The organism is Amycolatopsis balhimycina FH 1894, assembly GCF_000384295.1.
Lineage (GTDB): Bacteria > Actinomycetota > Actinomycetes > Mycobacteriales > Pseudonocardiaceae > Amycolatopsis > Amycolatopsis balhimycina.
The window spans coordinates 1217646-1273116 of record NZ_KB913037.1 but is presented as its reverse complement, the minus strand read 5'-3'; the positions used below and the strand labels follow the sequence as shown (position 1 = coordinate 1273116).

Here is a 55471-nt window from a genome sequence, read left to right as displayed (position 1 = left end):
TTCGGGACCACCCGGGTAAGGCACAGAGACGGACGTCTTCGGCAGTGAGGACGGAAGCCCGGGAAGGGTGATGTCGTCATGCCCGACGAGACGGAGGGCAGCAGCACGTCGCCTCCGTGGTCACTGGACCTCCGTGGCACCTCGGCACCGGTGCTGGTCCAGGTCCGTCGCTGGGCGGCTCGCACGCTGGACCGGGTCGGCGACGCTCACCTCGGCGACGTGCTGCTCGTCGTCACCGAGCTGGTCACCAACGCCTACGATCACGGCCGAGGCCCGTCGGAAATCCGGATGGCCTACACCCCGCAGCCCTGTCGGGTCCGGGTCGAGGTCGACGACGGCTGCTCGGCTCACCCCGTGGTGGCGAACCCGTCGCTGACCACGCCCGGTGGCCGGGGCATGCTGATGGTGGAGAAGCTCGCTGCCGCCTGGGGCGTCCGGGAACACCGCGAAACCGGCGGCAAAACGGTGTGGGCGGAGGTGGCCTGCGACGGAGCCGGCGCCGAGCCGGGCGGCTGACCGCCGGGGAGACGTAGTACCCGCTCAGCCGCCGTAACGACGGTTCCGCCGCGCGTAACTGCGCAGGGCGCGGAGGAAGTCGACCTCGCGGAAGGCCGGCCAGAACGTGTCGCAGAAGTACAGCTCGGAGTAGGCGCTCTGCCAGACCAGGAAGTTGGACAGCCGCTGCTCGCCGCTGGTCCGGATCACCAGGTCGGGGTCGGGCTGCCCGGCGGTGTACAGGTGCCGCGAGACGTCCTCCATGGTGATGGTGCCGGCCAGCTCGTCCAGCGTCCCGGCGGCGGCGTGTTCGGTCAGCAGGGCGCGCAGCGCGTCGACCACCTCCTGGCGGCCGCCGTAGCCGATCGCCAGGGTGATGTGGTGGCCCGTGCCGCAGTCGCGCGTGACTTCGACGGCGTTCTTCAGGGCGTGCGCGGTGGTGTCCGGCAAGGCGTCGAGGGTGCCGGCGACGTGGACCTGCCAGCCGGCGTCCGGCTGGGCGAGCTTGTCGGTGATCACCTGCTCGATCAGCTGCATCAGGTACGACACCTCGGCGTCTTCGCGGCGGGCGAGGTTCTCGGTCGAGCACAGGTAGACCGTCACGTGCTTCACGCCCGCCCGCTCGCACCAGGAGAGCACGGTTTCGACGTGTTCGGCGCCGTACTTGTGGCCGATGCTCGGGTCGGCCATGCCCATCTGGCGCGCCCACCGGCGGTTGCCGTCCATGATGATCCCGACGTGCTCCGGCAGTTCGGCGCCCACGAGCTGTTTTCGCAGCCGGTGCGTGTAGATCCCGTAGACGATTCGCTGGACCAGCACAGGCAGCACGTGCGCACTCCGTTCGCCGTGAGTGTGTCGCTCGGGTTTGCGGCCCATCGTATCGGCGCTCAGCCGGTGGCGTTGTCGGCGTAGTTCACGGTGACGTTCTTGAAGCCGAGTGAGTGCAGCAAGCCGATCAGCATCGTCCTGGTGTTCCGCTCCGCATCGGCCACCAGCGTGCTTTTCGCGGCCGCCCCCTCGATCTGTTTCTGGGCGAGCTCGTACAGCGCCTGCTGGGAGTTGGGGTTCCCGCTGAGGAAGTCGTTGATCCGGGTGAACAGGCCCTGCTGCTGGGCGTACACATGGGACTCGTGCACGTCCAGCGTCGCCGGCTCCAGCTGGGCGTGGCCCAAGGTGATCGTGGCGGACAGGCGGTCGTCGGACACCTTGACGGCGTCGCCCTTCAGCCGGGCGAAGTCCACGTACGCGTTTTCCGTGCCGACTCCGATGAACAGCGTGTCGCTGCCCACGAGGAAGCTGGGCAGGACCGAGCTCGTCGTGATGTCGACGACCACCTGGAACGAGCCGCTGGCGGCCTCGTAGCGCGAGAGCTCGACGATCGACTGCAGCAGCACCGGACCGGAGTGCTCCTCGGTCCGTTCGGCGAACGGGTTGCGCAGCTGGGGTAACAGGTGAACGGCCGATGCGACGAGGACCGCCGCGGCCAGGACCACCACTGCCACCGCCATGACGACGAGCCGCTTGCCCCAAGCACCCATGCCGGGAGGAATACCCACACCGCCGCCGGGTTAAGCGGCGGGCGGATGTACGGTGCTCTGGTCCGCGTGGCCAGCTCTCTGACGACGGGAGACGTCGTGCGCAAGTCCCTGTGGCTGTGGGTCCTGGTGATCTTCCTCGCCATCCTGGTGCTCGCCATGATCTTCGGCGGCTATCGCAAAGGCACCAAGCTCGGCGCGCCCGCCGAACCGCGCCCGGTGGCGGCTTGGACGCTGGGCCGGACGGCGTAACGGAATCCGCCGCTCGTCCACAGAGGACCTGAGCTCCGCCACGAATGTCCGCAAGGGACGGAAGAGGCTTCGTCCAGGTCACCGGCTGGAGGCGAGAGTGCCGAGGTGGGCACGGACCTCGTCGGCTTCGGGCGTGCCGAGGGCGGTGTAGAGGTCGAGTGCCTGCCGGTAGTGCTCACGGGCCTGGTCCGGCCGGCCGAGGGCGTGGTGGGCGCGGCCGAGGCCGGTGTGGGCGCGGGCCTGCTGTTCGCGCGCGTCGATCTCGGTGGCGATGGCGTGGGCGGCCGTGTGGTGGGTGAGCGCGTCGGCGGGGTGGCCGGTGGTGTTCGCGGCTTCGCCACGGCTGTTGAGCGCCGACGCCTCGCCGTCCCGGTCGCCGGTGTCGCGGAAGATCGCGAGGGCCCGCTCGTGGCATTCGGCGGCTTCGGCCTGCTTGCCGCGGCGGAGGTGGAACGTCCCGAGCAGGTCCAGCGTCCAGGCTTCGCCGCTGCGGTTGCCGAGTTGCCGGAAGAGCGCCAGTGCCTGCCGGAGGTGGCGGCCCGCCGGCAGGGCCCGCCCCGACCGGAGCTCGACGTCACCGAGGTTGTTCAGCGCGTGGGCCTCGCTGTCCCGGTCGCCGATCCGGCGGGCCAGGACCAATGCCTGGGTGCAGTGGCCCGCCGCCGACCGATGGCGGCCCAGCCGCCCCTCGACGATGCTGAGGTTGGTCAGCGTGCGGGCTTCACTGTCCCGGTCGCCGGTCCGGCGCAGCAGGGACAACGCCGTCGCGTAGTGCTCGACGGCCGTCTGGCAGTGCCCGGAGAGGTCCGCGATGATGCCGAGGCTGTTGAGCGTGCGGGCCTGGCCGGCCGCGTCCGTGGTCCGCCGGAACAGCTCCATGGCCTGCCGGAGGTACTCGGTCGCCTCCTCGTGCCTGCCCAGTCGCCAGTGGGCGACGCCGAGGTCGGTCAGCGCGTGCGCCTGCTCGGCCGGGTCGCCGGTCTGCCGGGCGGCTTGGTGGGCGTGGCCGTGCACGGCCACGGCGTCGGTGTGGTGGCCGCCCTGGAGGTAGCGGTGCAGCACGCGGGAGAGCCGGACGGTGTGGGCCGGCCAGCCGTGGGTGGCGGTGTGGGCGGAGACGGCGACCAGCGTGGGGCGTTCGGCGTCCAGCCAGGCGCGGGCGTCGTCCGGGTCGCTCAGCGGCGGGGCCGGGGTGCCGGCCGGGGCGACCCGCGGGCGCTGGTGGGCCTGCGCGGGGTGCAGGGTGTTCATGGCCGTGGTGGTGGCGGCGAGGTAGTGGTCGAAGAGGCGGGTGAGCGCGGTGCGGCGGTCGGCCGGGCGGTCTTCGTCGTGGGCCCGGGTGGTGGCGTGGACGCGCACCAGGTCGTGGAAGGTGTACCGGCCGGGCGTGATCTCCTGCAGCAGGTGGTCGTCGCGCAGGTGGCGCAGATGGGTGCGGGCGGTGCCGAGGCCGGTGCCGGCCAGAGCCGCGGCGGCGTAGGCGTCCACGTCCTGGCCGGGGTGCAGGGCCAGCAGCCGCAGCAGGCGCTGCCGGTCGGGCGGCAGGTCCCGGTAGGACAGCTGTAGGGCGAGTTCGACGCCGGTGTCCAGGCGCCGGTCCCGGTGGCGTTCGTCGAGCCAGTCGGCGTGATCGGTCAGCGTCCAGCCGGGTTTGGCGCGCAGGTGCCCGGCGACGAGCCCGAGGGCCAGTGGCAGGTGCCCGCAGCGTTCGGCGATCCGGGTGGCGGCCTGGGCGTCGTCGCCGACCGGGACGTGGGGTGCGGCCCGGCGCAGGAACCGGACGGCCTCGGCGGGGGCGAACACGTCCACTTCGAGGTGGACCGCCGGGTGCAGCTCGGCGAGGCTGCGCCGGCTGGTGACCAGGGTGACGCAGCCGGCGGAGCCGGGGAGCAGCGGCCGGACCTGGGCGGCGTCCGCGGCGTTGTCCAGCACGACCAGGGCGCGGATGCCGCTGAGCAGCTTGCGGTAGAGCGTGCGGCGGGCGTCCGGTGCGTGCGGGATCTCCTGCCCGGACACGCCGAGCAGGCGGAGAAAGCCGTCGAGGACGGCGGCCGGGGAGGCGGGTGGCTGGGCCGGGTCGGGGTGGAAGCCGCGCAGGTTGGCGAACAGCACCCGGTCGAACGGCTGCCGCCGGCTGAGCAGATGGCCGGCGTGGACGGCGAGCAGCGTCTTGCCGACGCCGGCCATGCCCTCGATCGCGGAGATCACCACCGCGCCACCGTCCTGGTCGCCCAGGAGCCGGCCGAGCTCCTCGAGCTCGGCGGCGCGGCCGGTGAACTCGGCGATGTCCCGCGGCAGGGCGTCCTGGACCCGGACCTGGGCCGCCGCCGTGCTTTCCCCGCCGATGACACGGAGCGCCTGGTGCCATTGAGCCGCGTAGCCCGCGTCCGGGTGCAGTGCCCGGACCACCGCCACGATCAGATCGGTGTTCACCCGGCGCCGGCCGGACCGGAAGAGGTCCACGACGGTGGTCTTGCCCGCCAGCTCGCTCGCCGGCCGGCCCGAGGCGGTCCACTCCTGGTTGACCCGCTCCTTGATGGTCTCGTAGGACGGGGAACCGGCCCAGGACTTCAGCAGCCGCAACCGGTCGACGAGCTCGTCGAGGGTGGTGGCGGCGCCCGGGGCGGGTGGCGCGGTGAAGGTGACCGCGGAATACCCGTCTCTGGCCGGTTCGTCCATGGTGTCCGCCCCCACGTCGTCGTGTCGGGGACGACGATGACCGGGCCCGTCACCCGGCCGTCCTCCCCGTGTCCTTCGCGCAGCCAGACGCCCTGACCCCGCGTTCGGGTTCGGTCGGAATCGCCCCGGCGCCCGGCACGCCGTCGGAGGCTGGGTGCCGGCAATCTTCCGATGCCGCAATCGCCGCAACGAAAGGGGAGAGTCATGCAGTGGAGGCAGGCCGGACGGGGAGCGACGATCGGGGTCCTCGCGGCCGGGATGCTGGCGGTTTCCGCCACGGCCGCGTTCGCGGACATCGTGCGGGGGAACAACGGACAAGCGGTGTGGTGTGTCCAGCACGTCGTGCACACCTACAACGGGATCAGCGTCGGTCCCAAAGGGGAGGACTCGGACTTCGGCGGCAACACCGAGCGCGGCGTGAAGACCTACCAGCGGCGGATGGGGGTCGACGACGACGGCCGGGTGGGCCCGATCACCGGTCACGTGATGTTCCAGGACGTCAACAACGTCCGCCGTATCGCGAGGCAGACGGGCGAGACGGACCTCTTCAACGACACCGGCCGCTGGCTGAACCTGTGCCCGCCCGCGTCGAGCGTCTTCCAGTGATCGCGGCGCCCGCCGGCTGAGCGAAATCGCGTGCCGTGCCGTAAGGCCGGCTCTCATGGGGGTCCGGCCGCGCTACCCGGCGTCAGCCCGGGTGGCGCGGCCGGCGGGTGGCGTCCATGCTGTTCGCATGAGCAAATAGCTCGGTGTCGTTTCGGCATGTCCGGGCTTAGCTTCGGGCCATGGCGAACGAACTGACCATTCCGCTCCTGCCCTGTCCCTCCATCGACGAGATCGCGTCGTTCTACGAGATGCTCGGCTTCGAGATCACCTATCGGCAGACGCGGCCGAACCCGCACGTCGCGGTGCGACGGGAAGACCTCAACCTGCACTTCTTCGGGATGGACGGCTACGACCCGGCGCAGTCGTACAGCACGTGCCTGGTCATCGTGGCGGACACCGGCGCGTTGTTCGAGGCCTTCGCGGCGGGGATGCGGTCCGTGCACGGGAAACTCCTCGTCTCCGGCATCCCGCGCATGACCCGGCCGCGGCTGCGCAACGACCGGTACACCGGGTTCACCGTCGTCGATCCGGGCGGCAACTGGATCCGGATCCACAAGGCCGCCAAGGAACCCGAGGCGCGGACCAAGCTCGCCAAAGCCATGGAGAACGCCGCGAGGCAGGCTGATGCGCGCGGCGACGAACGCCAGGGGCTGAAGATCCTGGAAGGCGCGTTGAAGCGGGCGACCGGCGACGAACCGGAGTTCCAGGCGGTGCGGGAGTACCGCGACGAGCTCGTCGAACGGATCAAGGGGGTCTGAGCCGGGGCCAGGCGCTTGAGCGAGGCCCTGAGCCAGCAAATCCCGAAGTCCTCGCCGCGCCGGGCACCGACGGCGGGGCCGCGACCGGGCTCGACCACCGTAACCCCCGGCGAGCTCAGCGGCCCGCCGCCGGTGCGCTGCTGAACTGGCCCTCCCAGCCGGCTTGGGCGCCGGAGTCGCCGATGCGGTAGATGTCGAAGACCGCCGCCCCGGCGGCCGCGAGGGACAGCACCGCGAGCACCACCGTGACCGCCTTCGACGCCGGACCGAGGAACGTGCGGCGGGATTTCGTCCCGGTCTCCCGCTGCCGCCACCACACCAGCAGGGCCAGCACGGCCACCGGGATCGCCACCCAGATCGCGGTGTCGCCGAGTTCGGTGTGGGTGCGCACCAACGGCGACCGCGCGACCCGCCGTTCGAGCCATTCACCCGCGTCGGTGGTGATCGGGACGAGGACCACCACCAGCACCGCCAGGATCGCGTTCGGCCCGGCGAGCTTGGCGCGCGCGGCCGGCCACAGGGCGGTGAGCACCAGGAGCAGGGCGGAAAGGGGCAGCAGCACGACGATCGCGTGCACGAGCAGGATGTGGGCGGGCAGGCCGTCGACGGTCGTCATGGTGTCCTTTGTGGAGGGTTAAAGTGGTCAGCGGTGGGCCTGGTCGATCGCCGACTGCAGCGAATGCCGGTAGCCCTCGGAGGTGTAGGTGGCGCCGCTGACGGTGTCGATCTGCGCGCTTTGGGCCTGCAGCGTCTCCTGGTTCAGCGCCGGCACGGCGGTGGAGTTGATCCGGACGTCGCGGCCGCTTTCCTGGGGATATTCGATGGCCTGGGCGTCGGTGATCTTGCCGCCGGCGACGGTGATCCGGACCTGGACCGGTCCGTAGCGGGTGTCGGCGGCGTCGCCGGTGAACGTCCCGTCGCCGCCGGCGGAAGTCCCGGACGAGGTGCCGGACGGCTCGGCCGGACCGCTCGTGGCCACGGGCGTGGAGTCCGTGCTGGTGCGGTAGCTGAACAGCAGCACGACGACGGACACGGTCGCCGCGAGGGCGATGGCGATCCTGCGCATCGGAGTCTCCTTTCCTACCAGGCGAACCGCTCGGAGTGGACGCGGCCGGCGGGGACGCCGGCGCGGCGTGCGCTGTCGACCACGGCGCCGGTCCAGCCGTCCGGGCCGCAGACGTAGACGTCGTGGTCGGCGATGCCGGGCACCAGGTGGCGCAGCACCTGCTCGTCGGGCACGGGGGCGTACCCGGCGGGCAGCCAGGACGCGCGGCCGGGCGAGCGGTGGCCGAGCAGGTAGTGGATGCGGACGCCGCGGCGGGCGGCGAGTTCTTCGAGTTCGTCGCGGAAGAGCAGGTCCTCCGGGCGGCCGGCGCGGTGGAACAGCACCGCGTCACCGGGGCGGTAGGGGAGTTCGTCGAGGAGCGCGCGCAGCGGCGTGATCCCGATCCCGGACGCGAACAGGGCGACCTTGTGTCCTTTGAGGACAGTTTCGGTCAGCCGGCCGTACGGGCCTTCGAACAGCGCGGGCGTGCCGGGGCGCAGGGTGGCCGGCCGGCGGCTGCCCTCGCCGAGGTCCTTCGCGGTGATCCGCAGCCGGTGCCCGTCCGGCGCGGCCGAGAGCGAGAACGGCTTGCCGCGCGTCCAGCCGGGCCCGGCGAACCGCCAGACGAAGAACTGGCCCGCCGCGACGGGCAGCCGGTCGAGGTCGCGGCCGCGCAGGTACACCGACACGACGCCCGGGCCTTCGGGCACGACCTGCTCGACGACGAGCCGGTGCCGCGCGTTGAGCCACACCGGCCGTCCGACGCGGAACACGAGCACGGCGCCGGCCGCGGCGGCGTAAGCGGTCCACCAGAACGCGGTCGCGACCGGTGAGGCCGTGAAGTCGGCGCCCGTCCACAGCTGGTGCGGCAGGGCGAGACCGGCGCCGAGGTAGGCGTAGAGGTGCAGCAGGTGCCAGGACTCGTAGCGCAGCCGCCGCCGGGCCGCGCGCACCGACGTCACGGCGACCATGCCCAGCGCGGCGGTCCCGGCGGCCGCCAGGAGCATGCCGGGATAGGTCGTCACCAGCGCCCAGGCCTCGGATAGCACGTCCGACCGGTCGGTGACGGCGTAGCCGAGGGTGATGAGCACCAGGTGCGCGGCCAGCAGCGTGATCGACGTGAAGCCGGCGATCCGGTGCCACCGGGCGAGCCGGTCCTGGCCGTAGCCGCGTTCCACCCACGGGATCCGCGCCATGAGCAGCAGCTGCAGGAGCAGGAGGTCGGCCGACAGCAACCCGGCGAGCCGCCCGGCCGAGGTGAAGAAGCCGGTGCCGAGATCCTGCAGGCCGCGGCCGGACACCCAGAGCGCGACCACGAACAGCACGCTGAACCAGGCCGTGAGCCCGGCGGCGTCGCGCCACCACACCCGCACCGCGGGCCGGGCGGCGCGGCGGGTGACGACGGTGGCGGACATCGGGCTCCTCGGGATGGCTTTACGGAATCCACCCTTCCGGAGCCCGGTTAGCCGTCGACGTGACCCGGGTGAGAGTTCGGTAAGAGAAGATCGGCACCGACGGTGAACCCGACCACGGCGCCGCCACCCGGGCGCGGCCCGGCGAAGACGGACCCGCCGTGGGCGAGCGCGATTTCCCGCACGATGGCCAGCCCGAGCCCGGAACCCGGCAGGCCGCGGGCGCCGTCGGCACGGTGGAAGCGGTCGAACACCCGGGGCGCGTCGTCGTCGCCGATGCCGGGGCCGCGGTCGAGGACTTCCACGCGGCCGTCGCGCACGACGGCTTCGATCGGGCCGCCGGGCGCGAACTTGACCGCGTTTTCCAGCAGATTCGTCACCGCGCGCTCGAGCGCCTTCGCCTGGCCGGTCAGCGTGGACGCGTCGGTTTCGACCGTGACGGCGCGTCCCCACCGCCGCCGGACGCGTTCGGCGGCGCGGTCGACGATCTCGCCCAGCTCCACCGGCGCCGGTTCCTCGGCCTCGTAGCGGCGGGTGGCCAGTTCGACGAGTTCGTCGACCAGGTGGGTCAGCTCGCGGGTCTCCCCGTCGACGTCGTCGAGCAGGCGGGCCCGCGATTCGGGGGTGAGCTCGGCGAACCGGCGCAGGACGCTGGCGTTGGTGCGGAGGCTGGTCAGGGGCGTCCGCAGCTCGTGGGCGGCGTCCTGGACCAGGCGGTCCTGGTCGGCGCGGGCGTCGGCGAGCCGGCCCAGCATCCGGTCGAACGACGTGGCGAGCCTGCCCACCTCGTCACGGCCGCCGGTGGGCACGGCGACGTCGTCGAGGCGGCCGTCGCTGACCTGTTCGGTGACGTCGGTCAGCCGGACCAGCCGCCGGGTGATCTGCCGGGCCAGCAGCCAGCCGGCCAGGGCCGCGACGGCCAGTACCAGCGCGCTGACGCCGGTGATCCGGGCGGCCAGTCCCTTCAGGACGTACCGGGACTCGTCGACGTCGACGGCGAGCTGGACGGCGCCGCGGCCGGGCCCGAGGGCCACGGTGATGACCCGGTAGTCGTCGCGCCCGGCGGTGAAGTTCGTGTAGCGGTGGTCGGCGAGAACGCCGGCCGCGGCCAGCGTCCGGTCGTCGCCGCCGACGGGGAGGGGCACCGGGCGGCCGCCGAGCTGGCGGACGGTCCCGTCCGGCGCGATCGCCTGCGCCACCATCGGCTGGGCCTCGTCGTGGTCGTCGTCATCGGGGCCGCGGGTGACCGGGCTCGGCGCGAGCACCTGCGTCGCCCCGGCCGCGATTTCCGCCGAGGTCGTGAGCAGCGACCGGTCGAGTTCGGCGTTGATGCGCTGGGACGCGGCCTGGTAGCTGAAGACCCCGACGAGGATCGCCGCCGCCGCACCGACGCCGGCGAAGGCGATGGCGAGCTTGCTGCGCAGGTTCACGCCGGCCGCGCCTGCCGCACGGAATAGCCCACCCCGCGCACGGTGTGGATCAGCTCCGCGGCGCCGGCCTGGTCGAGCTTGCGCCGCAGGTAGCCGATGTAGACGGCGAGGTTCTTGGAGTCCGCGCCGAACTCGTAGCCCCAGATGCGCTGGTAGATCGTGGCCCGGTCGAGCACGATCCCGGCGTTGCGCACGAGCAGTTCCAGCAGGTCGAACTCGGTTTTCGACAGGGTGATCTCGGTGCCCTGCCACCACACCCGCCGGGCCGCCGGGTCGACCGCGAGCTCCCCGAGCCGGACCGGGCGCCGCGCCTCCGGTTCGGGTGACGTGCGGCGCAGCAGGGCCCGCAGCCGCGCGAGGAGCTCGTCGAGCTCGAACGGCTTGGGCAGGTAGTCGTCGGCCCCGGCGTCCAGCCCGGCCACCCGGTCGGGGGTTTCGACGCGGGCGGTGAGCATGAGGATCGGCGTGGGATCCCCTTCGGCGCGCAGCACCCGGCACACGCCGAGGCCGTCGACGCCGGGCATCATGACGTCGAGGATCAGCACGTCGAACTCGTCCCGCCGGGCCGTGGCCAGCGCGCTGACGCCGTCGTTCACCTCGGTGACGTGGTAGCCCTCGAGGTCGAGGGCCCTGACGAGCGACTCCCGGATGGCATGGCCGCCATCATGCCCCGCGCGGGCCCGGCCGTGCCCACGGTGGCCAGGCCCCGCGAGGAGCTGCCTCGATAGCCCGGACCAAAGGTCTTGAATGACTCATTCAGGACCTCCGAAGACCCGAATGAGTCATTCAAGACGTTCGCGCTCGCCGCCGCGCCGTCAACGCACCTCGGACCGCCCGGCTAGCGGGTGAAGGTGAACCAGTTGACGTTGACGAAGTCCGACGAGCTTCCGGAGAACGTCAGGAAGAGGTCGTGCACGCCGGTGGCCGGGGCGACGATGTTGGCCGGCACCGTCTGCCACTGCTGCCAGCCGCCGTTGTTCGCGAAGTCGATCTCGGCGATGACCGGGCCCGACACGCTGTCCAGGCGGGCCTTGATCGCGCCGCTCACCCCGGCGGGCGCGCCGGAGGCGAGGCGGGCGACGAACTGGTTCGGCGAGCTCGTCCCGAAGTCGACGCGGGCGTACTTCAGCCAGTCGCCGTTCGCCAGCCAGCCGACGTCCACCCCGCCGCCCGTGTCGCCGCACGACTCGTTCTGGGTGCCGCTCTGGTCGTTGTAGGCCTCCGCCTGGATCGTCGAGTACGCGCTCGTGCCGCCGGGTCCGGGCGGGGGCGTGCCGCCGCCCGCGCCCGCGCCGAGCGAGACCGTCCAGGACGTCGGGGCCGGGTCCTGGAGGTGGCCGTCGACGGGCTGGGCGCCGGTCGGGCCCACGTCGTCGTACGGGAAGGCGTAGCCGATCGACGCGTACTGGTGCACCAGGCGGGCGTAGTGGTTGGTCGTGGCGTCCCGGTAGTACTGCGAAGGTGCGACGCCGTCGGGCTGGTTGTTGCCGCCGGCCACCAGCAGGCTGCTTCGGTTCAGCGCCGCGGCCAGGCGGGCGGCGACGGCACCGCGCGCGTCGCTGCCGGAGTTGTACAGCGGCCCGCTCGCGCAGCCGAAGATGTCCACCGCGCTCGGCTTGGTGAACGGCACGCCGTTGGTGTTCAGGCCGGCGAACACGATCGCGTCCCCGCTGACCGTGCCGGTGTAGGAGCCGATCGCGCCCTGCCCGTTGATCGTCAGCGGCGTCGAGCGGTAGTGGTCCCAGACGGCGTTGAGGTAGTTCGTCCAGTAGCCGCCGAAGTCGACGGGGGAGTGGCCGGGGGCGAGCACCCGCACCACCTTGCCGGACGAGTCGGTGACGACCAGCCGGTCCCACGGCGCGCCGTCGGTGTTGTGCTGCGCGCGCAGCCCGTCGGCGATGCTCCCGAGGGCGCCGCCGGGCAGCGGGCTGACCGACTGCGAGCCCGCCGCGCCCGTGGTGGCCATCGACACCGGCAGCGCCACCATGTCGACGTAGCTGATGTTCGCGTAGAGGTTGGCGCTGTTGTAGGTGAACTCGCAGAACGTCCAGTTCGTCTGCCAGTTCGGGTCCGAGCTGGTGAAGCCGGGCTGCACCAGGCCGGGTCCGGGGTTGACGAAGAACTGGATCTTCTGATCGACCGAGAACCACACCCGGCCGCCGATGAGGTAGTCGGTCAGCGTCACGGTGCGCTGGGATCCGGAGCCGCCGAGCGGGATGGCGTAGTCCGGGATCGGCGTCACCGGCGAAGACGGGTTCGGCAGCGGCTGGAACCGGCCGTCGGCGGTGACGAACCCGGGACGGCCCGAGGTGTCCGCGCCGCTGACGTAGGCGTACACGGTGCCGCTGCCCGAATTGTTCTTCAGCGTCAACGGCAAGGCCGCGGCCGCCCGCGCGCGCGGCGCGGTGACGGCGGACCACAACGGCGCGCTCGCCGCGGCCACCAGGCCCGCGGTCACGAAGGTACGCCTCGACAGCATGGCACCTCCTCGGAAACGGGCGGATTTCGCGAGCGGTCGGCCCGCGTCCGCCGGAAACGGTGACCGGACGGTAGGTTCGCGTTCCGGCGGGGTCAAGATCCGGCGGCCCGGGTGGGGTACTGACGGCCCTGGATTCTGCCCTTTCGTTGCCTGGACCACTGCTCCCGGTGGTCCGTACCAAAGCCGAAAACGTCTATTGTGGACAGTGCTGGAACTCAGCCGAGTGCCGCGTCGAGCGTGACCGCCGCATCGATGAGGGCCAGGTGCGTGAACGCCTGCGGGAAGTTCCCGAGCTGTTCGCCGGTCGGCGCGATTTCCTCGGCGTACAGGCCGACGTGGTTGGCGTAGGTCAGCATCTTCTCGAACGCCGTGCGGGCTTCCTCCAGCCGGCCCGCTCGTGCCAGTGCGTCGACGTAGGTGAAGCTGCACAACGAAAACGTGCCTTCGGAGCCGGCGAGGCCGTCCGGGGACGCGGCCGGGTCGTACCGGTAGACGAGGCTGTCGGTCACCAGCCCGGCTTGGATCGCGTCGAGCGTCGACAGCCACAGCGGGTCCTTGGCCGGGAGGAACCCGGTGCGGGGCATGCGGAGCAGGGACGCGTCCAGCTCGTCGCCCGTGTCGTGCTGGACGAAGGCGTTGCGCGTCCGGTGCCAGCCGCGGGCGAGGAGCTGGCCGTGGATGCTGTCGCGCTGCCAGGTCCAGTCCTCGACCGGGGCGGGCCTGCCGTGGGTGGTGGCCAGCCGGATGCCGCGGTCGAACGCGACCCAGCTCATCAGGCGGCCGTAGGTGAAGCGCTTGCGACCGCCCCGGGTCTCCCAGATGCCTTCTTCGGGCTGGTCCCAGTGTTCGCTGAGCCAGTCGAGGGCGGCGCGCAGCGCGGTCCAGCCCCGGTGGGAGAGCTCGAACCCGGCGCGGTCGGCGGCGAAGACGCTGTCGAGCGCTTCGCCGTAGATGTCCAGCTGCAGCTGCCCGGCCGCGTCGTTGCCGATCCGGACCGGGCTCGACCCGCGGTACCCGGACCAGTGCGCGAGGCTCTCCTCCCGCAGATCCGTCGTGCCGTCCACGCGGTACAGCACGGCCAGTGGCCCGCCGGCCCCGGCGTGGCCTTCGCGGATCCGGTCGCCCAGCCAGTTCCCGAACCGGGCGGCCTCCTCGGCGAACCCCAGCGCCAGCAGCGCCGAGACCGAAAACGACGCGTCCCGCACCCAGGTGTAGCGGTAGTCCCAGTTGCGTTCCCCGCCGAGCTGCTCGGGCAGCCCGAGCGTGGGCGCGGCGACCAGCCCGCCGGTCGGCGCGTACGTGAGCAGCTTGAGCGTGATCGCCGAGCGGGCCACGATCTCCCGCCAGCGGCCGCGGTAGGTGGAGCGGGCCAGCCACGCGCGCCACCAGTCCACGGTGGCCCGGAAGAGGTCTTCGAACTCGGCGACGCGGATCTCGCGCGGCGGCTCCGCGGCGTCGGTCTCGAGCACCACGCCCCGGACCTGGCCGGCGGTGAGGGCGAGCCGCAGGTGCACGTCCTCGCCCTCGACGCGCGCCTCGGCGAGGTGCTCGTCGCCGGGCTCCCGGACCGCGTGCAGCACGATCGACGTCCCGGGCGCCGTGAACACGGCGCCGTTCGCGACGAGCAGCGCCCGGTGCGGGCGGCGGCCGTAGTCGAAGCGAGGGGCGACGACCACCTCGAACGTCATCCGCCCGCGGACACAGCGCACGAGCCGGGCGATCCGGTGCTCGGTGGTGGCGGTGGTGCCGCACGGCGGCATGAAGTCGACCACCTCGCCGATGCCGTCCGGCCCCGAAAACCGGGTGATCAGCACCGCGGTGTCCGGGTGGTACATCTGCGAGCTCGCGCAGGCGCCGGCCGGGCGGACGCGGAACCGGCCACCGCGCTCGTCGTCGAGCAGGGCGCCGAAGACCGACGGCGAATCGAACCGCGGCGCGCAGAACCAGTCGATCGACCCGTCGGTCGTCACGAGCGCGGCGGTCTGCAGGTCACCGATCAGCGCGTGCTCGGCGATCGTGGTCTCGGTCATCGTTCCTCCATCGGGGCACCGGGATCTCCTCGCCTGCACCGTCTCCGGGACCGGGGCCGGTTGCCTCATCCACGCCGGGTGAGGTGGCCGGGCCGCGGCCCGGCCACCGTGTGCGGCACCCGAGCAGGAAGGCCCGCCGATGACCGTGCTGCCCCTGGCCCTCGCCCAGTTCGTCGCGAGCTACGCGGCCACCACCATGACCGTGGCCGTCAGCGCCATCGCCGCGGACCTCGGCACCACGGTGATCGGCGTGCAGACGGCGATCACCGTGTTCACCCTCACCATGGCGTCGCTCATGGTGCCGGGCAGCAAGCTCAGCGACCTGCTGGGCCGCAAACGCTGCTTCCTGGCCGGGCTGGCGGTCTACGGCACCGGCGCGCTCCTGGCTTCGGCCGCGCAGGGGCCGGGGCTGCTGGTCTTCGGGTACTCGGTGCTGGAGGGAATCGGGTCGGCGCTGATGATCCCGCCGATCTACATCCTGGTCACCGTGACCAGCCGCGACCTCACGGCCCGCGCGCGGGCCTTCGGCGTGGTCAGCGGAGCGGGCGCGCTCGGGGCCGCGGCCGGCCCGCTCATCGGCGGCCTGGTCACCACGTGGCTCGGCTGGCGAGCGTCCTTCCTCCTGCAGGTGCTGCTGGTGGTCGTGATCGTCCTGGCGGCCTTCCGGATCACCGAGCCGCCCGGGCCGCCGCGCGAGAAGCGGTTCGACGTCGTGGGTGCGGTCCTTTCCGCGGCGGGCCTGTTCTTCGTGGTCTTCGGAGTCCTGCAGGCGGGCACCTACGGCTGGCTGGTCTCCCGGGCCGACTTCGCCGTCGGCGGGGTGGTGGTACTGCCCGCCGGGGGGATTTCGCCGGTGTGGCTGTTCGCCGGGATCGGTGCCGTGTTCCTGGCCGTGTTCTTCCGGCACGTCCGCGCGCGGGAGCGGGCGGGCCGGGAACCGCTGGTGCCGTCCGGGCTCTTCCGCGACCGCGTCGCGGGACTCGGGCTGGCGACCCAGCACGTGCAGTGGCTGGTCCTGCAGGGGTCATTCTTCGTGATCGCCGTGTTCCTGCAGCAGGTCCGCGGCTACGACGCGATCGAAACCGGGCTGATGCTGACCCCCGCGACGGCCGGCATCCTGGGCGCTTCGGCGGCCGCCGGGCGGATGGCGCGCCGGCATTCGCAGCGTGGCCTCGTCCGCGCCGGGTTCGTCCTCGCCGTCGCCGGCCTGGTCCTCGTGCTGCTGCTGGTCCGGGCCGGTTCCGGCGTGGCGAGCGCCGTGCCCGGCCTCTTCCTGCTCGGTGCCGGGGTCGGGATCATGCTCACGGCGTCGGTGAACCTGGTGCAGTCCCGCTTCCCGGACTCCGCCCAGGGCGACATTTCCGGGGTGTCGCGCAGCGTGTCCAACCTCGGCTCGTCGGTGGGGACCGCGCTGGCCGGGTCCGTCCTGGCCGGGACGCCGGACCTCGGCGGGCGGTCCTTCGCGCTCGCTCTCACGACCCTGGTCGTCGTGGCGGTGGCCGGGCTGGTCGCCGCGCTGCTGCTGCCTGCCCCGGACTGATCCGTCCCCTGTGGACGATCGGCGGTGCCGTACCGCCGTCACGATCACGCGCAGCACCACGCCCAGCACCACCAGGTCCGCGACCATCTGGAGGGTCACCAGCACCCGCGCGGCGGTGGACACCGGGGTGATGTCGCCGAAGCCGACGGTGGTGAACACCGTGACGGCGAAGTACAACGCGTCGGTTCGCGTCAAGCCCGTGGCGAAGGAGCCCGGACGGTCTTGGCCCAGCACGTAGTAGCCGTCGGCGAACAGCAGCAGGAACACCGGGACGATCAGGGCGAGCGCCTGGACACCCTGCCAGGCGGGGAACGGCGACCGCAGGATCATCCGCACCTCGCCGACGACCAGCAGCACCACGACGGCGAGGCCGGCGGTGAAGACGGCCGCCGTCCACGGCCGCAGGACCTGGTCGACCGGCAGCAGGTAGTAGAGGCAGACCAGCGCGGTCACCGTCAGCAGGGGCCGGAGCACGGCGAGGTGGACGAACCGCCACCGAGGTGCCGCGGTCAACGCGCGAGGGCCTTCCGCTTGAGCGACTGGAATTCCGCGTCGTCGATGACGCCCTCCTCGAGCAGCCGCCGGGCTTCGGCGATCTGCGCCGCGCCCGTCGTGTCCGATGTGGACACCGACCGCACGTAGTCGTCGAACCGGTGCCGCGAGGCCGTTTCGCGCGCCCGCTCCCGCTCGACGAAGTGCCTGCCCTGGGTGCCGAAGTAGAGCAGGACGCCGAGGAGCGGCAGCACGATCACCAGCACCGTCCAGCCGGCCTTGGCCCAGCCGGACACGTCGCTTCGGCGGTACAGGTCGCCGAAGGCGATGAACAGCAGCCAGAACCAGGCGATCCAGCAGAAGAACACCAGCATTGTCCACATGAGACTGAGAAAGGGGTACTCCGTGCTCGCCAGGGCCATGACATCTCCTCGTCCGGGATCGGGGCCGGGCACGCTCGGGCGTGCCCGGCCCACTCGACCGGATCCGGGGTGCGCCCGCCTCACCCGCCGCGGGTGGGGCGAGCGGCGTCAGACCGTGAAGTCGGCGACTTCGGTGTCGAGCAGCCCGCGTTCCTGCGCGATCGCCACGGCTTCGCGCCGGCTGCGGACGTCGAGCTTCGCGTAGATCCCGCGGACGTGGGTCTTGACGGTGTTGGGCGAGACGGTCAGGTCCTCGGCGATCTCCTCGATCGACCGCTGGGTCGGCAGCAGGCGCAGGACGCCGCGTTCGCGGTCGGTCAGCGGGGCCGGCATCGGCGGGGTGCGCAGGCGGCGCCGGACGGCGAGGATCTCGCCCGCGAACCGTTCGCCGGTGCCCAGCCCACCCAGCCTGCTGGTCAGGAACCCGATGAGCTCGGGCGGGGCGAAGACGAACGGGAACCGGACGCCGGTGGGCTCGGCCGCGCGCAACGCGTCGTCCAGCAAGCGGGCCGCCCGCTCCCGCGCGCCGGCCGCCAGCGCGGCCTGCACACCGACCAGCGACGCCTCGATCGCGGCCCACGACAGTTCCATGGGCACTTCGTCGTCCGCCAGTGACCGCAGCACGGTGCTCGCCGCGTGGTGCCTGCCGAGGCGCAGCTGGGTCCGGGCGCGCATCAGCAGCAGCTCACCCGATCCGGACAGGACCGACAGCGCCCAGCGAACGGTCTCCCTGGCCTGGCCCGCCGCCCCGAGCCGCAGGGCCGCGCGCTGTTCCAGCACCGCGCACAGGGCGGCGTACCCGGCCGGGCAAGACCGTCCGGCCCCCAGCCGGTTGCGGGCCCGGCGCATGCGCCGCAGTCCCGAGTGCCAGCCGCCGAGCTCGAACTCGGCGGCGCCGTGCAGCGTCTCCGTGAGCAGCCGCAGATCGCGGGCCGTTCGCGCCGGGGCGTCACCCAGGAGGGGCCGGATGCCCTTCGCGTGCTTGAGGCATTCGGCGGGTTCGCCCCGCAACAGGGCGCCGTAGGCCAGCAGGGCACTGGCCTGGGCGCCCTGGACGGACCGCACGGACTCCTGACGCGGACGGCGGGCTTCCGCCCGGCGGGCCAGCGTCTCCATCACCCGGTAGTCGCCGTCGTAACCGGCCAGCTCGGCGAGCGCGGTGAGGCACTGGGCGACGGTGAAGTCCTGCCGGAGCTCCTCGGCGGTGCCCAGCAGCCGCACCAGGGTCTCGCGGGCCTGCTCGCGGGAGAGGAGGAGGCCGGCGCGGTGGAGGATCACGAGGCCGTCGAGCGCGGTGCCGCCGGCCAGCCGCTCGTCGACCGCTTCGGCCGCGCGACGGGCCTGAGCCGGGGCGCGGTCGAGCTGGGCGAGCCGGGCATACGCCAGCTGCCGCAGGACGGTCAGCTCCGCCGCCGGCCGGTCCGGCCACGCCGCCTCCGCTTTGGCCAGCTGCAGGCCGGCCGCGGACGTCTCGGCCGCCTCCAGGCAGAGCGCCGCCGAGATCAGCGCGGCCAGGGAGTCGGCGGGCACCCGCCGGTCCTCGATCATGGCGAGCGCCAGGCGCAGGACGTGGTGTTCCCCCGCGAGGAACAGCGTCACGGCGTGCTCGCGCAGCAGTTCGCCGACCCGGGCGGGATCGCCCGCGCGGACGCTGTGCAGCAGGGCAGGCGCCGGCCGGTCGTGCCGGGCGAACCAGCGGGCCGCCGCCGCGTGCAGTGACCGCGCCCGGTCCGGCGCCCGGCGTTGCAGTTCGGCCCGCAGGTAGGTCCGCAGCAGCGGGGTCACGCGGTGGTGCGGCGGCGTGCCACCGGAGTCGACCACCCGGGCGGCGGGCTCGCCCAGCTCGCGGAGCATCGCTTCGGCGTCCGCGCGGCCGCTGAGCACCGGCGCGAGCCCGGCCGGGAGCTCGTCGCAGATGCTGATCGTCCGCAGCAGCTCCCACTGCGCCGGGGTGAGCGGGGCCAGCACCTCGTCGGTCAGGTAGTCGAGCACGGCGGCGTCGCGCCCGGTGTCGAACTCCCGCAGGCTCCCGTGCCGGGTCGCGGACGCCGCGGCGAGGCGCAGCCCGGCGGGCCAGCCGCCGGTCCGGGCGACGAGCGGGGCGACCTCGTCCCGGGGGATCGCCACGTCGGCCGTGGCGAACAAGGCGTCCGCTTCGTCGGCGGTGAACCGCAGCCCGGCGGCGCCGATCTCGACGAGCTGGTCCGCGAACCGGGCCCGGCCCAGCGGCAGCGGTGGTTCGCGCCGGCTCGAGACCGCCAGGCACAGTCCGGCCGGCTGGTGGCGGACCAGCGCCCGCAGCCCGTGCCACGGGCCGGGGGCGGTGATCTCTTGAGCGCCGTCGAGGACGAGCACGACGGGTTCGCTCAGCGTGTCGAGCGCGTCGGCGACCCCGGCCAGGAAGGCGAGGTCGGTGCTCGGGGCCTCCGGCACCGCCAGCAGCCGCAGCGGGTTGCCGTCCGGGATCCGGTCGCACCGGCCGAGTGCTTCGAGGACCGCGGACCAGAAGAGCCGGTCGTCGTTGTCGTCGGCGTCCGCGGACAGCCAGGCGACCGCTCCGCGGTCCCGGCGCCGCGCCCACTCGGCGAGCAGCACGGTCTTGCCGAACCCGGCCGGGGCGCCGACGAACACCATGGCCGCTTCGGCCGCTCCGTCGAGGAGGGTGAGCAGACGCGGCCGCGGCACGAGATCCGCCAGGGGCCCGGGAACGGTGATCTTCGTTCTCGGTACCTGTCTTCGGGACGTGATATCGCGGCACTGGCGCATGCGTAATTCTCCTTCGCGGTCGTTCCGGATAATCTCGGCGGATCTTGTCACGGAATTGTGCGGCTCACCCGCTGCGGGCGAGGAAAACGACGGCCGGACACAGAAACGTGTGCCGGGTGAAAATTCTCAGGAATTCATCGGGAAGTGGTCGCCGCCGATTCGCCGTCACGCAGTTCTGCTGGCTCGGGCCGGGCGAGGTCGTCGTCCTCGACGTGCTCCGGACCGGCCGGATCGGCATCGGGTCGGTGCTGCTGTGGCTGGCCGTCGCCCTCTCTGCCCTGACCCCGGTGGGCGAGGTGCGAACGGGTGTCCGCGCCGGTGCGGACCTCGTCGCGCGGCTGGTCTTCCTGCCGTCACGCGGGTGGTCGGCGGTGCTGCTGCTGCTCGACGTCGCGATCGTCGCCCGCGCGTGGTATTCGGCGGGCCGGTCCCGGCGGGACGAGGGCACCCGGTGAGCCGGGCGGACGTCCTCGGCTTCGGGGCCGGGGCGAATTACGTCTTCCGGGGCTGCGGTGCCATTCCGGATCGGGCCGCCGAAGGGGTCGCCGATATCCGCGGCGTGCTCGTCGTGCCCGTTCCGCCCGAGACGATAGTTTTCGGTACGGTGGCGGACTCCCGGGACGTTCCGGAGATTTTGCGCAGGCTCGAGACACTCGGGATGCACGTGGAGTCCGTCCATCGGGTCCGGGAACTCCCCCGATCGGTGGACGGCGCGACCGCGTGACGGGACCGCGCGGCCGCTCACGAGCCGGCCGCCGCCGACACGCGGCCGAGCCGGATCGCCTGGCGCAGCGCGGCGTGGTCGCGTTCGTTCTGGTCGGCGCAGGACACCGCGAACTCCCGGACGGCTTCGGCGAACGCCGGACCCGACCCGAGGTACGCGGCGATCGCGAGCGCGTCCCCGGTGCGCGCGTGCGCCCGGGCCACCGTCCACCCGCACAGCCGGGCGTGGGCGCGCAGGATGTCCGGCGTCATCGTCGTGACGTCGACGGCGTCGCGCCCGTCACGCAGCCGGCGGACGTGGAATTCGCGGTCCCCGCCCCCGAAACCCGAGGCGCGGGCCCAGCCGAGGAAGACGTCCCCGATGGCCTGGATCCGGCGCTGCCCGGCGACCACGCGCCGCCCGGGCCCGCCCGGCACCGCGGCGCCGGTGTACTCCTGCAGCACCGACGGCCCGGCCTCCTTCAGCTGCAGGAAGAGCGGATCCCCGGTGCCCGTCCGCACGAGCAGCACCACCCAGCACCGCGTGCCGGCGTCGCCCGGCCCGGTGGCCGTGCGTGCCGCGTCGGCCAGCCGGTAGCGGTCCAGCAAGGCCCGCCGCGCGGGGCCGAGAGTGCGGCGGTACCGCGAGAGCACGGCGCCCAGGCGGTCGGTGAGCGTGGCCGGGTCGCCGTCACCGGCGAGCCGGCCCGCCGGCACGACCAGCGGACCACCGGCGGCCAGGCGCAGGTGGCCGTCACGGATTTCGGTGAGGTGCGCGCCCGGGGCGGGGCGTCTCGCGGGTCCGAGCCGGTGGGCCGCGACCACGCGCAGCGTCCGGGCGTCGGCCGGGGCGAAGAAGATGTCGAGCGACGTGCGGCGCGCGAAGTCGTGCATCGCCAGGCGGTAGGACTCGACCGCGGCGAGCACCGCGCGCCGGCGCTGTGCCGCCGGGTGCCCGCACTCCCGGCCGGTGACCTCGAAGCTCGCGGCCAGCCGTTTGACGTCCCATTCCCAGGGCGCGGGCAGGGTTTCGCCGAAGTCGGCGAAGTCGAAGACCAGCCGCCGGCCCTGGGCGGTGGACAGACCGAAGTTGGCCAGCTGGGCGTCTCCGCAGGCCTGGACCGTGAATCCGGTGCGCGGGGTCAGCGCCAGGTCGGCCGCCGCCGGCAGCGCGGCCCCGCGGAAGCAGGCCAGTGGTGAGGCGGCCATCCGGCCGTAGCGCAGCGGCCGCAGTTCCGGGACCCGGCCGGTGTCCTGCCGGGCCAGCAGGGTGAGGGGATCGGCGCGCCGGACGGGGCTGGGGAACTCCGCGTGGCCGGCGAGGGGCACGGCGGCGCGGGCGGCGCGGGCCCGGGTGATCCGTACGTCGGGCGCCACGGTCTTCTGGTCGGTCTTCTGGTCGGTGAGAGGCATGCGACGGATCGTCGGCCGCGAAACCCGCCGGGGCGTCGCCCGCCGGGGGTGAAGCGGGAGTCATCCACCGCGGGTGACGACCGGGAGCGGCGCGAGCCGCAGGGTGAGCCGTGGAGGTGCGGTGATGACGAAGGGGACGGCGAGTGGCCGCGGCGTCCCGGTGGGTGGGTCACGGGGGATCTTCCCGGTGGCGTCCGCCGCGTGCTCGGCGCCTCGCTTCGCCATCAGCCAGGCCTGCCCCGTGGCGCTCTCGGGGGAGCGACCGGGGCGGGCCGGCCTCCCGCAGGGTGGCCGCGGCGGCGCTCGGGGGCGCCGCCGCGGTCCGGCCCGCGGAACTTTCCCGTGCGCTACCGCGGTTCCGGCTGCGGGGACTCGCCGAAGGCGTCGCGCAGCCGGGCCTCCTCCACGTCGGACAGGTTGGTGTTCAGCAACGTGGCGCCGGTTTCCTTGAACGGCTCGACGACCCGGTCGAGCACGGTGTCCTGGGACATCACGAACAGCGCGGACGTCCCGGGGGTGACCTGGGCCCGGACGGTTTCGATGAACTCTTCGTCGATCCCGACGTGGCTCAGCGACCCGGTCAGCGCCCCGATCGCCGCGCCGACGGCCACGCCCAGCAGCGGGACGAGGAAGATCAGGCCGAACAGCAGGCCCCAGAAGGCCCCGCCGAGGGCGCCGGCACCGGTCAGGGAGCCGAGATCCTTGGTCTTCGGCTTCTTCCGTCCCTCCGGCCACGTCACGTAAGCCGCGTCGGCGATCGAGATCAGTTGCTGCTTCTGCAGCTGCTTGAGCAGATCTAGTGCGTTTTCGGCACCTTCGACGGTCGGGAACCGCCAGACGGTCAACGTGGACACGACGTCCTCCTCAGTCCGGGATCGGTGGTCACGCCGCACTGTTTCCCGGACGCCGGAGCGCGGCATCGCCCACGTCGTGTGAGCCGCTGACCTCCGGCGATCGGGCGACCCGATCTCACCTCGGGCGGGCGAGGACCGGCGGACGGGCCACCGACCATGATCGCCCGGGTCCGCAGCCCCGTCGACGAACGAGGAAGAGAGATCATGACCGAACCCATGCACCCCCGGGCCGGAACGACCGGTGCCAGGGCACCCCTCCCGCCGGAGCCGGCCGTCGCCCGGTCGCGGCGGGTCGGCTGGATCTGGTTCGCGGGGGCGATCACCGTCCTGGCCGGACTGTTCAACGTGATCGAAGGCCTGGTCGCGCTGTTCGACAAGGACTACTACGTCGTCGGCCCGTCCGGGCTGCTCGTCTTCACCCTGACCGGATGGGGCTGGCTCCACTTCGTCGTCGGCGTGCTCGTCGTGCTCACCGGCATCGCGCTGCTCACCGGCGCGCAGTGGGCCAGGGTCGTCACGGTCGCGCTGGCCGGGTTCAACGCACTGGCACAGCTGGCTTTCCTGTCCGCGTACCCGTTCTGGGGCGTCATCGTGATCGCTCTCGACGTCCTCGTGATCTGGGCCGTCATCGTGCACGGAGACGAAGCCACCTACGAAATCTGGTGACCCCCCGGCGTCCCGGTGGGACGCCGGTGATCAGTACAGTCGTGGCCTCCGTCCGGCGTCGACCGCGGAACCGGGGCGAACTCTCCCGACAGCCGAGAGGTGGACGTGCCCGATCGAAAGACGACTCCGTTCCGGCCGGTTCCCGGGCCCAAGGTCGCGGTGCCGCGGCTGCCGGGGATCTTCGTCCCCCGCTCGCGGCTGAACGCGCTGTTCGACCGGGCCACCGCCCGGCCCGTCACGGTGGTCCGGGCGCCGGCCGGTGCCGGCCGGACCACCGCGCTGGCCGGCTGGGCCGGCGACGGCCGCGACGTCGCCTGGCTGTCCCTGGACGAGGAAGACAACGACGAGTCCCGGTTGTGGGCGGGGATCCTCGGTGCGTTGCGCCGCTGTCCCGGGGTCCCCGCGCACCGGCTCCGCCCGCCGCCGCCCGGGCGGCGGCGGGCCTTCCTGGCCGGCCTGGAGGACGCGTTCGCCGGTCTGGACCACCCGGTCCGGCTGGTGCTGGACGACCTCCAGGAGATCTCCCGCCCGGAACCGCTGGAAGCGCTGGCCGCGTTGGCACATCAGCTGCCCGCCGGGCTTCGGCTGGTGCTGGCCACCCGGGTCGAGCCGCGGCTGCGGCTGGCCCGGCTGCACGTCGAGGGCCGCCTCTCCCGGGTGGAGGCGGGCGAATTCCGGTTCACCACCCGGGAAACGGCGAGCCTGCTGCGGGCCACGGGCGCCGTGGTGGCCGACGACCGCCTCCGCGAGCTCACCGAACGCACGGCCGGCTGGGCCGCCGCCCTCGGCTGGGCCGCGGTGTCGGCGCGCGAAGCGGACGACGCCGACGCGCTCGTCGCTTCCGTCACCGGTGACGATCGCGCCGTGGCGCGGTTCTTCGCGGACGAAGTGCTTTCGCGACTGCCCGAACCGACGTCGGATCTGCTGCGGTGCCTCAGTGTCTGCGACACGGCGAGCGCGGCCCTCGCCGTCCGCCTCTCGGGCTGCCCGGAGGCCGGGGCGCGCTTGGACGACCTCGAGCGGGCGATGGGGCTCGTCACGCGCACCCCGGCCGGCACCTACCGGCTCCCGCCATTGCTGCGCGCCTTCCTGCGTGCGGACCTGGCCCGGCGGGACCCACGGCGGGTGCCGCGGCTGCACGGGATCGCCGCGCGGTGGTACGCCGGCGAAGGCCGGTTCGGGGAAGCACTCCGGCACGCCGTGGCCGGCCGGGACCGGCGGCGCGTCCTCACCCTGGCCCGGGACCACGCGGTGCGGCAAGTCCTCGCCGGCGACGGGGAACCGGTGCGCGTCGCGCTCACCTACCTGGGCGCCGAGACGGTCGCCGCGAGCCCGCCGCTGCGGCTGGCGTCGGCTCTGGAGAACATCCAGCGCGGGCAGCTCGCCGAAGCCGCGGCCGACCTCGGCGCGCCGGACGGCGGCTGGTGGCCCCTCGCCGCCCGCCACTTCGCCTTCGTGACCGGCACGCGCCCGCCGGAGACCGGAACCCCGGCGCCGCGGCCCCTGGAGCTCGACGCCTGGGTGAACCTCGACCGCGCGTGCCGGTCACTGCGCCGCGGTGCCCGGCGGCACGCCGTCACCCAGGCACAGGAAGCCCTGCGGCTGGCCCAAGGCGAGCGGCTGGAACATCTCGTGCTCCACAGCAGGCTGGTGCTGGCCGTCGCCACCGCCGTCGGCGGCGACTACCCGGCGATGCGGCGGGCGTGCACGGGCGCCCTCGCCGTCGCGCGACGGCACGGCCGGCGCCGGGTCCCGGGCGTGGCCGAGTGCCACCTGCTGCTGGCCTACGACGACCTGATGCGAGCCGAGCCGGTCGCCGCGGCCAGGGAACTGGCCCAAGCGGCCTCGGCGGAGGTGCCCGGCGGCATGCCGCTGCTGGGGCCGCTGCGCGAGTTCTTCGAAGGCATGGTCCGGTTCGACGACGGCGACCGGACGGCGGGCTCGCAGGTCATGCGCGCGGCGCGGCACCGGCTCGCCGTCCTGGAGCTGCCGCGCGAGCTCGTCGGCGTCTGCGCGGTCGCCGAGTACCACGCGGCACTCGCCCTCCGCGAGGGCCTGCACGCGGCGGAGGTGCTCGCCTGGGGACACGAGCGGCTGCCCGGCAGCGGCGAGCTGGCGGTCCTGCGGATCCGCGCCCACCTCGCCGCCGGCGAAACCGACGCGGCCGAAACGGTCCTGCGGGAGACCGCGTCGGCGACCTCGCTGCTGCCCGCCACCCCGGTCGAGCGATGCCTCGCCGAAACCGCGCTCGCGCTGCGGTCGCACCGGCGGACCAAGGCGTTGCACGCACTCGATCGCGCGCTCGCCCTCGCCCGGCCGAACGGGCTGGTACGGCCGTTCGCGCTCGCCGAACCGCGGGTCGGACACCTGCTGATCGACCACTCGGGCGGGTTCGGCTCGCTCGACCGGTTCGCGCAGGCGGTCCACGGCCGGCTCGTCCCGCACACCCCGCCCAGCAGCCTGACCGATCGCGAACAGGTGGTGCTGCAACGCCTGCCTTCCCAGCGTTCGCTGGACGAGATCGCCTCCGACCTCACCGTCTCGGTCAACACGGTGAAGACCCACGTGCGGGCCATCTACGGCAAGCTCGGCGTCAACAACCGGCGCTCCGCCGTCGTGGTCGCCCGCCAGCACGGCCTGACCTGAGCCCCTCACCGTTCGTCGCGGCGTGGGGCGGAAAGCAGTGCGTCGGCCCAGCGGGCCCGCGGGTCGACGTCCACCAGCAGCGCCTTGGCCAGCAGGGTCGCCGGCACGGCGAGGATCGCGCCGAGCGGGCCCAGCAGCCAGGTCCAGAACACGAGCGCCAGCACGGTGACCAAAGTGGACAGTCCGACCGAGCCGGCCACGAACCGGGGCTGGACCAGCGACTGCACCACGAAGTTCAGCACGGCGTAGACGACGAGCACCACGAGCAGGTCGCGCCAGCCGCCGTCGAGCAGGGCGATGACCGCGGGCGGGGCCACCCCGATCACGAAGCCCACGTTGGGGATGTAGTTGGTGACGAAGGCGAGCAGGCCCCACAGCAGGGCGCCCGGCACGCCGAGCAGGGCGAGCGCGGTGGTGTCGAGCGCCGCCACGAGGCCGCCGAACACGGTCGTCACGAGCAGGTACCGGCGCGTCCCCGAGGCGAAGCCGCGCAGCGCCGCGGAGATCCACGGCCGGTCCTGCGCGATCCGGCCGAGGCGTTGCCCCGCCCACGCCGTTTCGGCGCTGAGGAACAGCAGGAGGGCGAACAGGAAGGCCAGGTTCGTGACCAGCCCGCCGACGCCGGCGAGCAGCGAACCCGCCAGGCCGACCAGCTTCCCCGCGTCGACGGACGACAGCATGGCGCGCAGCTGCGGTTCGCCGACGCCGAACCGGCCGAGCACGGTCAGCCCGTCGTGCGTCAGTTCGTCGACCCGCCCGGCGTAGCGGGGGACCAGAACCGACAGCTGCGCGACGGACACCACGACGACGAGGAAGAAGGCGAGCAGCACCGCGTAGACGGCGACCACCAGGACGGTGACGGTCAGCCAGCGCGGCATTCCCTTGTCCCGCAGCCACTTCCGCACGGGATCGAGGGTGATCACGACGACGAGGGCGAGGAAGACCGGGCCGACGAGCCAGGCGACGCTCTGGATGCCGGCGAGCACGACGACCGCGGCGGCGGCGCCCAGCAGCACGACCAGCGCGCGGGGAAAGGGGGTGCCGCCGGTCCCGGGGTCGCGCTCGGGCGGCCACGGGACCGGCGGCGGTTGCGCGCCGGCGCCGAACCGGTCGGCGAGTCCCCGGAACGGGTGCCGGGCGGAGCGGCTCTCCCGCCGGTCCGCGGCCGCGGACCGGTTCCGCTGGGGCTTACGGAACCGGTGAGCCGGGAAATCGGTGAGCGTGGCTCGCACCATGCGAATCCCCTCCGGAGACGAGCGGCGGCCAGCCCACAGTCGCGCTTCCCGGCGGCCCGGTCGTCACCCGGAGCGGGCGAAAGCGTGGATCCGGTCGGAACAGCCACGGCCGTAGGCACGGTAGGCCCGCGTGCGCACCCGCGAGCGTGCACTGCTCGCGGGCCACCTCCGCCGGTTTCCGCGGCGCGTACCGGGTCGCTCGTGCTCCAGTGCCCGGCTCTCCCTCTCCCGCCAGGCGGCCCGCATGCTCGCCTGCGGCGGCTCCCTCAGCTCCGGTGCTGCGGCACGACCAGCAGGGTGATGGAGTTCGCCGGGTACGTCGTCGTGACGCGGCCGTGGTTCACGGCGAGATCCGCACCCCGCACGATCGAGGAGAGATCGGCCGGGCTGTAGGTGAACCGCTGCGCCTTGGCGCTGCCGGCGGCACCCGCGATCGACAATGGGGCACTGAGTTCGGTGCCGGTCTTGTTGATCACCATCAGGGTGAGGGCGCCGTCGCAGCGGCGCTGCGCGCCGTAGACCGCGAGCTGTCCCTGGTCGCTGCTGGCGGCCGACACGCTGACGTCGCCGAACCGGCTCCCGGCCCCGTCGTAGTTGCGGTACATCCGGAACGCGTACGCGGCGGGGTCGGCCGGTTTCGGTTCGCCCCAGATGGTGGCCAGGTCGAGGCCCTCGCGGCCGAAGATGCCGAGGACGTCGGCCTCGGCCAGTGCGCCGTTGATGTCGTCCAAGGCGCCCCAGTTGTACTCGGTGATCGCGGTCTTGGTGCCGGGGGCGTACTGCGAGACCCACTTCTTCATCGTGCGGATGAACTGCAGCGGGGGAGCGTTGACCCCGCTCGGTCCGATCCACGACTCCTCGACGTAGTCCGGGTCCCACAGCGAGCGCGTCGACCGCAGCCGCAGCGCGTTGGCTTCGGGGGTCTTGTCGCCGCTGATCTGGGGGTAGTAGTGCTGGTCGAAGTAGTCGAGGAGCCGCTTGCCGGCGGCGCTGCTCGCGTCCTTCATGTTCTTCAGGAACCACTGGGACAGGTTGAGCCCGCCGTGGGCGGCGGCGTCCGCTCCCGGCGCGCACCCGTCCAGCCCGGAGGCGACCCACTCGCAGTAGCCCCAGCCCGACGGGCCGAGCACCGCCGCCCGCGGATCGGCCGCCTTGATCGCCGTGGCGGTCGCCGTGCTCTTGCCGCCCAGCTCGTCGTCGGTCACCGGCTGCGGGTGCACGTCGCGGTGGGTGGAGCTCCACAGCACCGGCTCGTTGTCCAGCTCGTAGATCGGCACACCGCCGCGCGTCGCCAGGCCGAACTGGCCGACCAGGTGCGACACCATCTCGCCCGCGAACGACGCGTCCGCCGGGACGGAGGTGTCGCCTGCTTCGGCCCCGGTGAGGTTCGTGTTGTTCAGCCTGCCGTTGCCGCAGTTGGCGTCCCACTGGTCGAACGAGTCCTGGGCCGGGAACCGGGTGGCCGGGAAACCGCAGGCGTGCGGCGACGACGGTGAGTCCTTGGCCACCCAGCCGGACATCGGCACGGTGACCACCTGCTTGATCCCGTGGTCGCGGTTCCGCTGGACGTAGGCCTCGAGGGTGTTGTCCGGCCCGGCCACGATGTTTTCGAAGTACCAGTCGCTGCCGGTGTTGTAGGTGTGGTTCTTGAAGTTGTACCGGCTGCTCGCGTTCCCGCCCCAGCGCGAGACCGGGGTGCCGAGCTCGGCGACCAGCGCGGGATCGCCGCCGTTCATCCCGTAGATGTCGGGACTGATCGCGTGCCGGGCCGCGAACAGGTCCACGGACAGGCTGAGCCCGGCGGCGGAAGCCGGTGGCGCCGCAACGGCCTGCGTGGTCAGCAACGCGGCCAGGACACAGCCACTCGCCGTGCCCGGCCGGAGGTGACGTCGTCGCTGACCGGCCATCGGAGACTCCTGACGTCGATGTATGGGAGCGCTCCCATACGCTACCCGCAGGGCGCGGGTCGTCAATCGGTCGATCGGACGTGTGGCCGTGCTCCGTGGCGAAGTGCGAGGCCGGGCACCAGCCCGTCACGGTCGGTATGTTAACGCTCACACAATTCAGCCGGACCGTCGTTGACGTGCCTGTGGTGCCTGTCTACTGTGGACCACCAATCCAGGTCGTGGTCAGGAGGTGCGGTGCCCAGACGCGGGGTGATCGTGTCGGTGGTGGCGTTGTTCGTGGTGACCGTGGCGGTCGTCGTCACCCTGGTCGCGATCCGGGCGAACGGAACGGACGCCGCCGAAGCGGCGAATGCGCCGACCAGCGCCCCCGCGATCGAGCCTGCCGTCACCGCCCCGTCCGTGAGCACGCCGTCGAGTTCGGCCGCGACCACGACGACGACCGCCGCGTCGGCCGGCGTCACGCGTTCGACGTCCGCGGCCGCCCCGGTGGCCGCGTCGGGCGACGCGCCGCTCGCCGGGAAGATCAAGCCGGGGGTCACCCGCTCCGGAGTGGCCACCTTCTACGACACGGACGGCACCGGCGCGTGCGGGTACGACGCGAGCCCGGACCCGTTGAACGCGGCGATGAACGTCGCCGACTTCGAAGGCTCCCAGGCGTGCGGCGCCTACGTCCAGGTCCAGGCGGCCGGCGGCGCGAGCGTGACGGTGCGGATCACCAACCTGTGTCCGGCGCCGTGCCGGGTCGGGCAGCTGGACCTGAACCCGAAGGCGTTCGACCACCTCGGGGCGCGCAACCTCGGGGAGATCCCGGTCACCTGGAAGCTGGTGAACCCGCCGACGGCGAAGCGGATCTCCCTCCGCTACAAGACCGGCTCGTCCCAGTACTGGTGCGGCATCCAGGTGATCGACCACCGCAACCCGGTGGCCCGGCTGGAAGTCCGCGCGGGCGGCGCCTGGAAGCAGCTGCAGCGCACCGACTACAACTACTTCCTGTCCGAGAACGGCGCCGGGTGCGGCGGGTCCGTCGCGGTCACCGACATCTACGGCGAACGGCTGGTCATCGACCCGCTGCCGGTCAAGCCCGACGTCGTCCAGCCGACGAGCCGGCAGTTCGCCCAGCACTGAGCTCTCGCTCACGCCGCGGGCGCCGTCCACTGCTGGTTCGGCTGGCCGTTGCAGGACCAGAGGATCACCTTGGTGCCGTTCGCGGTTCCCTGGCCGTTCGCGTCCAGGCAGAGGTTCGACTGGACACCCGTGATCGTGCCGTTCGCGGTGACCGTCCACTGCTGGTTGGCCTGGCCGTTGCAGTCCCAGATGACCACCGGTGTCCCGTTCGCCGTGCCCTGGTTGGACGCGTCGAGGCACTTGGTGCCGTAGACCGTCAGCTGGCGGCTCGCCGTGCGGGTCCAGGTCTGGCCGGGCGTGCCCTGGCAGTCCTGCAGCTGCAGCTGGGTGCCGTTCGCCGAGGTCCCGTTCGGCACGTCGAGGCAGCGACCGGACTGCTTGCCGGTGATCGCCCCGCCGGCCGGGGGCGTGCCGTCGCCTCCGGTGACCGTGAGCAGGACCGCCTCCCCGGCCGGGACCGACGTGGCGTAGCTCGAGGCGAAGGTGCCGCGGTCGGCGCCGGCCCAGACGTCGCGCACGGTGGCCGAACCCGTCAGGCCGAGCGACGACCACCGCGCGGTGATGGTCGCGGCCGAGCCGGTGCGGTTGAGCAGCACGACGGCCCGGCGGCCCGTGCCGGACAACACCTTCTGGTACACCTGGAGTCCCGAAGCGTCCTCGGCGACCTTCGTGCCCTGCCGCCCGAGCGGGTCCTGGTCGACGGCGATCATCTCACGGTTGGTCAGCGCGGCGCGGGTGGCGGCGCTCATGTCACTGGGCTTGTTGCCCGCGATCAGGGGGGCGCCCGAGATCGCCCACAGGCTCAGGTGGGTGCGGTTCTGCGCGTCGGAGAAACCCGACAGGCCGGCGACGAGCATGTCGGGGTCGTTGTAGTGCCCGGGGCTCTGCGCGCTCGCGTGCTGCGCGGCGTCGAAGTTGGCCAGCACGCGCGACATCGCCGGCCGCTCGCCCCAGTAGATGATGTCGCCGCTGGTCCGCCAGAGGTTGGCGATGCCCGGCGCCCAGTTCCACGGCTGGTTGCCGCCCCATTCGCAGACGGAGAACACCATCGGGCGCCCGGTCTGGGCGGTGGCGCGCGTGATGGCGTCGCTGATCGCGGTGTAGGAGGCGCGCGCGTCGAGCTTCTCGACCGAACCGCCGCACCAGTCGACCTTCACGTAGTCGAAGCCCCAGCGGGAGAACTGGAGGAAGTCCTGGTCGTAATGGCCTTCGGCGCCCGTGCCGGGGTAGGCGGGATGCCCGGTCGGGTAGTAGTACCCGCACCCGTTGCGGCCGGCGTCGGTGTAGATGCCCGCTTTCAGGCCCTTGCTGTGGATGTAGGCGGTGATGGCGGACATCCCGCCCGGCCACTTGGCGGTGTCGACGGTGATGTTTCCGCCCGAGTCGCGGGCGCCCGTCCACCAGCCGTCGTCGATGTTGACGTACTCGTAGCCCGCGTCCTTCATGCCGGAGGCCACGATCGCGTCCGCCTGCTGCTCGATGACGGTGTGGTCGATCGTCCCGGCGAAGGAGTTCCAGGAGTTCCATCCCATCGGCGGCTTGGTGATCGGCGCCGCCGCCGATGGGGCGGCGCTCGACGGCGTCGCGAGGGAAAAGAAGGCGGCGACCAGTGCGCAGATCGTCCACAGAGGACCGAGACGGCGTGGCGACGCGACATGTTCGTGCGACAACGGAACCCCCATCAGCGTTGACGGCGAGCCGGACTGTGGCAGAGATGTGAACGCTAACACAGTCGCGGCCCGCCGCCGTGAAACTTACATTTTCGTCGCCTTCACCTTGCGGCGACGCGAATGCGGTCAGCCGATGCCGAGCACGGACTTGGCGGTGGTCCAATCGTCGAGCATGGCGTTCTGGGCGGCGGCGAGGGTGGCCCGGCCGGCGCACACCGCCTTCTTGACCGCGTTCTCGACGGAATCCTTGGTGGCGGAGTTCTGGTCACCGGAGTGCGGCTCGGGCCAGAGGTTGCGCGGGTCCTTCGGGGCGCCGCCGAGTTCGAGGGGGAGGAAGTGGTCCTCCTCGTAGTCGGACAAGCTCGTGTCCGAGTAGCCGTAATCGATGATGCCCTGCTTCTTCAAGCCGTTGGTGTAGCTGGTGGACGGGCGGATCGTCGCGGTCCAGCCGGACACGCAGATCGTCGAGCCGATGGTGGACTGGGTGACGTCCGGGTTCTTCGCGCCCGGCGTGCAGGCCGGGTCGGGCAGCGGCAGATCGGCCTGCGAGCACGACGCGGCGGCCGCGACCGCGGCGGTGGCGTGTGCGGGAACGTCGGCCAGGCCGAGGGACGTGGTCAAGACGGCGAGCGTGGCGCAAGCGCGAAAAACGGCACGGCGCATCGGAGTTTCCTTCCGCGTGGGGACCGGGAATGCGCCATCACCCTGCGGGAGCACGGCGACGACACGGTGACAGTGAAGAAGCCACGAGGTGTCGGCACCACTGCGAAACTGCTTGACGGGCCGGGTTTCTGACACGCCGTCCCGAACATCCCGACCTTCGTCGGGTCGGCGGGGGACCGGCCCCTACGGCAGGCGCCCTGCCGTCCACGACGCCCATGCCCGGACGCGGCGAGCACGGCGGTGAACCGCTCGCGACGCCCGGGTCACGGCGTGGCTACAGTGAGTCGTGAATCCGCTACCGATCAGGGTTCAGTACCCCAAGCGAGGGTTCCGGCCTGGTAGGCGGTCGCGGTGGCGAGATCGGTGAACGACGCCGCCGTGCGGTAGCTGTAGTCGTCGGCCTGGTTGAACGCGGACCAGTCGGCCTTGGCGACCCGGACCTGGACTTCGCCGGTGCTGCCGCCGGCGGCGAGGGTGCCGCCGCTGAAGGCGACCTCCACGTAGGCGTCGGCCCCCGGGCGCGGCGTACTGAGCTTCACCACGCGCAGGGTGACGTTGCCGCAGCCGGGAACCGCGTAGTCGCACCAGATCTGGTAGCCCGGGTTGGTCGCGTCGCCGGTGAACCAGTAGCGCGCGGTGACGCTGTTCAGCGCGACGGGCGTGCTGCCCCGGTTGACGAGCTGGAGGCTGGTGCGGATCTGGTTGTCCGTGGCGCCGCTGCCGGCGCGCTGCTGCACGGCGAGCGAGCCGGTGCCGGGGTTGCCGCCGGCGGTGGTGACCGACACCGGGCTGCTGGCGGGGGACTGGTTGCCGGCGGCGTCCCGGGCGCGCACCGAGAACGTGTACGCGGTGCCCGGGGTGAGACCGGTGACCTGGTAGCTGGTGCCCGTGGTGCTGCCGACCGCCGTACCGGCCGCGTTCAGCACGTCGTACCCGGTGACGCCGACGTCGTCGGTCGCGGCGGTCCAGGTGAGGCCGACGCTGGTGCTGCCGGCGGTGGCGGTGACCCCGGTGGGTGCCGCCGGCGGCGTGGTGTCCCCTGTGGACGGTCCCGGCTGGGTGCCCCACACCACCGCGGAACCCTGCGAGAGCACCAGCCGCGGGTTGTCCGCGGGCGCGGTCCCGCTCGGGGCGAGGCCGGTGTGCGACCAGTCGTTGCCGGGGTCCCAGGTCCCGGTGCTGGTGATCCGGAACTGCACCTCCTTGCGGTAGCGGGACTGGCCGCCGGGGGCGACGCCACCGGGGCACGGAACCTCGACGTAGTAGATCGGGCCGGAGAACTGATGCACGGTCGGCGCGTCGCACTGGTTGTACGCGGAGGTGACGGAGATCTGGCCGGGCGTGGTGGCGCCGTCGAGGGTGAAGTAGTAGCGCAGCGAGCCGGTGAACGTGCGCGCCGGCCACGCCGACTTGTTGATCACATACGCCTTGACCTCGGTGAACGTGCCGCCGTCGGGCTGGTTGAGCGCGCCTTGGGCCAGGATCTCCGGGCCGTCCGGGGTTTCCTTCGGCGGGAAGGCGGCCAGTGGCGTGCCGCCGTACTCGCCGTAGAGGCGGGCCAGCGCGCCGGTGAAGCCGGCGTTGTAGTCGAGTGCCACCTCGTTCATCGTGTAGTTGGTGCGGTCGTCGGTGTACGCGTCGTTGGCCGAGGTGGGACCGCCGACCAGCGCGCCGTACAGGACGTGCCGGCTCTGCGCCGGTTCGGTGATGGTGTCGGCCCAGGAGCCGTGCGCGGTGCGGTGGTGCGGGTTGCGGGGCGGGTTGACGCCGAACCCGGCCTCGAAGCTCGCGCCGCGCGGGTTGTCGCCGAGCGCGTAGTTGATCTGCCGCACGCCGAAGTCGTGGTACGTGGTGGCCCGGGCGGGATCGGTGGCGCGCAACCAGTCCGAGTAGGTGAGCGCCACGAACGCGGTGTTCGCCGCGTAGCGCAGCGACCCCCACTGGTCGAGCACGGCCTGCCCGCCGGGGGAGTAGGGCACGCGCTGGCCGTTGACCCCGGTGGTCCACCAGTCCAGCCAGCGGTCGGCGTCGGCGACGTACTCGGGGTCGTGGGTGAGCTGGGCGAGCAGGACGTAGGCGCCGTAGGACTTGTCGTCCCAGGCCAGTGTCCAGCGGTAGGAGCGGGTCGTGGTCTGCGGTTCGGTGGACAGCTTCTCGTATTCGGCGCGAGCCTTGGTCAGGTAGCTCGTGTCGCCGGTGGCCTTGTAGAGCCAGATCGCGCCCCACACCAGCTCGTCCTGGTAGCCGCTCCAGGACTTGTAGAAGCTCTGGGCGTCGGTGATGCATTGGGAGTAGACGCCGCGGTGGTTGTCGGCGAACGAGTACAGCTGCTTGGCGTGGGTGAGCAGGGTGGCCGCGTAGGCAGGGTCACCGGCCTGGAACACCAGCGAGCCGGCGGCCATCTGCGCGGCGGCTTCACCGGCGAGGTCCGAGCCGGGGCAGGAGTCGTCGATGCGGTAGGCGGGCCGCGCCATGGCCATCGTCTCGGCGGGGCCCCACCACTTGTGGTCGTCGTCGCCCTTGCCGACCTGGCCGTAGAGCACGTCGGGCTGCGGGTGCGCCTTGATCAGCCAGTCCGCGCCCCAGCGCAGGTTCGAGAGCAGGGACTGCCACTGGCCGGAGTTCTGGTAGGCGGCGCGGTTCTCCAGCGCGCCCCAGGCGAGCATGGTCATGCTGAACTCGAACGGCAGCCCGAACTTGACGTGGTCACCGGCATCGTAGAAGCCACCGGTGAGATCCAGGCCGGCGTCCTTGCCGTCGTCGAGGGCGGAGGGACCGCGCCAGGAGACGCGGTTGTCGGCGGGCAGCGCACCGGAGCGCTGGGCGTCGTAGAACCAGACGGCCTTCTGCAGCGCCTCGGCGTAGTTGAACTTTCCAGCCGGTGCGGCGCCCGCGGACGTCCCCGGAACCGCCAGGGTCAAGCCGAGCACGAGCAGCGCCACGACCGCCCGGACCGCCGCCTTCGTCGTCGAAGTGCGCACGCCGCCTCCTCGCGTCTGGGAGCGCTTCCAGAGCGAGGGTAAGGAGCCGGATCCGTTGTGTAAAGCGTGGGTTGCCGAGAGCCGGTCCTGACTCGGCCGCTCGGACTCAGCTGTGTGACAGCTGGATCCCAGCGGAATGATCCACGCTCTCGTGCTGTCCGAGGCGGAAATTCTCCCGGATTTCTCGTCGGCGCGTGTCGAGAACGAGCGGCCGGCTCCGACTGAGGGGCAGCGGCGGCCAACGGGGCCGCCACCACGAGCGGAGCGCGAACGATGACCAAGGTGACCGCCCAGATGTCGGTGTCCCTCGACGGCTTCTACACCGGGCCGCGGGACACGCGGGACAACCAGGACATGAGTGGCTGGATGCGGGGCCCCGAAGCGCCCGGGTTCTTCCGGGTCACCCGCTGGGCCGTCGACGCCATGGCCTGGCGCGAGCGGCAGGGCTTCGCCGGCGGGGAGCAGTCGATCGACTCGAAGATCGTCGAGGAGACGTTCGCCGCCGCCGGGGCCTACGTCATGGGCCGGCGCATGTTCGACGCCGGCGAGGTCCCCTGGGGTGAGGAACCGCCGTTCCGCGCGCCGGTGTTCGTCGTCACCCACCGTGCCCGGGAGGTGCTCGAACGTCAGGGTGGCACCTCCTTCACCTTCGTCACCGAGGGACTGGAGCGGGCCGTCGAGCTGGCCAGGGACGCCGCCGGCGGCAAGGACGTGGCGGTGGCCGGCGGCGGGGAGCTCGTGCGCCAGGTGCTGGCCGCCGGGCTGCTCGACCAGCTCGAGCTGCACATCGCCCCGGTGCTGCTGGGCGACGGCCAGCGCCTGTTCGGCCCCGGTTTGGGCCTCGGCGCGGACGACGGCATCGAGCTGGTCCCGGCCCGGGTCGTCGACGCGCCCGGGGTCACCCACATCCGCTATACCGTCACCCGGCGGGCGAAGCTGGTGCTGGACGATCGCGGCGCGAGCGGCGCCCTGGTCGGCTCGGCCGAGACCGAGCGGTGAGAGAGGACCGAACCGTGAAGTACATGCTGCTGATCTACGGCAACGAGGAAGCCTTCAACTCGGTGGGCGCGGAGACCCTCGCCGAGATCATCCGCGACACCGACGCGCTCAACCAGGAGCTGTTCGAGTCGGGCGAGCTGGTCGGCGCCTACGGCGTCGCCGACGAGGAGAACGCCAAGATGGTCCGGGTCACCGGCGGGACGCCGGTGGTGACCGACGGCCCCTACGCCGAGGCGAAGGAGTTCCTGGGCAGCTTCATGATCGTCGACTGCGACAGCCTGGAACGAGCCCTGGAGATCGCGGCTCGAGCCCCGTCGGCGCGCTACTGGGGGGTCGAGGTCCGGCCGCTGATGCACGAGGCGAACGTCGAGCCGTGACCGGCTGGCAGGCCGTCCGGCGGCTGGTCCCGGAGGTGCTCGGCGTGCTGGTGCGCCGCTACGGCCAGTTCGACGCCTGCGAGGACGCCGTCCAGGAGGCGCTGGCGGAGGCCGCGGCCCAGTGGCCGGTGCGGGGGTGGCCGGAGAACCCCCGGGCGTGGTTGGTGACGGTGGCGTCGCGCCGCCTCGCCGACCAGGTACGCAGCGACGCGGCCCGCCGACGGCGGGAGGAGGCCGACGCCCTCCGCACCCCGCCCGCCGGTGGCGATGTCCACGCGGGCGACGACACGCTCACGCTGCTGTTCCTGTGCTGCCACCCGGCGCTGACGCCCTCGTCGCAGGTCGCGCTGACCCTGCGGGCCGTCGGCGGCCTGTCGACCGCCGAGATCGCCCGGGCCTTCCTCGTGCCCGAGGCGACCATGGCCCAGCGCATCAGCCGGGCCAAGCAGCGCATCAAGGCGGCCGGAGCCGGCTTCCGGCTGCCGCCGCCGGCCGAGCAGGCGGAGCGGCTCGGCGTCGTGCTCCAGGTGGTCTACCTCATTTTCAACGAGGGCTACACGGCCACGTCGGGGACACGGCTGGTGCGGGCCGAGCTGACGGCCGAGGCCATCCGGCTGGCCCGCGAGCTCCACCGGCTGGTCCCCCGCGAGGGTGAGGTGGCCGGGCTCCTGGCCCTGCTGCTCCTGACCGACGCCCGCCGCCGGGCCCGCACGGCCCCGGACGGGTCGCTGGTGCCGCTGAGCGAGCAGGACCGGACGCTCTGGCACACCGACGCCATCGCCGAGGGCGTGGCACTGGTGACCGACACCCTGGCGAGGGGCCCGGTCGGCCCGTACCAGCTCCAGGCCGCCATCGCCGCCGTCCACGACGAGGCACCCACCGCCGAGGTCACCGACTGGCCGCAGATCCTGGCCCTCTACACGGTTCTGGAGCGCGTGGCCCCCAACCCGGCGGTGACGCTCAACCGGGCGGTGGCGGTGGCCGAGGTGCACGGACCCGCGGCCGGGCTGGCCCTGCTCGACACCCTCTCGGCCGACGAGCGCATCTCGGCCTCCCACCACCTGGTGTCGGTGCGAGCCCACCTGCTGGAGATGGCCGGCGACCACGACGCGGCCCGCGCCGGCTACCAGGAGGCAGCCCGGCGCACCACCAGCGAACCCGAGAAGCGCCACCTCCTGACCCGCGCCGCGCGGCTGGGGTGACTGACCGGCCGCGTTCGGCTGACGGGTCACCTGGGCCGGACCTGCGTCAGGTCGGGCAGGGATTCGGCCGGGCCACCTCGGGTCCACTGTGGACTGTCGTGGGGTCGACGGTCGCGAAGGCCTGCGCCTACGTCAGCGTGATCTTGCCGTTCGCGACGGTGACCGTCTTCTTTTCGAGGGCCTTCGCCGCCGGGCCGTTCGCCACCGAGCCGTCGGCGATCTTGAACTTGCTGCCGTGGCACGGGCAGTTGATGGTGCCGTTCGCGACGGTGTCGACCGTGCAGCCCTGGTGGGTGCAGATCGCCGAGAAGGCCGCGAACGTGCCCGCCGCCGGCTGGGTCACCACCACCTGCTTGTCCGCGAACACCTTGCCGCCGCCGACCGGGACGTCGCCCGCCGCGCCCAGCTCGGTGCCACCGGGCGCCGCGGGCGCCGGCGTGGCCGCGCTGCCGCCGTAGGTGCTGCAGCCCGCCACCAGGCCCGCGCCGGCTGCCGCCATCGCCATCGCCGTCCGGCGGGTGACCGCCGGGTCCGTGTCGTCGTTGCCCACTACCGCCCCCTAGAAGGTCAAGCCCGATTGGGTGAAGAACCACAGCGACGCGCTGAGCCAGAGCCCGACGAGCGCGGTGAACACGAGCCCGCCGAGGAGCGGGAGCGACCAGCCGGGCGCGCCGTCTTTGCGCAGCAGCAGCATCTTCGCGACGAACACGCCGTAGAAGAAGCAGCCGAGCAGGGAGTGCAGGAGGACACGCGTGTCGAACGACTGGAACCCGAGCGCGTAGAGGCAGTGCAGCGCCACCGGGATCGACACGAGGAACGCCAGCCGTCCCGACCAGCGGTGCACCGGCGCGATCCACGCGGGCACCGCGCGCCCGAGCTTGCCGTACATCGCCAGCGCCGAAAGCAGCTGCACGACGGCCAGCACGACGACGACCGTGGCCAGCCACGCCTTCACCGACTGCGGGCTGGAGAAGCCGGCGACGTTCACCGCGACGCCGGTCGGGGTGTGCAGGTTGCCGTAGACGCCGAGCACCACCGAGACGACGGCGCCGACGACCAGCGGCACGAGGAGCGCGGCCGCGGCGCGGTTGCCCGCCGTGGTCATCAGAAGTCACCCGCCCCGGTCAGGCCGCTGACCGGCTCGGCGGTGACGGGCGTGCCGTCGACGGCCGCGGTGCCGGCCGCCGCGTCGAGCGCGGGGGCGGCCGCCGAGTCCTCGTCCGTCGTGAGGATGCCGACCTGGCTGCCGTCGGGCTGCACGATCCAGCCGACCTTCGCCGTCTTGCCCTTGACCTTCGGCGCCGCACGGTAGAGCCCCGCGGGCTTCTTCGCCGTGGGCGCGGTGAACTGCCAGGTCTTGCCGGACGCCGTCACGGTGCCGGTGACCGAACCGGCGTCGAAGCTACCCGTCAGGCTGGAGTTCTTCGCTCCTTTGAGATCGAGCTTCCCATCGGCCGTCACGCCCTGCAGCCAGGCTTCGACCTTCTTGCCGTCGCAGAGGTAGGCGATCGCGTGGCCGTCGCGCACCGAGACCGCCACGGACGCGCCGCCGCCGGTGACGCGCCCCGCGTAGTCCGCCCGTGCGGGCGCTTCCGTGTGGGGTGCTTCGGTTTTCGGCGCTTCGGACGTCTTGGACGGCGCTGCCGTGGTGCTCGCGGCCGCGTTGGCGGCTCCGGCGACGGGGGCGACGCCCGTCCCGGTCGCCAGGTTGACGATTCCGATCCCGCCGGCGAGCACGACACCGGCGAGCAGTGTGAACAAAGGCCCCGGATGTTTCATCGTCTACCCCGCATTTCCCTATCCGACCACCATGCCCGTAACACGGAGGCCGGGGCGAAACAGCTCAAACGCTACGCGAGGAAAAGAGGTATCGCTTAGCCCCTGCAACCGGTTGCGCCGACCCTGACGGCAATCACCACCCGAGCCGCAGCACGACCTCCCCGTGGTCGATCTCCCCGGTCGGCGAGAAGCCGTACTTCCGGTAGAAGGCGCCCGGTCCGTCGTCGCCGGGCTGGTGGCTCGTGAGCAGTTCCTGCCCGCCGTCGGCCCGCACCAGCGCGACGACCTCGTCCAGCACCGCGCGGCCGATCCCGCGGCCCTGGTGCCGCCCGTCGACGAGCAGCCGCCACAGGAAGTAGGGCCCGAGGATGCCGGGCCTGCCGGGTGGCACGTTCCAGCTGAGCATCACGAACGCGACCGGCTCGCCGCCCGAGTAGACGGCCCGGTACCAGGGCTCACCCTCGGGCGTCGTCACGGCGTCCTCCAGCGACTTCGCCACCGAAGCGACGAACCGTTCCTGGCCGGGCCGCACGCGCAGGCCGCACACCTCGTCGCGGTTGTCGTCGGTGATTTCGACCAGGCGCACCGGTGTGGTCATTCCGCTCCCCCTCAGCTCAGTACCGCGACGACTCGAGTGCCCGGCCTGAAGCAGCCGGCTTCCGCACGCTCGAAGAGCCCGTAGAGCATCTTTGCCTCGTACACCCAGTCGAGGGTGATTCCGTGCCGGTCGCCGAAGTCTTCGATGAAGCTGTCGAGCGCCGGGCGACGCTTCGCGTAGCCGCCGAAGTGGAAGTCGGCGTCGACGTCCCAGTTCGTGGTGACGGTGCCGAGCGCCTCGAGCTGGAGGCGGCGAACTTCGTCGTCAAGGAACCGGCCGCCCTTCAGCACGGCGAAGCCGAGCGCGCGTTGCGGGCCCCGCAAGCCGGCCGCGATCCCGGCCAGGGTTCCGCCGGTTCCGGTGGCGCAGCAGATGATGTCGAAGCCGGTGGTGATTTCGCCGGCCAGTTCGGCGGTACCGCGCACGGCAAGGCCGTTGCTGCCTCCCTCGGGCAGGACGTAGCAAGGCCCGAACTCGCGGGTCAGCTCGGCGATCACGTCCGGTTCGGCCTTGCGGCGATAGGTCGCGCGGTCCAAATAGGTCAGTGTCATCCCGTGCGCACGGGCGTGGGCAAGGGAGTCGTTGAGCGGGTGATGCTCTTCGCCGCGGATGACCCCGACTGTCTCGAACCCCAGGTGGTGGCCGGCGGCCGCGGTCGCGCGGATGTGGTTCGAGTACGCGCCGCCGAAGGTCAGGAGCCGCGTGAAGCCCTGTTGCCGGGCTGCTTCGAGGTTGTAGCGCAGCTTCCGCCATTTGTTCCCGGGCAGGTCCGGGCCGATGAGGTCGTCGCGCTTGAGCCGGAGGTGGACACCACGGCGCTCGAGCCGCTCGTCGTGCAGCTCCACCAGAGGCGACGGCAGGTTGGCGAGGTCGGCCATCCTGTCTCCGATGCTGTGCACGCAAGACACCTCAATGCCCTCTACCGGGCGTCATCGCTCGACATTTCTGACATCGCGTCAGTCTGCCACATTGGTTACGTTGAGGTAACCGGCAACGATCGGGCAGCCTGGGGGTAGCAAGAAACCCGGAAAGGAAATGCTCGATGGCCGAATCGCCCACGCCGCTCGAAGTGGTGTACAAGTACTTCGACGCTTTGACTGCCAAGGACTTCGCCACGGTGGCCGGCCTGTTCGCCGATGACGTCGTCTGGCATCAGCCCGGCGGCAACCGGTTCTCCGGCACCCACCGCGGTAGCCGCGTGGTCGGGGACATGATCGGCGGAATGATGACCGTCAGCGAAGGTACTTTCGAACTGGCGCCCGTCGGCGGATGTACGGGTCGGCGGCCAGCCCCCGGCCACGGCGAGCGCGATCCGCACCGGGCGGGTGGCGGTGAACGCGCCGTGGGGGAAGTAGCGGTGGTAGCCGACCGTGATCCCCAGGGTCGTCACGAAAGCGGGTGCCGGGGTGATGATTTCTTTTTCTGCCATGGCGAAGTCGTTTCGGAGTGCTGGCTCAGCGCACTTTTTCGGGAATGGCGTCCAAGGTGTGCAACACCCGGACCGCGAGCGCGCGGGTCGCTTTGCCCGTGAGTTCCGTGTCTTTTCCGAGCACGCCCTGAACGAGCTTGACGCGCTGGTCGTACCGGGAAATGTAGGTGGCTTCGGTGCTCATCTGATCGGCCTCTCCGCTCCGGCAGGCCACCGCGGCAGAGCAGCCGCGGCGCGAGTTCCCGCCTGACTGAAGCCGCTGATTGTGGTGCCACCAGGATTGGCCTTCGCCATCGACTTCGGTCGGTGTCGCCAGGGTCCGGAGCGTGTGGTTCATCCTACGCCCTGAACCGGCGGCCGGATACTCGCCGTGGCCGCCGGGACGCCGCGTGCCGGGCAAAGGTTTCCTTCGGCCCCCGGACAGAGGACGTGTGACCCTGGGCAGCCGGCGACGCCGGCGCGCAGGATGGCCGGAGGCCGGTGGCCATCCGGAACGTCCGCTTCGCACGGGCCCCGGGCCACAGGTCGTCGAGAGGACACAACGCATGCTGATCCAGATCAGCACGGACCGGACCATGCACGGCGGCGAGGAGCTGGTCCGGCACTTCGAGTCGGAGCTCGCCGCCAGGCTGGCGCGGTTCAGCGACCACATCACGCGGCTGGAAGTCCATTTCAGCGAAGAAGCCACCACCGACGACGGACTGGACCGGCGCTGCGTGCTCGAGGCCCGGCCGGCCGGGCGGCGGGCGGTGGCCGTCAGCCATCGCGCGGGTTCCGTCGCCGAGGCGTGCCGGGGTGCCACGCACAAACTCGAGAGCGTGCTCGAAAGCGTGTACGGCCGGGCCGATCACCACAAGGGCGGGGATTCCATCCGGCACCAGGACGGGCACGCCGGACCGTGACGCCCCCGGCGCCGACGCCACATTCCGAGGAGATCCCATCGTGAAATCGTTCGTCTCCGACCTTCCGCGCCCCCGCCGCCCGCTCCTCAAATCCGTTCCGCCGCCGTTGCCCGGACCGGGCGGGGAGCCGGCCTCCGGGGGCCGCGAACCATCGGCCCACCGGTACCAGGACCTGACGATCACCGTGGAGAGGCAAGGCTGGGCGCTGGTCGTCGCCGTGGCCGGCGACGTCGACCTCAGCACCGCACCCATGCTCCGCGACGCGCTCGACGCGGCGCTGAGCCAGGCGCCGCGGCGGGTCGTCGTGGATCTGTCGCTCGTGCTGTTCCTGAATTCCGCCGGCCTGGAGGTGCTGCTCGACGCTCATCGCCGGGCCGGGCCGGGCATCGACCTGAGGCTGGTGGCGACGACACGCGCGACGCGGCGCCCGCTGCAGCTCGCCCGGGAATGCGAACGACTGACCGTGCACGCCTCGCGGGCAGCGGCCCTCGCGGCGCCGCGGCGGCCGGTCGCGGACGCCCGCTGACCACCTCGGTGCGGGTGGCGGGTCGTGCGCGCCTTGCCCTGTGGTGACCAGTGGTGCCGAACGGTCCGTCGCGTGGTGACCAACGGCCCTCGTGTCCCCTGGGCGGCTCGGTGATGCTGGAGGCGGTCGTCGAGGCACCACCGGACGGGAGTGGCCATGCGGTTCCGCGATCGACGGGAAGCCGGCGAACGACTGGCCCTCAGGTTGCGTCCGCTCCGCGGCGATCGAGCCGTGGTTCTCGGGCTGTCCGGCGGTGGGCTCGTGGTCGCGGGCCGGATCGCCGACGTTCTCGGTGCGCCGCTGGACATCCTGCTCACCCGCCGGATCGAGGTCGCCGGACCACCCGCGGCGACGTTCGGCGCGGTCGGGGAGGGCGGGCTGCTCGTGTGGGACCACACCGCCATCCGCCGTTCCGACATCGCGCCGGAGGAACTGACCCGGCTCACCGGCGGGGCGCGTGCCGAGCTTGCGCGGCGGGTCGGCGTCTACCGGCAGACCGTGGCGCCGGTGCCGATCGCGGGCCGGACGGTCGTCCTGGCCGACGACGGCGCCGCCACCGGCACGACCGCGCACACGGCGATCCGCGTCCTGCGTGCCCGCCAGGCCGGCCGGATCGTGCTCGCGGTTCCGGTCGCCCAGGCGAGCGTCCTCGACCGGCTCGCCCGCGAGGTGGACCAGATCGTCTGTCTTCGCTCACTGCCCTGGCTGCAGGCGGTCCGCAACAGCTACCGGAAGTTCGCCGTGGTCGCCGACGCCGAGGCGCTCGAACTCCTCCACCACGAACCCCGCCTGCCGACGGAGGTCCCCTGGTGAAGTCCACAATGGACGTCGAGGTCACGGACGAGCTGATCGGTGGCGGTACGATCCTCGTCGAAGGCCGCAGCGTGATCGGGTCCCGCACTCCGCTGATCCCCGGCGACCGCGCGGCAGGTGGCTTCGCGGTGGTTCCCTTACCGTGGCCCTCCCGCGCCGCGCGGCCTGGAGTCGCCGGACCTCTGTTGCGGGGTCGTTCGGCGCGGGCGGGCGTAGCCTGGGGCGGTGGATGACAGCACGCGGCACGACCCGCACGTCATCACGGTCTTCCTGGTCGACGACCACGAACTCGTGCGGCGCGGGGTCGCCGAACTCGTCGACGACGAACCCGACCTGACGGTCGTCGGGCAGGCTTCTTCGGTGGCCGAGGCCCTGGCCAGGGTGCCCGCACTGCGCCCGGACGTGGCGGTGCTGGACGTCCGGCTTCCCGACGGCAACGGGGTGGAGCTGTGCCGCGACCTGCGCGCGGCGCTGCCCGGCCTGCGGTGCCTGATGCTGACCTCCTTCACCGACGAGGATTCGATGGTCGAAGCGGTGCTGGCCGGCGCCGAGGGGTATGTGATCAAGGACGTGAAGGGGCTGCAGCTGGTCGACGCCATCCGCCGGGTGGGGTCCGGCGAGACCCTGCTGGACGGCCGCGCGGTCGCCGCGCTCGTGGCCGAGTTGCGGGCGAAGACCGGGAAGCCGAGCCCGCTGGCGGGGCTGAGCGAGCAGGAGCTCGTCCTGCTCGACCTGCTCGGGGAAAGCCTGACGAACCGGCAGATCGCCGAGCGGATGTTCCTGGCGGAGAAGACCGTCAAGAACTACGTGTCCCGGCTGCTGGCGAAGCTCGGGCTGGAGCGGCGGTCCCAGGCGGCCGTGCTGGTCACCGGGATCCACGACGCGCAACGCCGTCCGGGCTCCTAGCGTCGAAGGGGTGTTCGTCGCTGATCACGACGTCTTCGAGCAGCGCGTGCGCGGGGGACGCGACCGCGGTGCCGTGGCCGAGGCGAAGCATGATCTGGGGCCAGATCCCGCCGCCGAGCAGCTGCCGCAGTTCACGCCGGGTCGCCGGTACAGCCATGGCCTGCGAGGAGAGCGCCGCCGAGATCCCGGCGGCGCCGGCGGTCAGCAGGACCCGCTGCATGGCCTGGCCGGCCTGGAGCCGGGCGAGGGCGGTGTCGTGCAGGGTGCCGACGACCACGACCAGCCGGTCGGGCTCGAGGTCGAGGTCCGTCCCGCCGCCGGGACCGGGTGTCGCCGGCGGGACTTCCGCGCGGCGCATGATCTCCCGCAACGCCGGAACCTGCTCGGCGGTGATCGTGGCCAGCCACCCGCGTTCGATCTCGGCGCCGCGCCGGAGCTGCCGCTGGACCGAAGGAGGCACGACGGCGGCGGTGAACGGCCGGCGGTTGCTCCGCTGGTCGGCGATGGTGTCCGCCAGCGTCTGGTCGTGCGGGGCGTTCGTCTCGTGTCCCTGCGGCCGCACGACGGCGAGCAGGTCGGGCCGGTCGGCCGTGGGGAACAGGTGGACGTCGGGATGGCTGCCCTGCGCCTTGATCGCCAGCCGGAGGTTGAGCAGGGCCACCCCGCAGTTCAGGAGCCGTTCCCGCTGATCGCTGTCGGTGCTCGCGGCGGGGACGTCCGTGTACAGCTCGATGGCGTCCGGCGTGCACTGGAACCGCCAGGGCCGGGCGATCCGGAACGGCGAGGGAGCCGTCGCCGTGAGGAGGACGGATCGCACCTGGCTCGCGCTGAGCGGACCCACGGGCATGACACCGGTCTTCATGAGACAGCTCCGAGGTTCGCCGGACTTCGCTTCGTGCCCACCGTCCGCCCGAACAGGCCCCCGGCCAAGTGCCGAACGGCCTCGGACGTCCCGGCGAAGGTCGTCGGTTGCGAACACGGTGCGGTTCGCCCGGATCCCGCTGCGGGCCGGAGCGCTGTGCCAGTGTGGTGACATGCCCGAAGATGCCGCTTCGGGCCGGGACCGGATGGACGCGCTGCTCGCGGCCGTACTCGCGTTCTCCGCCGGTCTGGAGCTCGAGACGACGCTGCACCGGATCGTGACCGCCGCCGCCGACCTGGTCGACGCCCGCTACGGCGCCTTGGCCCTGCTCGACGACGACGGCCGGACGACCGGGCTCGCCGTCACCGGCGTCGACGACGCCACAGGAGGCCGGATCGGGCCACCACCGGCCGGCCACGAGCTGCTCGGCGCGTTCGTGACCGGCCGGGATCCGGTGCGCCTGGCCGACCTGGGCTCTCCACCGGGCAACCCGTCGACGCGGAGCTTCCTCGGTGTCCCGCTCGTGGTGCGGGGTGCCGTGCTGGGACGGTTGTACCTCGGTGGCGAGCACCCCTTCACCGCTGCCGACGAGCGGGCGATCGTGGCGCTGGCGGCGGCCGCCGGGATCGCCGTGGACAACGCGCGGCTGTACGGGGAAACCCGGAGCAGGCAACGGTGGCTGGAGGCCACTGGCGAGATCTCCGCCGAGCTGCTGGGCGGCGCCGACGTCCACGAGGTGCTGCGCCTGATCGCGAGCCGGACCGCCGGCCTCACCGGTGCCCAGGACGTCCTCATCGCGCTGCCCGCGGAACCCGGTGGGGTGCTGGTCGTCACGGTGTGCGCCGGACCGGACGCCGACGTGCTGACCGGCCGCCGGATCCCGCTCGGCGGATCGACCTCGGGCGCGGTGCTGGACGACCACGTGCCGCGCAGCGTGCCGAGCCTCGCGTTCGACCTGGGCCACGGCGTGGACCTCGGGCCGGCACTGGCGGTGCGGTTGCGGTCCACCGAGTCCAGTTCGGGTGTGCTCCTGGCGATTCGTCCGCGCGGGGCGCCGCTGTTCGAGGAGCACGAGCTCCAGATCGTGTCCGCCTTCGCCGACCAGGCCGCGCTGGCGCTCCGGGACGCCGAAAGCCAGGCCGCCCGGCGTGAGCTGGACGTCATGGTGGACCGTGACCGGATCGCCCGCGACCTGCACGACCAGGTCATTCAGCGGCTCTTCGCGGTCGGCCTGAGCATCGAGGGCACCCGCCGCCGGAGCGGCTCAGCCGCGGTCACCGTCCGGCTCGCCCGGCACATCGATCAGCTCCAGGACGTCATCGAGGAGATCCGGGGCGCGATCTTCGACCTGCACGCCGAACCGGGAGCCGGGCGGGGGCTGCGCGCACGCCTGCAGAACGCGGTCATCGACACGACCGCAGACTCGGCGATCCGCACGACGGTGCGGTTGGCGGGCTCGTTCGACCGGGTGCCCGCCGGCCTGGCCGAGCACGCCGAGGCGGTGGTCCGGGAAGCCGTCACCAACGTCCTGCGGCACGCGCGGGCCGACGAACTGGCGGTCACCGTGTCCCTGGACGGTGACCTGCTCGTCGAAGTCTCGGACACGGGGATCGGGATGCCGGAAGCCGCGGTGCGCAGCGGGCTCCGCAACCTCGAACGGCGCGCCGCGGAAGCGGGCGGGTCCTTCCGGGTCGAGCGCCCGGCCGGCGGTGGCACCCGTCTGATGTGGACGGTTCCGGTGCCCTGACGCCGGTCGAGCCGAGGCCGCGTTCAGCTGTTCGCCGGGTCGCCGACGCAGACGCAGCCGCGGTTGAACCCACCCGCCGTGGTGGCTGTGCAGAAACGGCGGGCGATCGAATCGTGTGAGCTCTGGGCATGGGAGCAGGCCGCACACGCAACTCCGGCCGTGGCGCCGGTTTCCGTACCGGCGCGGCCCGGTCGCACGTCGGCTCCCGTCAGGTCGGCCCCCGTCAGGTCGGCCTCCGTCAGGTCGGCTCGGAACGTCGCCGGTGTCATCGGGCGCGGCGTCCGGACGGGTCGTGTGCCCGCGGGTTCGCCGCGCGCGGCCGTCGCTGCGGACCGGAGCCGGCGTTGCCGCCGGACGGCGGTGCCGCCGTGCCCACCGGCTGGAGGAACAGGCTCCCGTACCGGTGCTCCTGGGGCGCGGTGAGCGCTCCGGGATGGGGTTCCTCGATGACGGGGTGGCTGAACAGCGAACTGTCCGAGGTGAGGCTACTGATCGGGATTTCCTTTCGTGGACGCCACCGGAGGTGGCGCGGTTCAGGCGGGCAGCGCTTCGGCGGCTTCGGCCTGCGCTGCGGCGGGCAGGGACCCGTCGCCGGTGCTGTCCCGGTCCGCGGCGGCCGCGAGGGCGCGCTCCGCGGCGTCGGGACCCGTTTCCGGCGGGACGACCAGCAGGTCAGCCGGAGCCGGTCCCAGCCGATCACCGACAGGGTGCCGGGGTGCTGCGACCGGAATCCCTCGAGCCGGACGACCGGATTGGAGCCGAGGACGGCGCAGGTTCGATCACTCGCGCACGAGATGCTCTCGGACAACACCCAGCGTACACGACGGCTGCGCTGAGTGTGTTAAGACTGGTGTTCTAGCAAAGGGGCCCTCGTGGACCAGCTCAGTCTCGGCGTCATCGCGCGTTCACGCAAGGAGAACGAACGACGGTTGCCGATCCACCCGCACCACTTCGACCGGATCGCCGCTGATCTCCGGGAAACCATCTACCTCGAACACGGCTACGGCGAACCGTTCGGCGTCCCCGACGGGAAACTGGCGGGCGTCGTCGCGGGGATGCGCACGCGCGAGCAGCTCATTGCCGAGTGCGACGTGCTGCTGCTGGCCAAGCCGCTTCGGGAGGACGTCGCCGAACTGCGGGCAGGCCAGGTGCTGTGGGGCTGGCCGCACTGCGTGCAGGACGTCGAGCTGACGCAGCTGGCCATCGACCGGCGGCTGACCGTGATGGCCTTCGAAGCGATGAACCACTGGCGGCGCGACGGCTCGTTCGACCTGCACGTCTTCCACAAGAACAACGAACTGGCCGGCTACTGCTCGGTGCTGCACGCCCTGCAGCTGATCGGGTCGACCGGCGACTACGGCCGCCGGCTGCGGGCCGTGGTGATCGGCTTCGGCGCGACCGCGCGCGGCTCGGTGACCGCGCTGAACGCCCACGGGATCCACGACGTCGACGTCCTCACCGCCCGCGGTCTCAGCGCGGTCAGCTCGCCGATCCACTCGGCGACGATGGTGCACATCGACCACGACGTGAACAACCCGGGCGACCTCCGCCGCAGCCACGCGATCACCGACCACGGCCGGGTCCCGCTGGCCGGGTTCCTCGCCGAGCACGACATCGTCGTCAACTGCGTGCTGCAGGACACCGCCGCACCGCTGACGTTCCTCATCGAGGAGGACCTCGCCGCCTTCGCCCCCGGCAGCCTCATCGTCGACGTCTCCTGCGACGAAGGCATGGGCTTCAGCTGGGCCCGGCCCACGACGTTCACCCGGCCGGCCTTCCCGATCGGCGACGGCCTCACCTACTACGGCGTCGATCACAGCCCCTCGTACCTGTGGAACTCGGCGACCTGGGAGATCAGCGAAGCGCTGCTGCCCCACCTGCGGTCTGTCCTCTCCGGACAATCCACATGGGACAGGAACGAAACCGTCCGGCGTGCCATCGAGATCCGGGACGGCACGGTCTGCAACCCCGCGATCCTGTCGTTCCAGCACCGCTCGCCGGAATACCCCCACCGGCGTCGTTAGGTGCTGTTCGGCCGTGACCGGCCCGGCCTCACGAGCGCGGTCCGGAGCGGGTGGCGATGCCGTCGGCGGGTTCGAGCCCGAGCACGGCGAGCAGCAACGCGCAGTCGTCGGCGTCGATCGCCGCCGACGCCACCACCCGGGCACCGTGGTAGCGCTGGTCGCGGGTGAGCTCGGTCCCGGTCTGCTCGAGCGGGGGTGCCGCGGGGCGCCTCATCGGCACGGGGCCGCGGGTGGAGAGCTGGGGTATCGAGATGTCGCAGTGGTCATCGGTCCTCCGCCGGTCTCGGCTGCCGGACTCTTCATCGTAGCCTCGACGGCCGCGCGGCGGCGCCGGTCCGCGCTAGAGTCCGGGGGAACGCACCCGCGGTGGCGGAGCTGATCCGGACCTTGTCGTTTCGCAGGGGCTGGCCGACACGGCCACGATCGGCATCCTGCAGGAGCGGGCGGTCCGGCACGGGGAGACGCTGTCCGAGCAGCTGCAGACGGCCCTGAACAGCCGGGTGACCATCGAGCAGGCGAAAGGTGTCCTCGCCGTGACCGGCGGGCTCAGCATGAACGACGCCTTCACCGCGTTGCGTGCCTACGCCCGGAGCCACAACCTCATGCTCGGCAACGTCGCCCGCGCGCTCGCGGAGCGGAAGCTCGACCCGGCCCTGCTGCTGCCCCGGCGCGACCACACATCATGACCGGCGTCGGCGCCGAGTCGTGAGACAAGGCCCCGGATCGCCGCCGGCACGGGCTTTGCGAGCCGGCGGAAGAATCCGCGACGGCGGCCCGGCGCGGACGGTGCGTGAGCAAATCTCCGGCTTGCCGGCCGGCGGGTTCCGGTTCCGGCCGCTGGGGGACCGGATCACCAAAGGACGAGCCGGATCTCAGTTCTGCGCGGGTTGGGTGGCGAGAGTCAGCAGGTGCTCGCCGGTGAGCCGGAGGACTTCACGACTGTGTTCGCTGTCGCGGTCGGTCAGCCAGGTCATCGTCAGCCCGTCCAGTACCGAGTTCAGGTAGCGGGCGAGGACCGGCACGGGGACCGTCCACTGGATCCCGGTCTTGGCGGCGGCGTCGGTGAGAAGGTCCTCGTGGACCTTGAGGTAGTGCCGGTACTGCCGGTGCGCCAAGTCCTCCTGACCCGGCTGGCGCAGGGCGTGCTGGGAGAGTTCGTACCCGAGCAGGTGCTCGCCGGGGTTCGCCTCCACGCCCTCCCAGTACGCCGTGAGGCTCTTGACGATGATCGAGCTCAGGTCGTCTTCGTCGGCGAACGCCCGCCGCGCCGCGGCGGCCAGGCTGTCCGTGATGCGGGTGATCACCTCTTGCAGCAGCTGCTCGCGCGAATCGAAGCAGTAGTGGAAGACGCCCAAGGTCATCCCGGCCTCGCTGACGATCGCCCGCGTCGTCGCCTTCCCGGCCCCGTCGCGAACCATCACCCTGAGCGCGGCCGCGATCAGTTCTTCCCGGCGGTCCTTCAACGCCATGCGAGCCATCCGGCTACCCGCTCCCTCCCGATCACCAGGTTCGGTCCGCACGTTACCACGGTGTCTTGGACGGTTGACCAGTTAACCGGACCTATACTGGTCAACTGACTTGGACAACTGGCCAAGTCGCCGGTATGCTGGCCGGCAACGACAACGATGCGGCCCCGACGGCGTGGCCTCGAGCGGTGAGGAGCCACGATGGGAAAATGGGCGATCTTGGCCGGAGCGATCGTGCTGGAGGTGGCGGCGACCCTGGCTCTGCGGGCCACGATCGACGACGCCTGGTGGGCGGTGCTGACCGTGGCCGGCTACCTCGGCGCGTTCGTGGCGCTTTCCGCGCTGCTGCGTAAGGGCGCTCCGATTGGTGTCGTCTACGGCATCTGGGCGGCCGCGGGAGTCGCGCTGACCGCGGTCATGGGCGCGGTGTTGTTCGCCGAGCCGTTCACGCCGCTGATCGCGATCGGGATCGCCGCGGTCATCGGCGGCGTCGTGTTAGTGGAGACCGGTCACGGCACCGAAAGCAAGGTGCGGTCATGACGTGGGTGCTGCTGGCCGGGGCGATCCTGTCGGAGGTGGCGGCGACGCTGTCGCTGCGAGCCTCGGAGGGGTTGCGGAAGAAGCGGTGGATCGCGCCCGTCGCGGTCTTCTACATCGGCGCCTTCGGCTTGCTGACGGTCGCTCTCGCGCAGGGGATGCCAGTGGGGATCGCGTACGGCGTCTGGGCGGCCTGCGGCGTCGCCCTGACGGCGATCGGCGCGCGGGTGTTCTTCAAAGACGCGCTGACGAAACGGATGGGAGCCGGCGTCGGGCTGATCGCCGCGGGCGTGCTGATCATCGAACTCGGCGCGACCGCGCACTGAGCGAAGGAGACGGCGATGGCTGCGCTGGTGGACCAGACGATCCTGATCGTCGGCGCGTCCTCGGGGATCGGTGCCCAGGTGGCGCGGGACATCGCCGGTCATGGCAACCGGGTGGTGGTCGTCGCCCGGCGGGCGGCGGAGCTCGCGGCCGTGGCGGCGGAGGTCCGCGCGGCGGGGAGTGAGTGCCTCGACCTCGTGGCCGATGCGCTCGACCCGGCGGCCGCGGCCGCGGTGGTGGAGCGGGTGGTGGCGGAGTTCGGTGCGGTGGACGTCGCGCTGCTCAACGTGGGTCAGGGGCCGGACATGCTCATGGCCGAGGCCGGGGTGGCCGACATCGCCCGGGTGATGGCGGTGAACTACGACGTGACGGTGCACTACCTCGTCCCGCTGATCGCGCAGATGCGCCGCCAGGGTGGTGGCTTGATCGCGCAGACCAATTCGCTGGCGGGGCTGATGGGCATTCCGCGTCAAGGGCCGTATTCGGCGGCGAAGGCGGCGGTGCGAATGCTGATCGACGCGGCGCGGGTCGAGCTCGCTCCGGAGGGGATCCGCTTCACCTCGCTGTATCCGGGCTTCGTGGCGACCGCGCGCGTCAGCGCCGACGGGCTGCCGAAGCCGTTCCAGATCAGCGAAAAGCAGGCCGCGCGGCACGTGGTCCGGGCACTGCGGCGGGAACCCGCCGACGCGTCCTTCCCCTGGACGACGTCCGCGCTGATCCAGCTCCTGCGGGCATTGCCCGCAGGCGTTTCCGGAGCGCTGTTGAGAAAACTCGCCTCTTAGGGACCGGTAGCGGTCGGTGCAGCTGCCGCGGCGCTGCCGTGCGACGATCTGCGGGGAACCCGGATCGGACGAAGGAGCCCCAGACCTTGCCCCTGGTGCACGCTCTGTGGTCGCCGGGCCGGGGTCTGCTGCTCTGGGCGGAGCACGACCGAGGCCCGGCCGGCACGTCGAGTCGTTCGGCACAGATCGCGCTTCCGCATCCGTTCGCGGTCTCCAGCGCGAACCTGACCGCGCTGCATCCCGGCAAGCCCACGTCGGTGACGTTGCTGCTCCCGTCGCGGGTGAACCGGCCGCTCGCCTCCTCCGAGCCGGGCGGCAAAAGGCGGGGCCCGGCGCCGACGCTGCGGCCGTGGTCGGTGCCGGCGTTGGTCGTGGACGCGACCGAGCTGGACGACCTCGACGACTCGGCCACGTACGGCGCTTCGGTCACCTACCTGCGGGCGGTGGCCCGCCTGGCCGCGGATCTGGTGCGGCGCGGGCGAGTGCTGCCGACGCTGGTCCGCCAGGGCGACGTGGCGGAGGCCCGGTGGCGCCCGGTGCTCCAGGGCGTGGATTTCGTCGCGTTCGACGCGCTGGTCGCGGCCATGCCGCCGGTCGGGCGGGCCGAGCAGATCGCGCCGCTCACCGGGGCCTCGCCGCGCGCGCTCGTCACCGATGCCCTGCACACCCTGGTCGACGCGGCGGTCCGGGACCGGCTGGCGCGGGCGGATCCGCCCGTCGACCTGCGCGGGGGCCGGGGTGCGGCCGGGGTGTGGCTGTCCGCTTTGCAGGGCGGCGCTCCCCGCGTCGAGCTGCCGCTGGGAGAGCTCGGTGTCCTGGCCGACGCCGTCGCGAAGTGGGACGAGGTCGCCGACACCGACGTCGTCGACGGCCGGGCGTGTTTCCGGCTGGCCGAAGCCGGCACGCTGCGTCAGCCGGACGCGGACGATCCCGACGACCAGACCGGCGACGGCACCAAGTGGCAGCTGCAGTTCCTGCTGCGTGCGACGGCCGATCCGAGCTTGCTGCTGCCGGCCGGGCAGATCTGGTCAGGCGGGGCGAACGGGCTGGTCAGGGACCCGAGAGGGCTGTTCGTCGCCGAACTGGGCCGGGCCGCGCTGGTGGAACCGGTGCTGGCGCCGGCGTTGCGCAGGACCCAGCCGTCCGAGTACGACCTGACTGTCGAGGAAGCCGAACAGTTCCTCACCTCGGGCGCGACCCGGCTGATCGAGGCCGGCTTCGAAGTGCAGCTTCCGGCCACCTGGGACGGCAGGCGCCGGCTCGGGCTCCGGCTGTCCGTCCGCAGCACGCCCGCCGAACAGGTCGTCGCTCGCAGCCGGGTCGGCCGCGACGAGCTGGGCGGGTTCCGCTGGGCGCTCGCGGTGGGCGACGACGAGCTCGGCGAGGAGGAACTGGCCAGGCTCGTCGCGGCGAAGACACCGCTGGTGCGGCTGAGGGGGAGGTGGATCAGCGTCGATGCCGACCGGCTCCGCGCCGGCCTCGAGTTCCTGCGCCGCGACCCGAACCGGCGCCCCGACCGCCCCACCGCGGCCGAGCTGCTGGAGCTGGTCCACCTCACGCGCGAGACACCGCTCCCGGTCACCGACGTCAGCGCCGACGGCTGGGTCGGGGACGTCCTGGCCGAGCGGGTCGGCCACACCCTGCGGCCGGTCGAGCTGCCGCCGTCGTTCCGGGCCACGCTGCGCCCCTACCAACAGCGGGGGGTCGCCTGGCTGGCGTTCATGTCGGCGCTGGGGCTCGGTGCGTGCCTGGCCGACGACATGGGCCTCGGCAAAACGGTCCAGACGCTGGCGCTCGAGGCCGTCGAACGGGCGCACGACGATCGCCGGCCGACGTTGGTGCTGTGCCCGATGTCGCTGGTCGGCATGTGGCAGCGGGAGGCGGCGAACTTCGCTCCCGGCCTGCGTGTCCTCGCCCACCACGGCAGCGCCCGCGCGCGGGGGGACGCGCTCGCCGAGCAGGTCGCCGCGGCCGACCTCGTCGTCACGACCTACCCCACCGCCGCCCGGGACGCCGGCGAACTCGAGCGGTTCGACTGGCGACGCCTGGTGCTCGACGAAGCGCACGCCATCAAGAACGCCGACACCGCGACGGCCAAGGCGGTGCGCCGGTTCACGGCCGGGCACCGGCTCGCGCTGACCGGCACCCCGGTGGAAAACCGGCTGGCCGACCTGTGGTCGGTGCTGGACCTGCTCAACCCCGGGCTGCTCGGCAGCAGGTTCGAGTTCCGGCAACGGTTCGCGGTCCCGATCGAGCGCCGGGGCGACACCGCCACGGCCGCCGTTCTGCGCCGGCTCACGCAGCCGTACCTGCTGCGCCGGGTGAAGACGGACCCCGCGATCGTCCCCGAGCTGCCGGAAAAGCTCGAAATCCGGCAGGAATACCGGCTCACCCG

General features: G+C 72.3%; 54 protein-coding genes and 3 pseudogenes (1 of these 57 running past the window's edge). 25 read left to right on the top strand and 32 right to left on the bottom strand.

Annotated features, from left to right (window positions below; genetic code table 11):
* Positions 1–78 precede the first annotated feature (78 nt).
* On the top strand, positions 79–516 hold the full coding sequence (locus A3CE_RS0104975) for an ATP-binding protein (protein WP_020638963.1): 438 nt from the start codon (positions 79–81) through the stop codon (positions 514–516).
* A gap of 24 nt (positions 517–540) precedes the next feature.
* Here A3CE_RS0104975 and uppS read toward each other — a convergent pair whose 3' ends face one another.
* Together uppS and A3CE_RS0104965 are read right to left on the bottom strand one after the other, a co-directional pair.
* Positions 541–1323 (bottom strand): polyprenyl diphosphate synthase, encoded by a 783-nt coding sequence (uppS, locus tag A3CE_RS0104970; protein WP_020638962.1) that lies wholly within the window; start codon positions 1321–1323, stop codon positions 541–543.
* Positions 1324–1382: 59 nt separating this feature from the next.
* The gene (locus A3CE_RS0104965; RefSeq protein WP_020638961.1) at positions 1383–2033 is read right to left on the bottom strand and encodes a DUF4230 domain-containing protein; all 651 of its coding nucleotides are present in this window, start codon (positions 2031–2033) and stop codon (positions 1383–1385) included.
* Positions 2034–2099: 66 nt separating this feature from the next.
* Here A3CE_RS0104965 and A3CE_RS50190 point away from each other — a divergent pair, with 66 nt between their 5' ends.
* Positions 2100–2282, top strand: coding sequence for a hypothetical protein (locus A3CE_RS50190; protein ID WP_125591496.1), 183 nt, complete (start codon positions 2100–2102; stop codon positions 2280–2282).
* Positions 2283–2360: 78 nt separating this feature from the next.
* Here A3CE_RS50190 and A3CE_RS54790 read toward each other — a convergent pair whose 3' ends face one another.
* Positions 2361–4961, bottom strand: coding sequence for a tetratricopeptide repeat protein (locus A3CE_RS54790; protein WP_026468153.1), 2601 nt, complete (start codon positions 4959–4961; stop codon positions 2361–2363).
* A gap of 204 nt (positions 4962–5165) precedes the next feature.
* Here A3CE_RS54790 and A3CE_RS50180 point away from each other — a divergent pair, with 204 nt between their 5' ends.
* Positions 5166–5567, top strand: coding sequence for a peptidoglycan-binding domain-containing protein (locus tag A3CE_RS50180; protein WP_020638958.1), 402 nt, complete (start codon positions 5166–5168; stop codon positions 5565–5567).
* A 179-nt stretch (positions 5568–5746) separates the two neighbouring features.
* Positions 5747–6325: a VOC family protein gene (locus A3CE_RS0104945; protein WP_020638957.1), complete on the top strand. Its 579-nt coding sequence runs from the start codon at positions 5747–5749 to the stop codon at positions 6323–6325.
* 115 nt (positions 6326–6440) lie between these two features.
* On the opposite strand, the gene A3CE_RS0104940 is transcribed toward A3CE_RS0104945, so the two are convergent.
* The 7 genes from A3CE_RS0104940 to A3CE_RS0104910 all read right to left on the bottom strand — a co-directional run bounded on the left by A3CE_RS0104940 (position 6441) and on the right by A3CE_RS0104910 (position 14721).
* A complete protein-coding gene (locus A3CE_RS0104940) occupies positions 6441–6941 on the bottom strand; it encodes a DUF2231 domain-containing protein (protein ID WP_020638956.1) in 501 nt (166 codons plus the stop codon).
* A 27-nt stretch (positions 6942–6968) separates the two neighbouring features.
* Complete coding sequence (locus A3CE_RS0104935) at positions 6969–7391, bottom strand: FMN-binding protein (protein ID WP_020638955.1); 423 nt, start codon at positions 7389–7391, stop codon at positions 6969–6971.
* Between the two features lie 14 nt (positions 7392–7405).
* Positions 7406–8785: a ferredoxin reductase family protein gene (locus A3CE_RS0104930; RefSeq protein WP_020638954.1), complete on the bottom strand. Its 1380-nt coding sequence runs from the start codon at positions 8783–8785 to the stop codon at positions 7406–7408.
* A 47-nt stretch (positions 8786–8832) separates the two neighbouring features.
* Positions 8833–10212: a HAMP domain-containing sensor histidine kinase gene (locus A3CE_RS0104925; RefSeq protein ID WP_020638953.1), complete on the bottom strand. Its 1380-nt coding sequence runs from the start codon at positions 10210–10212 to the stop codon at positions 8833–8835.
* Positions 10209–10862 (bottom strand): response regulator transcription factor, encoded by a 654-nt coding sequence (locus tag A3CE_RS50175; protein WP_051183737.1) that lies wholly within the window; start codon positions 10860–10862, stop codon positions 10209–10211. Before A3CE_RS50175 ends, A3CE_RS0104925 begins: the two co-directional genes overlap by 4 nt.
* Before the next feature lie 188 nt (positions 10863–11050).
* Positions 11051–12691 (bottom strand): beta-1,3-glucanase family protein, encoded by a 1641-nt coding sequence (locus A3CE_RS0104915; RefSeq protein ID WP_020638951.1) that lies wholly within the window; start codon positions 12689–12691, stop codon positions 11051–11053.
* A gap of 215 nt (positions 12692–12906) precedes the next feature.
* Positions 12907–14721, bottom strand: coding sequence for a glycoside hydrolase family 15 protein (locus tag A3CE_RS0104910; protein ID WP_020638950.1), 1815 nt, complete (start codon positions 14719–14721; stop codon positions 12907–12909).
* A 139-nt stretch (positions 14722–14860) separates the two neighbouring features.
* Here A3CE_RS0104910 and A3CE_RS0104905 point away from each other — a divergent pair, with 139 nt between their 5' ends.
* Complete coding sequence (locus tag A3CE_RS0104905; RefSeq protein WP_020638949.1) at positions 14861–16261, top strand: MFS transporter; 1401 nt, start codon at positions 14861–14863, stop codon at positions 16259–16261.
* 90 nt (positions 16262–16351) lie between these two features.
* On the opposite strand, the pseudogene A3CE_RS58320 reads toward A3CE_RS0104905, so the two are convergent.
* The 3 genes and pseudogenes from A3CE_RS58320 to A3CE_RS0104890 form a co-directional block, all read right to left on the bottom strand.
* Positions 16352–16591: pseudogene (locus A3CE_RS58320) on the bottom strand (potassium channel family protein); the annotation flags it as partial.
* A 179-nt stretch (positions 16592–16770) separates the two neighbouring features.
* A complete protein-coding gene (locus tag A3CE_RS0104895) occupies positions 16771–17175 on the bottom strand; it encodes an SHOCT domain-containing protein (protein WP_020638947.1) in 405 nt (134 codons plus the stop codon).
* Between the two features lie 108 nt (positions 17176–17283).
* Positions 17284–19941, bottom strand: a complete 2658-nt coding sequence (locus A3CE_RS0104890; RefSeq protein ID WP_026468152.1) for a winged helix-turn-helix domain-containing protein — start codon at positions 19939–19941, stop codon at positions 17284–17286.
* A 116-nt stretch (positions 19942–20057) separates the two neighbouring features.
* Here A3CE_RS0104890 and A3CE_RS50170 point away from each other — a divergent pair, with 116 nt between their 5' ends.
* Both A3CE_RS50170 and A3CE_RS0104880 read left to right on the top strand, forming a co-directional pair.
* The gene (locus A3CE_RS50170; RefSeq protein ID WP_020638945.1) at positions 20058–20396 is read left to right on the top strand and encodes a hypothetical protein; all 339 of its coding nucleotides are present in this window, start codon (positions 20058–20060) and stop codon (positions 20394–20396) included.
* Positions 20393–20665 (top strand): hypothetical protein, encoded by a 273-nt coding sequence (locus A3CE_RS0104880; RefSeq protein WP_020638944.1) that lies wholly within the window; start codon positions 20393–20395, stop codon positions 20663–20665. Before A3CE_RS50170 ends, A3CE_RS0104880 begins: the two co-directional genes overlap by 4 nt.
* Positions 20666–20682: 17 nt before the next feature.
* Here the strand turns inward: A3CE_RS0104880 and A3CE_RS0104875 are convergent, their stop codons facing one another.
* The 3 genes from A3CE_RS0104875 to A3CE_RS0104865 all read right to left on the bottom strand — a co-directional run bounded on the left by A3CE_RS0104875 (position 20683) and on the right by A3CE_RS0104865 (position 22910).
* A complete protein-coding gene (locus A3CE_RS0104875) occupies positions 20683–22056 on the bottom strand; it encodes a DUF2252 domain-containing protein (protein ID WP_020638943.1) in 1374 nt (457 codons plus the stop codon).
* Positions 22057–22116: 60 nt separating this feature from the next.
* Entirely contained in the window at positions 22117–22281 is a 165-nt protein-coding gene (locus A3CE_RS56150) for a hypothetical protein (RefSeq protein WP_020638942.1), read from the bottom strand.
* Between the two features lie 122 nt (positions 22282–22403).
* A complete protein-coding gene (locus A3CE_RS0104865) occupies positions 22404–22910 on the bottom strand; it encodes a DUF1269 domain-containing protein (RefSeq protein WP_020638941.1) in 507 nt (168 codons plus the stop codon).
* A gap of 204 nt (positions 22911–23114) precedes the next feature.
* On the opposite strand from A3CE_RS0104865, the gene A3CE_RS0104860 reads away from it, so the two are divergent.
* Positions 23115–23576: a DUF7144 family membrane protein gene (locus A3CE_RS0104860; protein ID WP_020638940.1), complete on the top strand. Its 462-nt coding sequence runs from the start codon at positions 23115–23117 to the stop codon at positions 23574–23576.
* Positions 23577–23681: 105 nt separating this feature from the next.
* A complete protein-coding gene (locus A3CE_RS0104855) occupies positions 23682–26222 on the top strand; it encodes a winged helix-turn-helix domain-containing protein (protein WP_026468150.1) in 2541 nt (846 codons plus the stop codon).
* Between the two features lie 5 nt (positions 26223–26227).
* On the opposite strand, the gene A3CE_RS0104850 is transcribed toward A3CE_RS0104855, so the two are convergent.
* Complete coding sequence (locus A3CE_RS0104850) at positions 26228–27457, bottom strand: AI-2E family transporter (RefSeq protein WP_020638938.1); 1230 nt, start codon at positions 27455–27457, stop codon at positions 26228–26230.
* Between the two features lie 266 nt (positions 27458–27723).
* Positions 27724–29364: a glycoside hydrolase family 44 protein gene (locus A3CE_RS0104845; RefSeq protein ID WP_020638937.1), complete on the bottom strand. Its 1641-nt coding sequence runs from the start codon at positions 29362–29364 to the stop codon at positions 27724–27726.
* A 234-nt stretch (positions 29365–29598) separates the two neighbouring features.
* On the opposite strand from A3CE_RS0104845, the gene A3CE_RS0104840 reads away from it, so the two are divergent.
* Positions 29599–30489 carry an expansin EXLX1 family cellulose-binding protein gene (locus A3CE_RS0104840; protein ID WP_026468149.1) on the top strand — a complete coding sequence of 297 codons (891 nt, stop codon included), beginning with the start codon at positions 29599–29601 and terminating at the stop codon, positions 30487–30489.
* A gap of 8 nt (positions 30490–30497) precedes the next feature.
* Here the strand turns inward: A3CE_RS0104840 and A3CE_RS0104835 are convergent, their stop codons facing one another.
* The 3 genes from A3CE_RS0104835 to A3CE_RS0104825 form a co-directional block, all read right to left on the bottom strand.
* Entirely contained in the window at positions 30498–32159 is a 1662-nt protein-coding gene (locus A3CE_RS0104835) for a glycoside hydrolase family 27 protein (protein WP_020638935.1), read from the bottom strand.
* Positions 32160–32285: 126 nt separating this feature from the next.
* Positions 32286–32780, bottom strand: coding sequence for a hypothetical protein (locus tag A3CE_RS0104830; protein WP_211231808.1), 495 nt, complete (start codon positions 32778–32780; stop codon positions 32286–32288).
* Between the two features lie 344 nt (positions 32781–33124).
* Complete coding sequence (locus tag A3CE_RS0104825; protein WP_026468148.1) at positions 33125–35803, bottom strand: glycoside hydrolase family 9 protein; 2679 nt, start codon at positions 35801–35803, stop codon at positions 33125–33127.
* Between the two features lie 273 nt (positions 35804–36076).
* On the opposite strand from A3CE_RS0104825, the gene A3CE_RS0104820 reads away from it, so the two are divergent.
* The 3 genes from A3CE_RS0104820 to A3CE_RS0104810 are packed head-to-tail and all read left to right on the top strand — an operon-like array spanning position 36077 to position 38381.
* Positions 36077–36802: a dihydrofolate reductase family protein gene (locus A3CE_RS0104820; RefSeq protein WP_020638933.1), complete on the top strand. Its 726-nt coding sequence runs from the start codon at positions 36077–36079 to the stop codon at positions 36800–36802.
* A gap of 14 nt (positions 36803–36816) precedes the next feature.
* A complete protein-coding gene (locus A3CE_RS0104815) occupies positions 36817–37179 on the top strand; it encodes a YciI family protein (protein WP_020638932.1) in 363 nt (120 codons plus the stop codon).
* Positions 37176–38381, top strand: coding sequence for an RNA polymerase sigma factor (locus A3CE_RS0104810; protein WP_020638931.1), 1206 nt, complete (start codon positions 37176–37178; stop codon positions 38379–38381). The genes A3CE_RS0104815 and A3CE_RS0104810 overlap by 4 nt, the downstream gene beginning before the upstream one ends.
* 127 nt (positions 38382–38508) lie before the next feature.
* On the opposite strand, the gene A3CE_RS0104805 is transcribed toward A3CE_RS0104810, so the two are convergent.
* From A3CE_RS0104805 to A3CE_RS0104785, 5 genes are all read right to left on the bottom strand, one after another.
* Positions 38509–38931, bottom strand: a complete 423-nt coding sequence (locus tag A3CE_RS0104805; protein ID WP_020638930.1) for a Rieske (2Fe-2S) protein — start codon at positions 38929–38931, stop codon at positions 38509–38511.
* Positions 38932–38940: 9 nt separating this feature from the next.
* Entirely contained in the window at positions 38941–39486 is a 546-nt protein-coding gene (locus A3CE_RS0104800) for a DUF6529 family protein (RefSeq protein WP_020638929.1), read from the bottom strand.
* Positions 39486–40160, bottom strand: a complete 675-nt coding sequence (locus A3CE_RS0104795; RefSeq protein ID WP_026468147.1) for a hypothetical protein — start codon at positions 40158–40160, stop codon at positions 39486–39488. The genes A3CE_RS0104800 and A3CE_RS0104795 overlap by 1 nt, the downstream gene beginning before the upstream one ends.
* Positions 40161–40293: 133 nt before the next feature.
* Positions 40294–40758, bottom strand: a complete 465-nt coding sequence (locus tag A3CE_RS0104790; RefSeq protein WP_020638927.1) for a GNAT family N-acetyltransferase — start codon at positions 40756–40758, stop codon at positions 40294–40296.
* Between the two features lie 11 nt (positions 40759–40769).
* A complete protein-coding gene (locus A3CE_RS0104785; protein WP_245589429.1) occupies positions 40770–41657 on the bottom strand; it encodes a 1-aminocyclopropane-1-carboxylate deaminase/D-cysteine desulfhydrase in 888 nt (295 codons plus the stop codon).
* A 143-nt stretch (positions 41658–41800) separates the two neighbouring features.
* Between A3CE_RS0104785 and A3CE_RS59745 the strand changes: the two are divergent.
* Positions 41801–41962 (top strand): annotated as a pseudogene (locus tag A3CE_RS59745) (nuclear transport factor 2 family protein); the annotation flags it as partial.
* Positions 41963–42046: 84 nt separating this feature from the next.
* Here A3CE_RS59745 and A3CE_RS56145 read toward each other — a convergent pair.
* Positions 42047–42148, bottom strand: a pseudogene (locus tag A3CE_RS56145) (acyl-CoA desaturase); the annotation flags it as partial.
* Positions 42149–42212: 64 nt separating this feature from the next.
* A complete protein-coding gene (locus A3CE_RS56140) occupies positions 42213–42524 on the bottom strand; it encodes a DUF6307 family protein (RefSeq protein ID WP_125591781.1) in 312 nt (103 codons plus the stop codon).
* Positions 42525–42732: 208 nt separating this feature from the next.
* On the opposite strand from A3CE_RS56140, the gene A3CE_RS0104775 reads away from it, so the two are divergent.
* The 4 genes from A3CE_RS0104775 to A3CE_RS0104760 all read left to right on the top strand — a co-directional run bounded on the left by A3CE_RS0104775 (position 42733) and on the right by A3CE_RS0104760 (position 45334).
* The gene (locus tag A3CE_RS0104775) at positions 42733–43089 is read left to right on the top strand and encodes an HPF/RaiA family ribosome-associated protein (RefSeq protein WP_020638924.1); all 357 of its coding nucleotides are present in this window, start codon (positions 42733–42735) and stop codon (positions 43087–43089) included.
* A 40-nt stretch (positions 43090–43129) separates the two neighbouring features.
* Positions 43130–43615: an STAS domain-containing protein gene (locus tag A3CE_RS0104770; protein WP_020638923.1), complete on the top strand. Its 486-nt coding sequence runs from the start codon at positions 43130–43132 to the stop codon at positions 43613–43615.
* Between the two features lie 156 nt (positions 43616–43771).
* On the top strand, positions 43772–44428 hold the full coding sequence (locus A3CE_RS0104765; RefSeq protein WP_020638922.1) for a phosphoribosyltransferase: 657 nt from the start codon (positions 43772–43774) through the stop codon (positions 44426–44428).
* Between the two features lie 225 nt (positions 44429–44653).
* Positions 44654–45334 (top strand): response regulator, encoded by a 681-nt coding sequence (locus A3CE_RS0104760; RefSeq protein ID WP_020638921.1) that lies wholly within the window; start codon positions 44654–44656, stop codon positions 45332–45334.
* Here A3CE_RS0104760 and A3CE_RS0104755 read toward each other — a convergent pair.
* Entirely contained in the window at positions 45294–46196 is a 903-nt protein-coding gene (locus tag A3CE_RS0104755; protein ID WP_020638920.1) for a hypothetical protein, read from the bottom strand. The genes A3CE_RS0104760 and A3CE_RS0104755 overlap by 41 nt on opposite strands.
* 172 nt (positions 46197–46368) lie before the next feature.
* Here A3CE_RS0104755 and A3CE_RS0104750 point away from each other — a divergent pair, with 172 nt between their 5' ends.
* Positions 46369–47943, top strand: coding sequence for a sensor histidine kinase (locus A3CE_RS0104750; protein WP_026468145.1), 1575 nt, complete (start codon positions 46369–46371; stop codon positions 47941–47943).
* 23 nt (positions 47944–47966) lie between these two features.
* Here the strand turns inward: A3CE_RS0104750 and A3CE_RS59740 are convergent, their stop codons facing one another.
* On the bottom strand, positions 47967–48212 hold the full coding sequence (locus A3CE_RS59740; RefSeq protein WP_020638918.1) for an RGCVC family protein: 246 nt from the start codon (positions 48210–48212) through the stop codon (positions 47967–47969).
* A gap of 603 nt (positions 48213–48815) precedes the next feature.
* Between A3CE_RS59740 and A3CE_RS0104735 the strand changes: the two genes are divergently transcribed.
* The gene (locus A3CE_RS0104735) at positions 48816–49967 is read left to right on the top strand and encodes a N(5)-(carboxyethyl)ornithine synthase (protein WP_020638916.1); all 1152 of its coding nucleotides are present in this window, start codon (positions 48816–48818) and stop codon (positions 49965–49967) included.
* A 28-nt stretch (positions 49968–49995) separates the two neighbouring features.
* Here A3CE_RS0104735 and A3CE_RS50155 read toward each other — a convergent pair whose 3' ends face one another.
* The gene (locus A3CE_RS50155) at positions 49996–50181 is read right to left on the bottom strand and encodes a hypothetical protein (protein ID WP_020638915.1); all 186 of its coding nucleotides are present in this window, start codon (positions 50179–50181) and stop codon (positions 49996–49998) included.
* A gap of 286 nt (positions 50182–50467) precedes the next feature.
* On the opposite strand from A3CE_RS50155, the gene A3CE_RS50150 reads away from it, so the two are divergent.
* Positions 50468–50653, top strand: coding sequence for an ANTAR domain-containing protein (locus tag A3CE_RS50150; protein WP_020638914.1), 186 nt, complete (start codon positions 50468–50470; stop codon positions 50651–50653).
* A gap of 186 nt (positions 50654–50839) precedes the next feature.
* On the opposite strand, the gene A3CE_RS0104720 is transcribed toward A3CE_RS50150, so the two are convergent.
* Positions 50840–51436: a TetR/AcrR family transcriptional regulator gene (locus A3CE_RS0104720; protein ID WP_020638913.1), complete on the bottom strand. Its 597-nt coding sequence runs from the start codon at positions 51434–51436 to the stop codon at positions 50840–50842.
* A gap of 198 nt (positions 51437–51634) precedes the next feature.
* On the opposite strand from A3CE_RS0104720, the gene A3CE_RS0104715 reads away from it, so the two are divergent.
* The 4 genes from A3CE_RS0104715 to A3CE_RS0104700 form a co-directional block, all read left to right on the top strand.
* Complete coding sequence (locus tag A3CE_RS0104715; protein WP_020638912.1) at positions 51635–51973, top strand: DMT family transporter; 339 nt, start codon at positions 51635–51637, stop codon at positions 51971–51973.
* Positions 51970–52296 carry a DMT family transporter gene (locus A3CE_RS0104710; RefSeq protein WP_020638911.1) on the top strand — a complete coding sequence of 109 codons (327 nt, stop codon included), beginning with the start codon at positions 51970–51972 and terminating at the stop codon, positions 52294–52296. Before A3CE_RS0104715 ends, A3CE_RS0104710 begins: the two co-directional genes overlap by 4 nt.
* Positions 52297–52311: 15 nt before the next feature.
* Complete coding sequence (locus A3CE_RS0104705; protein WP_020638910.1) at positions 52312–53076, top strand: SDR family NAD(P)-dependent oxidoreductase; 765 nt, start codon at positions 52312–52314, stop codon at positions 53074–53076.
* Between the two features lie 86 nt (positions 53077–53162).
* On the top strand, positions 53163–55471 hold the 5' portion of the coding sequence (locus tag A3CE_RS0104700; protein ID WP_026468143.1) for a DEAD/DEAH box helicase. It continues 709 nt past the right edge of the window; 2309 of the gene's 3018 nt are visible here — the first part of the coding sequence; its start codon is at positions 53163–53165; its stop codon lies off the right edge, out of view.

Bases quoted from the DNA above. Each gene is read 5' to 3' on its own strand.
- A3CE_RS0104755 (WP_020638920.1), bottom strand. From the start codon at position 46,196: ATGAAGACCGGTGTCATGCCCGTGGGTCCGCTCAGCGCGAGCCAGGTG.
- A3CE_RS0104940 (WP_020638956.1), bottom strand. From the start codon at position 6,941: ATGACGACCGTCGACGGCCTGCCCGCCCACATCCTGCTCGTGCACGCG.
- A3CE_RS0104775 (WP_020638924.1), top strand. From the start codon at position 42,733: ATGCTGATCCAGATCAGCACGGACCGGACCATGCACGGCGGCGAGGAG.
- A3CE_RS59740 (WP_020638918.1), bottom strand. From the start codon at position 48,212: ATGACACCGGCGACGTTCCGAGCCGACCTGACGGAGGCCGACCTGACG.
- A3CE_RS50155 (WP_020638915.1), bottom strand. From the start codon at position 50,181: ATGAGGCGCCCCGCGGCACCCCCGCTCGAGCAGACCGGGACCGAGCTC.
- A3CE_RS56140 (WP_125591781.1), bottom strand. From the start codon at position 42,524: ATGAACCACACGCTCCGGACCCTGGCGACACCGACCGAAGTCGATGGC.
- A3CE_RS54790 (WP_026468153.1), bottom strand. From the start codon at position 4,961: ATGGACGAACCGGCCAGAGACGGGTATTCCGCGGTCACCTTCACCGCG.
- A3CE_RS0104750 (WP_026468145.1), top strand. From the start codon at position 46,369: ATGCCCGAAGATGCCGCTTCGGGCCGGGACCGGATGGACGCGCTGCTC.
- A3CE_RS50180 (WP_020638958.1), top strand. From the start codon at position 5,166: ATGCAGTGGAGGCAGGCCGGACGGGGAGCGACGATCGGGGTCCTCGCG.
- A3CE_RS0104895 (WP_020638947.1), bottom strand. From the start codon at position 17,175: ATGGCCCTGGCGAGCACGGAGTACCCCTTTCTCAGTCTCATGTGGACA.
- A3CE_RS0104945 (WP_020638957.1), top strand. From the start codon at position 5,747: ATGGCGAACGAACTGACCATTCCGCTCCTGCCCTGTCCCTCCATCGAC.
- A3CE_RS0104720 (WP_020638913.1), bottom strand. From the start codon at position 51,436: ATGGCGTTGAAGGACCGCCGGGAAGAACTGATCGCGGCCGCGCTCAGG.
- A3CE_RS0104935 (WP_020638955.1), bottom strand. From the start codon at position 7,391: ATGCGCAGGATCGCCATCGCCCTCGCGGCGACCGTGTCCGTCGTCGTG.
- A3CE_RS0104905 (WP_020638949.1), top strand. From the start codon at position 14,861: ATGACCGTGCTGCCCCTGGCCCTCGCCCAGTTCGTCGCGAGCTACGCG.
- A3CE_RS0104890 (WP_026468152.1), bottom strand. From the start codon at position 19,941: ATGCGCCAGTGCCGCGATATCACGTCCCGAAGACAGGTACCGAGAACG.
- A3CE_RS0104795 (WP_026468147.1), bottom strand. From the start codon at position 40,160: ATGAAACATCCGGGGCCTTTGTTCACACTGCTCGCCGGTGTCGTGCTC.
- A3CE_RS0104875 (WP_020638943.1), bottom strand. From the start codon at position 22,056: ATGCCTCTCACCGACCAGAAGACCGACCAGAAGACCGTGGCGCCCGAC.
- A3CE_RS56150 (WP_020638942.1), bottom strand. From the start codon at position 22,281: ATGGCGAAGCGAGGCGCCGAGCACGCGGCGGACGCCACCGGGAAGATC.
- A3CE_RS0104975 (WP_020638963.1), top strand. From the start codon at position 79: ATGCCCGACGAGACGGAGGGCAGCAGCACGTCGCCTCCGTGGTCACTG.
- A3CE_RS0104715 (WP_020638912.1), top strand. From the start codon at position 51,635: ATGGGAAAATGGGCGATCTTGGCCGGAGCGATCGTGCTGGAGGTGGCG.
- A3CE_RS0104800 (WP_020638929.1), bottom strand. From the start codon at position 39,486: ATGACCACGGCGGGCAACCGCGCCGCGGCCGCGCTCCTCGTGCCGCTG.
- A3CE_RS0104850 (WP_020638938.1), bottom strand. From the start codon at position 27,457: ATGGTGCGAGCCACGCTCACCGATTTCCCGGCTCACCGGTTCCGTAAG.
- A3CE_RS0104710 (WP_020638911.1), top strand. From the start codon at position 51,970: ATGACGTGGGTGCTGCTGGCCGGGGCGATCCTGTCGGAGGTGGCGGCG.
- A3CE_RS0104790 (WP_020638927.1), bottom strand. From the start codon at position 40,758: ATGACCACACCGGTGCGCCTGGTCGAAATCACCGACGACAACCGCGAC.
- A3CE_RS0104915 (WP_020638951.1), bottom strand. From the start codon at position 12,691: ATGCTGTCGAGGCGTACCTTCGTGACCGCGGGCCTGGTGGCCGCGGCG.
- A3CE_RS0104820 (WP_020638933.1), top strand. From the start codon at position 36,077: ATGACCAAGGTGACCGCCCAGATGTCGGTGTCCCTCGACGGCTTCTAC.
- A3CE_RS0104965 (WP_020638961.1), bottom strand. From the start codon at position 2,033: ATGGGTGCTTGGGGCAAGCGGCTCGTCGTCATGGCGGTGGCAGTGGTG.
- A3CE_RS0104910 (WP_020638950.1), bottom strand. From the start codon at position 14,721: ATGACCGAGACCACGATCGCCGAGCACGCGCTGATCGGTGACCTGCAG.
- A3CE_RS0104860 (WP_020638940.1), top strand. From the start codon at position 23,115: ATGACCGAACCCATGCACCCCCGGGCCGGAACGACCGGTGCCAGGGCA.
- A3CE_RS0104930 (WP_020638954.1), bottom strand. From the start codon at position 8,785: ATGTCCGCCACCGTCGTCACCCGCCGCGCCGCCCGGCCCGCGGTGCGG.
- A3CE_RS0104705 (WP_020638910.1), top strand. From the start codon at position 52,312: ATGGCTGCGCTGGTGGACCAGACGATCCTGATCGTCGGCGCGTCCTCG.
- A3CE_RS0104845 (WP_020638937.1), bottom strand. From the start codon at position 29,364: ATGGCCGGTCAGCGACGACGTCACCTCCGGCCGGGCACGGCGAGTGGC.
- A3CE_RS0104765 (WP_020638922.1), top strand. From the start codon at position 43,772: ATGCGGTTCCGCGATCGACGGGAAGCCGGCGAACGACTGGCCCTCAGG.